General features: G+C 44.4%; 42 protein-coding genes and 1 tRNA gene. 20 read left to right on the forward strand and 23 right to left on the reverse strand.

Annotated elements, in window-relative coordinates; all coding sequences use genetic code 11:
• The 5 genes from K6Y31_RS14170 to K6Y31_RS14190 all read right to left on the reverse strand — a co-directional run.
• On the reverse strand, positions 1 to 6,986 hold a 6,986-nt coding region (locus tag K6Y31_RS14170), incomplete at its 3' end, for an Ig-like domain-containing protein (RefSeq protein WP_233053614.1).
• A gap of 279 nt (positions 6,987 to 7,265) precedes the next feature.
• Positions 7,266 to 7,883 (reverse strand): phage tail protein, encoded by a 618-nt coding sequence (locus tag K6Y31_RS14175; protein WP_233053615.1) that lies wholly within the window; start codon positions 7,881 to 7,883, stop codon positions 7,266 to 7,268.
• A 118-nt stretch (positions 7,884 to 8,001) separates the two neighbouring features.
• The gene (locus tag K6Y31_RS14180; RefSeq protein WP_233053616.1) at positions 8,002 to 8,496 is read right to left on the reverse strand and encodes a hypothetical protein; all 495 of its coding nucleotides are present in this window, start codon (positions 8,494 to 8,496) and stop codon (positions 8,002 to 8,004) included.
• Between the two features lie 146 nt (positions 8,497 to 8,642).
• A complete protein-coding gene (locus K6Y31_RS14185; protein ID WP_233053617.1) occupies positions 8,643 to 9,569 on the reverse strand; it encodes a methionyl-tRNA formyltransferase in 927 nt (308 codons plus the stop codon).
• Between the two features lie 7 nt (positions 9,570 to 9,576).
• Positions 9,577 to 10,815, reverse strand: coding sequence for an SAM-dependent methyltransferase (locus K6Y31_RS14190; protein WP_233053618.1), 1,239 nt, complete (start codon positions 10,813 to 10,815; stop codon positions 9,577 to 9,579).
• Positions 10,816 to 11,273: 458 nt separating this feature from the next.
• Between K6Y31_RS14190 and K6Y31_RS14195 the strand changes: the two genes are divergently transcribed.
• From K6Y31_RS14195 to K6Y31_RS14205, 3 genes are all read left to right on the forward strand, one after another.
• Positions 11,274 to 11,795, forward strand: coding sequence for a hypothetical protein (locus tag K6Y31_RS14195; RefSeq protein WP_233053619.1), 522 nt, complete (start codon positions 11,274 to 11,276; stop codon positions 11,793 to 11,795).
• A gap of 66 nt (positions 11,796 to 11,861) precedes the next feature.
• Positions 11,862 to 12,479, forward strand: coding sequence for an alpha-ketoglutarate-dependent dioxygenase AlkB (locus K6Y31_RS14200; protein WP_233053620.1), 618 nt, complete (start codon positions 11,862 to 11,864; stop codon positions 12,477 to 12,479).
• 50 nt (positions 12,480 to 12,529) lie between these two features.
• Complete coding sequence (locus K6Y31_RS14205) at positions 12,530 to 13,327, forward strand: hypothetical protein (protein WP_233053621.1); 798 nt, start codon at positions 12,530 to 12,532, stop codon at positions 13,325 to 13,327.
• Between the two features lie 112 nt (positions 13,328 to 13,439).
• On the opposite strand, the gene K6Y31_RS14210 is transcribed toward K6Y31_RS14205, so the two are convergent.
• The 5 genes from K6Y31_RS14210 to K6Y31_RS14230 all read right to left on the reverse strand — a co-directional run bounded on the left by K6Y31_RS14210 (position 13,440) and on the right by K6Y31_RS14230 (position 20,457).
• The gene (locus K6Y31_RS14210; RefSeq protein WP_233053622.1) at positions 13,440 to 14,645 is read right to left on the reverse strand and encodes a class I SAM-dependent methyltransferase; all 1,206 of its coding nucleotides are present in this window, start codon (positions 14,643 to 14,645) and stop codon (positions 13,440 to 13,442) included.
• A 97-nt stretch (positions 14,646 to 14,742) separates the two neighbouring features.
• Complete coding sequence (locus tag K6Y31_RS14215; RefSeq protein ID WP_233053623.1) at positions 14,743 to 15,912, reverse strand: MFS transporter; 1,170 nt, start codon at positions 15,910 to 15,912, stop codon at positions 14,743 to 14,745.
• 97 nt (positions 15,913 to 16,009) lie between these two features.
• Complete coding sequence (locus tag K6Y31_RS14220) at positions 16,010 to 17,851, reverse strand: tetratricopeptide repeat-containing diguanylate cyclase (RefSeq protein ID WP_233053624.1); 1,842 nt, start codon at positions 17,849 to 17,851, stop codon at positions 16,010 to 16,012.
• A gap of 123 nt (positions 17,852 to 17,974) precedes the next feature.
• The gene (locus K6Y31_RS14225; protein WP_233053625.1) at positions 17,975 to 19,423 is read right to left on the reverse strand and encodes an MATE family efflux transporter; all 1,449 of its coding nucleotides are present in this window, start codon (positions 19,421 to 19,423) and stop codon (positions 17,975 to 17,977) included.
• Positions 19,424 to 19,542: 119 nt separating this feature from the next.
• Positions 19,543 to 20,457: an AraC family transcriptional regulator gene (locus K6Y31_RS14230; RefSeq protein WP_233053626.1), complete on the reverse strand. Its 915-nt coding sequence runs from the start codon at positions 20,455 to 20,457 to the stop codon at positions 19,543 to 19,545.
• 283 nt (positions 20,458 to 20,740) lie between these two features.
• On the opposite strand from K6Y31_RS14230, the gene K6Y31_RS14235 reads away from it, so the two are divergent.
• The 3 genes from K6Y31_RS14235 to K6Y31_RS14245 all read left to right on the forward strand — a co-directional run bounded on the left by K6Y31_RS14235 (position 20,741) and on the right by K6Y31_RS14245 (position 24,817).
• Positions 20,741 to 21,898: an MFS transporter gene (locus K6Y31_RS14235; RefSeq protein ID WP_233053627.1), complete on the forward strand. Its 1,158-nt coding sequence runs from the start codon at positions 20,741 to 20,743 to the stop codon at positions 21,896 to 21,898.
• A 315-nt stretch (positions 21,899 to 22,213) separates the two neighbouring features.
• Entirely contained in the window at positions 22,214 to 23,509 is a 1,296-nt protein-coding gene (locus K6Y31_RS14240; protein WP_233053628.1) for a Dol-P-Glc:Glc(2)Man(9)GlcNAc(2)-PP-Dol alpha-1,2-glucosyltransferase, read from the forward strand.
• Positions 23,510 to 23,518: 9 nt separating this feature from the next.
• Positions 23,519 to 24,817: a hypothetical protein gene (locus K6Y31_RS14245; RefSeq protein WP_233053629.1), complete on the forward strand. Its 1,299-nt coding sequence runs from the start codon at positions 23,519 to 23,521 to the stop codon at positions 24,815 to 24,817.
• Positions 24,818 to 24,899: 82 nt separating this feature from the next.
• On the opposite strand, the gene K6Y31_RS14250 is transcribed toward K6Y31_RS14245, so the two are convergent.
• Positions 24,900 to 25,976, reverse strand: a complete 1,077-nt coding sequence (locus K6Y31_RS14250) for an acyltransferase family protein (RefSeq protein ID WP_233053630.1) — start codon at positions 25,974 to 25,976, stop codon at positions 24,900 to 24,902.
• 264 nt (positions 25,977 to 26,240) lie between these two features.
• Between K6Y31_RS14250 and K6Y31_RS14255 the strand changes: the two genes are divergently transcribed.
• Positions 26,241 to 27,389: an ABC transporter substrate-binding protein gene (locus K6Y31_RS14255; protein ID WP_233053631.1), complete on the forward strand. Its 1,149-nt coding sequence runs from the start codon at positions 26,241 to 26,243 to the stop codon at positions 27,387 to 27,389.
• A gap of 15 nt (positions 27,390 to 27,404) precedes the next feature.
• Here the strand turns inward: K6Y31_RS14255 and K6Y31_RS14260 are convergent, their stop codons facing one another.
• Both K6Y31_RS14260 and K6Y31_RS14265 read right to left on the reverse strand, forming a co-directional pair.
• Positions 27,405 to 28,058, reverse strand: a complete 654-nt coding sequence (locus K6Y31_RS14260) for a DUF1826 domain-containing protein (RefSeq protein ID WP_233053632.1) — start codon at positions 28,056 to 28,058, stop codon at positions 27,405 to 27,407.
• 1 nt (position 28,059) lies between these two features.
• Entirely contained in the window at positions 28,060 to 28,455 is a 396-nt protein-coding gene (locus K6Y31_RS14265) for a MerC domain-containing protein (RefSeq protein ID WP_233053633.1), read from the reverse strand.
• Between the two features lie 157 nt (positions 28,456 to 28,612).
• Here K6Y31_RS14265 and K6Y31_RS14270 point away from each other — a divergent pair, with 157 nt between their 5' ends.
• Positions 28,613 to 28,996: a MazG nucleotide pyrophosphohydrolase domain-containing protein gene (locus tag K6Y31_RS14270; protein ID WP_233053634.1), complete on the forward strand. Its 384-nt coding sequence runs from the start codon at positions 28,613 to 28,615 to the stop codon at positions 28,994 to 28,996.
• Here K6Y31_RS14270 and K6Y31_RS14275 read toward each other — a convergent pair.
• The 3 genes from K6Y31_RS14275 to K6Y31_RS14285 all read right to left on the reverse strand — a co-directional run bounded on the left by K6Y31_RS14275 (position 28,983) and on the right by K6Y31_RS14285 (position 33,340).
• Positions 28,983 to 29,369 carry a hypothetical protein gene (locus tag K6Y31_RS14275; RefSeq protein ID WP_233053635.1) on the reverse strand — a complete coding sequence of 129 codons (387 nt, stop codon included), beginning with the start codon at positions 29,367 to 29,369 and terminating at the stop codon, positions 28,983 to 28,985. The two genes, K6Y31_RS14270 and K6Y31_RS14275, sit on opposite strands and share 14 nt — an antisense overlap.
• Before the next feature lie 99 nt (positions 29,370 to 29,468).
• The gene (locus K6Y31_RS14280; RefSeq protein ID WP_233053636.1) at positions 29,469 to 31,244 is read right to left on the reverse strand and encodes a hypothetical protein; all 1,776 of its coding nucleotides are present in this window, start codon (positions 31,242 to 31,244) and stop codon (positions 29,469 to 29,471) included.
• Between the two features lie 446 nt (positions 31,245 to 31,690).
• A complete protein-coding gene (locus K6Y31_RS14285; RefSeq protein ID WP_233053637.1) occupies positions 31,691 to 33,340 on the reverse strand; it encodes a methyl-accepting chemotaxis protein in 1,650 nt (549 codons plus the stop codon).
• Between the two features lie 150 nt (positions 33,341 to 33,490).
• Between K6Y31_RS14285 and K6Y31_RS14290 the strand changes: the two genes are divergently transcribed.
• Complete coding sequence (locus tag K6Y31_RS14290) at positions 33,491 to 34,252, forward strand: potassium channel family protein (protein ID WP_233053638.1); 762 nt, start codon at positions 33,491 to 33,493, stop codon at positions 34,250 to 34,252.
• Between the two features lie 3 nt (positions 34,253 to 34,255).
• Here the strand turns inward: K6Y31_RS14290 and K6Y31_RS14295 are convergent, their stop codons facing one another.
• On the reverse strand, positions 34,256 to 35,749 hold the full coding sequence (locus tag K6Y31_RS14295) for a CYTH and CHAD domain-containing protein (RefSeq protein ID WP_233053639.1): 1,494 nt from the start codon (positions 35,747 to 35,749) through the stop codon (positions 34,256 to 34,258).
• A 177-nt stretch (positions 35,750 to 35,926) separates the two neighbouring features.
• Between K6Y31_RS14295 and K6Y31_RS14300 the strand changes: the two genes are divergently transcribed.
• The 3 genes from K6Y31_RS14300 (at position 35,927) to K6Y31_RS14310 (ending at position 38,676) form a co-directional block, all read left to right on the forward strand.
• The gene (locus K6Y31_RS14300) at positions 35,927 to 36,607 is read left to right on the forward strand and encodes a TIGR00153 family protein (RefSeq protein ID WP_233053640.1); all 681 of its coding nucleotides are present in this window, start codon (positions 35,927 to 35,929) and stop codon (positions 36,605 to 36,607) included.
• Positions 36,608 to 36,629: 22 nt separating this feature from the next.
• A complete protein-coding gene (locus K6Y31_RS14305) occupies positions 36,630 to 37,898 on the forward strand; it encodes an inorganic phosphate transporter (protein WP_233053641.1) in 1,269 nt (422 codons plus the stop codon).
• Positions 37,899 to 38,064: 166 nt separating this feature from the next.
• Positions 38,065 to 38,676 carry a TIGR04211 family SH3 domain-containing protein gene (locus K6Y31_RS14310; RefSeq protein WP_233053642.1) on the forward strand — a complete coding sequence of 204 codons (612 nt, stop codon included), beginning with the start codon at positions 38,065 to 38,067 and terminating at the stop codon, positions 38,674 to 38,676.
• 97 nt (positions 38,677 to 38,773) lie between these two features.
• Here the strand turns inward: K6Y31_RS14310 and K6Y31_RS14315 are convergent, their stop codons facing one another.
• Entirely contained in the window at positions 38,774 to 39,760 is a 987-nt protein-coding gene (locus K6Y31_RS14315; protein ID WP_233053643.1) for a general secretion pathway protein GspB, read from the reverse strand.
• A gap of 1 nt (position 39,761) precedes the next feature.
• Positions 39,762 to 41,555: an ExeA family protein gene (locus K6Y31_RS22335; RefSeq protein ID WP_282560181.1), complete on the reverse strand. Its 1,794-nt coding sequence runs from the start codon at positions 41,553 to 41,555 to the stop codon at positions 39,762 to 39,764.
• 268 nt (positions 41,556 to 41,823) lie between these two features.
• Between K6Y31_RS22335 and K6Y31_RS14325 the strand changes: the two genes are divergently transcribed.
• Positions 41,824 to 43,062 (forward strand): multifunctional CCA addition/repair protein, encoded by a 1,239-nt coding sequence (locus tag K6Y31_RS14325; protein WP_233053644.1) that lies wholly within the window; start codon positions 41,824 to 41,826, stop codon positions 43,060 to 43,062.
• 138 nt (positions 43,063 to 43,200) lie between these two features.
• Here the strand turns inward: K6Y31_RS14325 and K6Y31_RS14330 are convergent, their stop codons facing one another.
• Genes K6Y31_RS14330 through folB form a run of 3 tightly spaced genes read right to left on the reverse strand, consistent with a single transcriptional unit; the run spans position 43,201 to position 44,889 of the window.
• A complete protein-coding gene (locus K6Y31_RS14330; protein WP_233053645.1) occupies positions 43,201 to 43,998 on the reverse strand; it encodes an undecaprenyl-diphosphate phosphatase in 798 nt (265 codons plus the stop codon).
• A 1-nt stretch (position 43,999) separates the two neighbouring features.
• On the reverse strand, positions 44,000 to 44,506 hold the full coding sequence (folK, locus tag K6Y31_RS14335; protein WP_233053646.1) for a 2-amino-4-hydroxy-6-hydroxymethyldihydropteridine diphosphokinase: 507 nt from the start codon (positions 44,504 to 44,506) through the stop codon (positions 44,000 to 44,002).
• Positions 44,506 to 44,889 carry a dihydroneopterin aldolase gene (gene folB / locus K6Y31_RS14340; RefSeq protein ID WP_233053647.1) on the reverse strand — a complete coding sequence of 128 codons (384 nt, stop codon included), beginning with the start codon at positions 44,887 to 44,889 and terminating at the stop codon, positions 44,506 to 44,508. The genes folK and folB overlap by 1 nt, the downstream gene beginning before the upstream one ends.
• A 132-nt stretch (positions 44,890 to 45,021) precedes the next feature.
• Between folB and plsY the strand changes: the two genes are divergently transcribed.
• The gene (gene plsY / locus K6Y31_RS14345; protein ID WP_233053648.1) at positions 45,022 to 45,669 is read left to right on the forward strand and encodes a glycerol-3-phosphate 1-O-acyltransferase PlsY; all 648 of its coding nucleotides are present in this window, start codon (positions 45,022 to 45,024) and stop codon (positions 45,667 to 45,669) included.
• Between the two features lie 45 nt (positions 45,670 to 45,714).
• On the opposite strand, the gene tsaD is transcribed toward plsY, so the two are convergent.
• On the reverse strand, positions 45,715 to 46,734 hold the full coding sequence (gene tsaD, locus K6Y31_RS14350; RefSeq protein ID WP_233053649.1) for a tRNA (adenosine(37)-N6)-threonylcarbamoyltransferase complex transferase subunit TsaD: 1,020 nt from the start codon (positions 46,732 to 46,734) through the stop codon (positions 45,715 to 45,717).
• Between the two features lie 170 nt (positions 46,735 to 46,904).
• Between tsaD and rpsU the strand changes: the two genes are divergently transcribed.
• The 6 genes from rpsU (at position 46,905) to K6Y31_RS14380 (ending at position 53,016) form a co-directional block, all read left to right on the forward strand.
• Positions 46,905 to 47,120 carry a 30S ribosomal protein S21 gene (rpsU, locus tag K6Y31_RS14355; protein ID WP_119912023.1) on the forward strand — a complete coding sequence of 72 codons (216 nt, stop codon included), beginning with the start codon at positions 46,905 to 46,907 and terminating at the stop codon, positions 47,118 to 47,120.
• A gap of 13 nt (positions 47,121 to 47,133) precedes the next feature.
• Positions 47,134 to 47,577 carry a GatB/YqeY domain-containing protein gene (locus K6Y31_RS14360; RefSeq protein ID WP_233053650.1) on the forward strand — a complete coding sequence of 148 codons (444 nt, stop codon included), beginning with the start codon at positions 47,134 to 47,136 and terminating at the stop codon, positions 47,575 to 47,577.
• A 96-nt stretch (positions 47,578 to 47,673) separates the two neighbouring features.
• Positions 47,674 to 49,443, forward strand: a complete 1,770-nt coding sequence (gene dnaG, locus K6Y31_RS14365) for a DNA primase (RefSeq protein ID WP_233053651.1) — start codon at positions 47,674 to 47,676, stop codon at positions 49,441 to 49,443.
• Between the two features lie 77 nt (positions 49,444 to 49,520).
• A complete protein-coding gene (gene rpoD / locus K6Y31_RS14370; protein ID WP_233053652.1) occupies positions 49,521 to 51,359 on the forward strand; it encodes an RNA polymerase sigma factor RpoD in 1,839 nt (612 codons plus the stop codon).
• Positions 51,360 to 51,758: 399 nt separating this feature from the next.
• Positions 51,759 to 51,835: transfer RNA gene (locus K6Y31_RS14375), tRNA-Ile, on the forward strand.
• 161 nt (positions 51,836 to 51,996) lie between these two features.
• On the forward strand, positions 51,997 to 53,016 hold the full coding sequence (locus K6Y31_RS14380) for a hypothetical protein (RefSeq protein ID WP_233053653.1): 1,020 nt from the start codon (positions 51,997 to 51,999) through the stop codon (positions 53,014 to 53,016).
• The last annotated feature ends 90 nt before the right edge of the window (positions 53,017 to 53,106 follow it).

Genomic DNA, 53,106 nt, shown 5'->3' on the forward strand with positions numbered 1-53,106 from the left:
ACCCCGCCAATATCAACGGTCACCATAGCACCCGATTCTGCGCCTGTGCCTTGAATGAGTACATCTGCGTCTTCCGCCCCATTAACAATACCATCGCCTTCAATTGGTGTGGTGATAGTTAATGCGCTAGGCGCCGTATTATCTAACGTGATTGCGCTGGTAGCAGCACTTGAGGTATTACCTGCCGCATCGGTTTGTGTGACGCTGACAGTTAAGTTGCCATTATTTAGCGCACTGATATCCAGCTCATTGCCCGCGATGGTCCAGTTGCCGCTAGCATCAGCGGTGGTCGTGGTGTTCACCCCGCCAATATCAACGGTCACCGTTGCCCCCGATTCTGCGCCTGTGCCTTGAATGAGTACATCTGCGTCTTCCGCCCCATTAACAATACCATCGCCTTCAATTGGTGTGGTGATAGTTAATGCGCTTGGCGCCGTATTATCTAACGTGATTGCGCTGGTAGCAGCACTTGAGGTGTTACCTGCCGCATCAGTTTGCGTGGCCGACACGGTTAAGGTGCCGTTATTTAGCAAACTGATATCCAGCTCATTACCCACAATGGTCCAGTTACCGCTAGCATCAGCGGTGGTCGTGGTGTTCACCCCGCCAATATCAACGGTCACCGTTGCACCCGATTCTGCGCCTGTGCCTTGAATGAGTACATCTGCGTCTTCCGCGGCATTCACGACGCCATCGCCTTCAATTGGTGTGGTGATAGTTAATGCGCTAGGCGCCGTATTATCTAACGTGATTGCGCTGGTAGCAGCACTTGAGGTATTACCTGCCGCATCAGTTTGCGTGGCCGACACGGTTAAGGTGCCGTTATTTAGCGCACTGATATCCAGCTCATTGCCCGCGATGGTCCAGTTACCACTGCCATCAGCGGTGGTAGTGGTACTCACCCCGCCAATATCAACGGTCACCGTTGCACCCGATTCTGCGCCTGTGCCTTGAATGAGTACATCTGCGTCTTCCGCCCCATTAACAATACCATCGCCTTCAATTGGCGTGGTGATGGTCAAAGCGCTTGCACTCGAGTCAATCGTAATAGCAGTTGTTATACTATCTGTTACATTACCTGCAGCGTCAGTTGCACGAGCAATCATAGTATGGGATCCGCTGCTCATCGCTGACGTAGCGGTAATACTCCATACTCCACCACTCACTACCGCACTTCCTACTGAGCCGTCTACATTAGAGATAAGTGTAATGGTGTCACCTGTGCTGCCCGTACCAGTAAAGGTTGGTGTGGTGTTATTAGTAATATTATCTGTATTCGAGGTACCAGTATCACTGGCAGCAGATAAATCTGGAGCACTTGGCGTTGCTGGCGCTGTAGTATCTATGGTCACGCTCAATGAGCTTGAACGACCACTGCTGTTACTATTGGTATCCGTTGCTTGAGCAGAAATAGCATGAGTGACTCCAGCGGCTAAAGCTGTGGTGGTGATTTGCCAGCTCCCCCCAGTTGCAGTTGCACTGCCAATAGCGGTTGTGCCGCCGCCCACTTGGTCGCTATACAAGGTCACTGTTGCGCCACTTTCTGCGCTGCCACTTAACGTCGGCGTGGTGTCATTGGTGATATTATCGGTATTTGATGGGCCAGAATCTGAAGCGGAATCTAAGTCCGGAGTCGAAGGTGCACTAGGTGCAACATTATCAACCACTGTAATAGTAAATGACTCTTGGAAAGTCGCATTACCGTCACTGGTTTGAATACAAATAGTGTAACTACCGGGTTGCGTTGAGACTTTTGTTTGCAGCGTATTAGCGGTAAATTGGAAGCTACTATTACCACTACTTGCGCTACAACTACCACTGTCACTCGCATTGGCATTAACCAAACTATAACTATGACTGTCACTGCTATCTATATCAGTGCTGGTTGCGGTAGCCACCGCGGCCCCTGTCCCTGTGGCTGATTGATTAATGCTAGTGGCCGACAGCGCGATATCCGTTGGCGTATCGTTTTGCGCCGTAATATTAACAACGGCTTGGTTACTACCCGTGCTATCAATGGAGCCATCATTAAAGGTGAAATTAAGCGTAACAGATGAGGCAGGATCTTCAGAACTGTTACGATAGCCTATCGACTGTAATACACCATCAACGATGGCTGAGGTAGCACTACTGTTAAAGGTAAGCACCAAGGTGCCGCCTGAATTTGTCGTTACCGTTCCCACCGAGCTTGCATTGTATGTAAAGGTATTGCCTTGTACTAAGCTGCCCAACAGCCCGGTATGACTAAACACATCCTGACTATTCGCCCCACCAGAGCGCGCTAAGGTTACTGTTGCGCCATCATAGTTACCATTGCCGCCATTAAGGGCATCTAATTCAGTATCAGCAACCGTCATATCGTTATCAATGCTAACGGCAGAGCCATTTTCAACAAAGGTAGCGCCACCATTTAAGCTACTAAATACGGGCGCCTCATTTGGCGCAATAAAGGTAATGACGGTATCACTGCCACTGTCGGCAACGGTATAAGCCAAGCTGGCAGCAGGAGCATTGGTTAAAGATAAGGAAAGCTCTGAGATATTAAAATCAGTTGCATCGGTATCCACCTCCAATGTACTGGTGCCGTTAAACCGCACATTCGTACTCGATAGTCCAGTCACGCCTGTAATGGTTATTTGATCGCCAATGGCTAAGTCCGCGATAGTATCGCCAGATAAATCAGACGCGCTTCCGATAAAGTTATCACCACCGGCATTACCCGTCATCGTATCGGTACCAGCCCCCGGACGAATAATATCGGCCCCGCTGCCGCCAACAAAGGTATCGTCACCGCCTAAATCGGTGGCCGTGATTGATAATACATCACCAACAAATGCTGAAGCATTAATTGACAAGTCATTGGTGATGGCACTGCCTGTGGTATTAGTAATGGCAACGGTTTGCCCATCGGCATTAAAATTGTCTGTCAAGGTGATGGTTGATGCGCTATTCGTCCCTATAGCAATCGCGTCTATGGCAGAAACAGAGGTAGCTGAGAAGTTAAATGTTCCGCCATCCATTAGCTTAAGGGTTTCACTGCCACTCGCACCGTTTATGGCGCTAGTAAAGTCACCAATATTGGCTGAATCAATAGCAACTGTTGCACCGCCAGTCAAAGAAAGGGTGCCTATGTTGAAAAAGCTTCCCCCTGTAATATCAGCGCCATCAGACACTTGCACCCGATCAGCCACTGTATTTTCACCGCTTAGTGTACCGGTATATGTGCTGCCACCAATGGCAAAAGTAACCGCGTCAGTCGCTGAGTTAGCAGTGACACTGGTTGTGTCAGTTGCCACAGTAATGGTTCGGGTATTACTGCTGTCATCAGCCAAATTGTAATTTTCAATACCTGCTAAGGTGGTGACATTACCATCCCCACTTAAGCTGATAGTTTCTACGCCAGCAGCGGTTAGGGTACCGGTAAAGTTTCCATGCTGAGCTAAAGTCATGGCTACCGATGCGCCCGAAGCCAAGGTTAAATTAGCAACACTGTTAATCGTTGCTCCGGTAATATCAGCGCCAGAGCTAAGCGAAAGTGTATCTGGCGTTGTACTATCCCCGGTGATGGTAGCGGTATAAGTGAGCGCCCCTAAATCAAAAGTCACCGCATCACTCGTCGAGATGCCCGTGACTGAATGGCTGCTATTACTGACTGTCACCGTTCTCGTATTAGTGCTGTCATCCGCCAAAGTGTAGCTTTCTATTGCCGAAACCGTGGTGATATCGCCATCACCGGCAATGGTTAATGTTTCACTGCCGGCCCCAGAAATCGTGCCACTGAAAGCAGATAACTGCGCGGCATCAATACTGGCAGCGCCACCGCTGGCCACCGCCAAGTTTTCAAAACCACTAACGGTTGCGCCCGCAATGCTACCGCCATTATCAATCGATAGCGTATCGGTACCGGCACCGCCCACTAAGGTCCCTGTTGCGCTTAAGGCGCCGACATTCACCGTATCATCGCCGCCACTGCCGGTTAAATTCTGCCCAGCACCACCTAGGGTAAAGGTATTGGCTGTTGCTAGCACATAGGTTTCAATGGCGCTATTGCCGGTTAAACCATCCGTTGCGGTGCTAATCGTAATCGTTTCGGTGCCAAGGGCAGTCATCGTTGAAAAACCATCATGCTGCACCTCGGACATCGTAACACTTGCGCCACTGGCAAGTGTTAAAGACTCAAAGGCTGAAACAGTCGCGCCGCTAATATTTGCACCATTACTTAGTTGCAATGTATCCGTGCCAGTGCCGCCACTTAAGGTACCCGTTGCGGTCAAGGCGGCTACATTCACGGTGTCGTCACCGCTACTACCGGTCACATTTTGTGCTGCCGTGGCCGCGTTGAATGTCATCGCTGCGCCAAGTACATAAGTTTCAATATCCGCGTCACCCGTTAGCGTTTGATCGCCATCGGCACTAGCGATAGTAAATTGATTTGTACCTGTACCATTTATGGTGGTAAAGCCTTCGTGCTGAGTTTCGCTTAATGTTAATGCGCCATCGTTATAAGGCGTTAAAGTCTCAAAACCAGTCAAACTTGCCAGTGCGGTTAAATCCGCTCCAGTTTCTACAGATAACGTATCAGTGCCGCCGCCACCATCGGCGGTTGAGCCGGTAACGTGACTGCTATTGGCGATGGTGAGCATTTCATCTTCACTGGTAAAGGTAATCGCAGGCGATAGATTCGTGCCATTGGTGGTATTAAAGGCTGCCGCCGATGAGCTTGTCGCTGTCACATTAGACACGCTTATCGTTGCTGTGCGTGAAACACTATTAACAGTGCCATCATTAATCACCACGGTTACGGTTCTGGCTGTGGTGTTAGGTGAGTTTGAGGTGTTGTTATAAGTAATAGCTTGTAAAAAGGTGGTCACCTCTGCGGCTGTCGCCGCTGCGCCAGTAATTGAAATAGTATCTTGCAGTATAATGTCTGATGCGCCCGACACGCCCGTAAGTGCATTTTGCGCCGCCGCTGAAACACTCAGCCCTTCTGATGCACCATCTTGATTGTTGCTAAGGCTAACGGTGATGGCCGTGATCGTATCACCATCCGCTTCAGTCACAGCTGCACTGGGAGCTACATTGACCGCACCGCTGCCTTCAGAAAACGGCGCACTATTGTCGTTGCCACCAATACCTGAATTTAAATCTACATCGGGTGCAGTATTAGCAGTGGTAAAATTAAACGTGGTATCGTTACTGATACCTGCAAAACTATTGCCCGCACTATCGTCCACTGCTGTAGCATCAACTCTAATCGCATAACTACGATTACCGATCAAATTGTTAGTGGGGTTAAGATAAATTTTATCATTTGTAATACCAACACGCCCAGCGCCTGGGGTTGTCGTTGTTCCATCACTTTCAGTTGCTACATTAAATACTTCAAAGTCACTGCTGTTCGATACATTGCGAATGGTAATATTACCCGACCCCAAAGCTATATTTTCACTAAAATCAATAACAATATTGTCGCTTGCTGTGACATTTGTTGCATTATCATTGGGTGTAGAATTAGCGCTATCAAAAGTCGGAGTGGCAGTATCGATTGTAAAACTGGTAACTGCCTGAGCCACGCTGGCATTTCCTGCTGTATCAGTCACCGTCACCGTACAGTCTGTATATGTGCCAGGTGCGAGCGCTGTGCTGTTATCAGTTTGCGTCAGGGTAATGGTTTGATTACCTGTCGAGCCAATCGTCGTTGAGGTTGATGTACCACAACTGCCGCCCATAGAAAGTGTGCCAGCCTCGGTAGTACTAAATGTATAGTTTGGTGTTGTATCGTTCGTAGGCGTAGTCACCGCGCCGACTTCAGCCACAGAGGGAGTGGTGGTATCTATTGTGACACTGAGGCTCGATGAACTACTGCTAACATTACTACTCCCATCGGTTGCTTTGGCGCTAATAGCATGTGTGCCAGCACTCAATGCACTTGTGGTAATTTGCCAATTTCCCCCAGTGGCCGTACCCGAGCCTATTGACGTTGCGCCACCATTAACCTGATCGCTATATAATGTGACGGTAGAGCCACTTTCTGCAGTACCACTTAAAGTTAAAGTTGTATCCTTGGTAATATTGTCTGTATTGGATGATCCGGTATCAGATGCGGCATCTAAATCTGGTGTAGACGGCGCGTTTGGCGCAACGTTATCATTCACCGTAATCGAAAATGTTTTTTGAAAAGTTGTTGTACCATCATCGGTTTGTACGCAAACGTTATAACTACCTGCCGATAATGCTGATTGGGTTTGAAAAGTTGTGCTAGAAATTGAAAAACTGGCATTGTCATCATCACCCGAAGCAGTACAAGTGCCATTCGCACTTGCGCCATTAGTCACTAAACTGTAGTTATGACTATCACCGCCATCGGCGTCTGTGCTAGAAAGCGTGCCGACTGACGCAGAAGCTCCTGTAGCAGACTGATTAATCGAAGTTGCACTAAGAGAAATATCCGTCGGTGCCGAGTTACCCGCTACAGGTGTTATAGTAACGGTATTGAATGCAAACCGGCCATCATAATTACCATTAGATTTATCCTGAAACTTAAATACCACTCTATCAATGTTATCCCAGCCGGCTCCACTAAATTCTGAGCCGTCGCTCATCGAAAATGTGCTATTACCTGTTCCTGCGGGGATATCTACCGTTGCAGTAACTGATGCACTTGATGTGTTGTTGTCATACCCTTCAATGATTAGTTGATGCCCTTGTGAAGCACCCGGTGAACTCGTAGAGGTATTTCGTAATATAACAAAAGAATCTAAGCTAAAGTTGTTGCTGTTACTTGCAGTATAAAAAACATAACCAATTACTGTAGAACTTGCCGATGCATTAACATAGGTATTTGAATATGCCCCCAAACCATTACTAATGCCCATTCCAGTGTTATCACTTGTATATAAAGTCGAGGTCCCTGCATCAAACAAATATTCAATGGAGTTTGAGGTATAGCTGACATTAGCCCGACCCGATATACTAGATTGATTCACATAGTCTACATTTAGGGCATAAACAGAAAAACTAGAGACAAACGGAGAGATTAAACAGGTACCTCTCAATATGTTTGTGATTTGATTTAAGCGCATTTTTACTCCAATAAACACACGATAAGCCTCACAGGTTTCTAACCAGAGCCCTTTTATTTTCAATATCGTAAGTTGTCCTTAAACGATACATACATTTGACAGAATTAAAGAGCCCTGTCAGTACTACCTATAACAAACAACCCCAACCCATAACTACAGATAAACTTGTTCAGGGCTGAAGTATTAACTGCGCGCTGGGTAAACACCATCCAACACTATCTGCCAGCTAACTACTTGTATAGGGTTAATAATGCTAAAGCTCTGCGATGAACCAGTATCTCCAACCACCACAGTCCCACCTGAACTACCACCATCAACAATCAGACCCGCTATATCAGTTAAAGTAGGTGCAGGCGAAAATCCCCCTTGTTTGTAGTACATTTGATTTGATGAATTTGCCGCAAGATAGGTTGATGAGTCTGGTGTATCAGCATTAGCGGCGTTGGTGGCTGCTTGCAGCATACCAGTCACAGAATCACCTCCACTTGGCACAAACTGTGCGGCGTGAGCGTGAGTAGGGAGATTCGACAAGTTCAATGCTATTCTTTCTGCACCAAGCTTAAACCCTAAGTTATAGTCCATACCTCCTGGCATTGCCCCCTTGCCTACTGGGCTACGCCCTCTTAAATCAGGTAAGCCAAAAGTCGTTCTTGCATCTCCACCAAAGTTATTACCCAATAGCGAAAACAGTGCTGTATTTTCACTAATTGCTTGCAGTTGACCGTAGCAAAGCGCTAAACGCTCTATTGCAAAGGTTCCGCCAAATGGTACCATGGTGCCAATATATGCATCTGTAGCCATATCTAATCCTCTTTGTTTGCGTTCTTTCGTGACTTACGGACTTCAACACTACACTCGTGCCACTCATTCATCACTTGTCATACACATCTGCGTTGTCACGCAGCATTAAACCTTCAACTCAATTAGTCTGAGACTCTTCTTCTGATTGATCTGCAAATGGATCCGCAGAAAAAACAGGTGGAATAAATAACTCTGGTATTGAAACTTGGCGAATACTGCCAACGGATGTTTTGTCAAAACAAACTGTACCTAAGTCATTTATGCTTATCTCTAAAGATGGCGATTCATCAGAGGTCGGAAAACGCCAATAAAGCTCAGTGGTTTTATAACGAACCAATACCATTTGCTCACATTGGTCGAATTCATCGGGTTGCTCACAAAATTTATCGTGATAACTATCTAGTTTTTGTTTACCTAAAAACATCACTACCAGCGACCCCATGCCTGGAACCTCAATCACCCCAGACTCTCCGCTGTCAACGGTTAGCTCACCGCGACCCTCTAATTTTGAAACAACTACGCCAGCCTCTTTAGTTGGCAGCGCGCCGTTGTTATATGGGTATACTGCGATGTCATAACCATATTGATTAGTCACACTAATATTAATCTTCATTTGTCATCTCACATCTGAAGTTATGTTTAAGCACTGTTACAACCAAAACCGATAACACCCACACACTTCTATTTATCAACCTTGGAAAACACTGCCCCCAAATACGCTAGGCGTAACCCCCCACCACAAAGCGCTATAAACCGCTGTTAATTATTCAATGTAAAACCAGCTTCTAAGCCAAATAGCACCGCAAATCGATAACCATCAAATACGCCTTGTTGTGTACCAATAACATCTAAACGCAGTGCCCCATTAATGGTTTTAATAACTAACCCGGTGTGTCTATCGACCTCAATAACTGTTCCCGCCTGTACGCCAATCAAAGGGCTCTCTACAACGCTTGCTTGCAACAGTTGAAACATTTCTTGGCGGAACTGAAATAGTGCACATCCTGCATCAGCATTGCCTGCTCGGGCCATATTGACGACTTGCTTGCTAGTTTGCTTATGCCAGTTAACTATTAATTGTTGCTGTTCAACTTGTGGGGCTGTTTTGTCACTTTTCTCATCTTGCTTGTGCCAAGTGATTCCTTGTTTTTCATCAAGTTGACAATATTTTGCTACTAGCTCAGGCAAAGCCTGTGCAACTTTGTATTGCACACAACTTATGGTATCGAATGGGTGGATCTCTATTTCAAGATCTGTGGCGATATCACCACAGTCAAGCAACTCTGTTACTTGATGTAGCGTCAATTTGGTTTTATCTTCGCCATTTCTCAACTGCCAGTACAACGGAAAAGGCCCTCTGTAATCGGGCAATGGACTGGGATGAATATTGACAAGGTGACCTGAAAAATACTGGATTAATGCGGGGCGCACTTTGTGCCTGAACAGGTAAATCAAGCCTCGATTAACCGCCAAGCTATCGAGCTGACTGAGCAAGTCTGTATCATCGCTAAGGTTATAAGCAAGCGTTTTAATACCACTTTGCTGTAACCAATGTTGTAGCTGCATCAAGTCTGGGGTTGGTTGTGCATCAACCAATACAACACAAGCTAATTGGCCACTTTGATGTAAATACTGAATCGCAGTAAGACTTTGGCAACCACCTGTAAAAAAAGCATATTTTTTCATCTTCTGCTCACACTTTTACCGGAACAAAACCCGGTAAGCCAGTTAACTGATAATAGAACTGCACCGTATCACCACTGTTTGCTACAAAGTGAGTATGCTCAACATCACGAGGCTTAGTATCAATATAAAACGTCATATCGGGCCTGGGATGGGTGATCCCTGAGTCATATTGCCCAACTCCCTCCTGTGCAAAAGTATCAATATGAGCATAAACCGCTAGAATACGCTTATCCATATCGTCAACGTCAACGGGCAAGGTAACTTGGCTTGCCTGAATAACCTTGACGCCGTCTTGCAGTTCTAACTCTTGCATGTTGAGCAGCGTCGATTTGTTTATACTCATTAGCTCGCCAAGTTCGACCCTATCTCGCTGTGCATCGGTATCGGTATTTAGCGAGTGGCTATATTCCACTTCTTTCCATTGCTGATTAAATTCCGTTTCACCTATGACCATCATGCCTCGGACCGAGATATTCTGCGGGATCATCCAACCATCTATTTTCAGAAATTGCACTAAGTGCTTAGCAATACTGAGCTGCCCTTCTTTGGTAAAGCCATGTTGCATCGCTTCTAGCACAAGTAAATCAATCGACTCTTTGGGTTTATATTCAGTGGCGTCAACCTCTTCGATACAAAGAATGTACTCATCCAGTTGTAAGTCTTTAACTAATTGTGTGAGTGCCAGAATGGCGCCAGGGTGAACATCAGCCAAAATAACTTGGATCTGCTGTCCAGTGAATTTTTGGCTATCTTTGTAATAACTTAATAAAGGCAATAGTAAAGGGGCAAAAGGGCCACATGCGGGATAGAGAACGGTAATTGAAGACACATGTTTTAATTTACTTTGTATTGCTTGGTCAATGCCTCGGGCATACCCTTTAATGCGATAAACATCCTTGATGGTATGCTTACAATTGTGGGGAGACATGATTAAACCCGATGCCGATACATATTGCCGTGTTAACAGTGCTTGACTCAACCCAGCTAATGCCATTGATTGCACGGCTTGGTCGTACATAGCGTCAAAGGCTTTAACTAGCACTTGATGCTGCGTTTCTGTATCACTTAGCACTAATGTCGTTGCATCAACAAAACTTTGTTGTAATTGCTGCACCCGTTGTTCAACTGTGAGCTTCTGCGTTAACAAAGATTCAAGCTGCGTTCGGACTGAGTGCTTAAGCAAGGCGTCAACTTCAGGCTCTGCGAACGACAGCCCCGAAGTAACCTGTAGATGTTGTGCTTCCATGGTTAAATATCCTTAAGAACTCATTTTGATTCGCACCAAACAGCGCCGTCACTTTTATGATGACTAAAACTAAGAACCTAGTTCAAAAAGACAATAACTCAATATTTAATTGACAAAAACCAAAATAAAATCACACTAATCATTTTTCTATTTCATAACGCTTCGATAGTCATCATATTTACACAATTACCTCTACAGATGATAAAAACACTATTTGCTGTGATATTTAGCAAAGTGGAGTTAATTTTACATATTAATAACCATTCTCATGAAACACCTATTCACCTACCAAAGCGCGTGGGCAAGCAAATTTCAAACAACTAATCGTAGGGTGTTGGCGAAACTTTGCTACATTGACAAGACTTTTACTAAAATATGACTAGCACAACCAAGTGATATTCACTCACGGGCTAAAGCTCACTGGTTTATCGCCAGCCTAATCATTTAAGGATAAGTGGATGAATGAAACCATAACTCAGATTTGTGATTTTTTGCACGCGATCAACTTACCATTCTCCCTAACGTCCATTGAGAATGAAACATTCTTACCTGGTGTGAACCTTAATCAGGGCGCTTTACAAATTGATATAGACAAACTTAAGTATGCTGGTGATATCCTTCACGAAGCCGGTCATATCGCGGTTTGCGAACCTATATACCGAGCTCAATTACAAGGTGATGTGTATAAAAATGGCCTCAGGAATGGACGACAAAAGCAAGCCATGCATGGTGAAGAGATAGCGGCAATTGCTTGGTCAGTCGCAGCGGTGAAGCGGTTAAACTTACCTATGAAAACTATTTTTCATGATGATGGCTATAAAGGCGCTTCACACTCTTTAATCAATGCTTTTGATAATGGGGGGATTTTTGGGCAACCTTTACTAGATGTATGGGAAATGACCAGTTCTGAACATGGCTTCCCAATCATGAAAAAATGGATCAGAGAACATCGCTGGATACATGAGCTACCAACGACATAGACGGACATAACAGCTTATCCCCTCTAGTTTTAAAGAATTTTTATCTTGGTTTAAAGGGAGTCATCAGTGAAGTTACCTTTAAAATGCAACGCCCAGTACTATTCACAGTTTATGTCCCCCAAACAAAGTAGCGCGCTGTTTAATTGGTTAGTAGCAAATCTTGACCTTAACCAACCTGAAGTTATTCAGCTACCCAACGGCAAGGAAACACACATTTTGCCTTGGCGGATGATTTTCTTAGATCCACAATTAGCGCAATCTCAACTTTTTCCTTCACAACATGGCCGATGCGCCACTTGGTTTTCTTTGCTGACCCAACTGCAACAACAGATAGCTGACCTGACAGGCATCACGTTTTCTGTCGCTGTGTGCTTGTACTACCCAGATGGTGAAGAAAGCTTGGGTTTTCATAGCGATTTACCCGCCTTTGGCGCCACCGATGTCATTGCTTCTATTAGTTTAGGAGCCGAGCGAGCGTTTTTGATTCGCAGCCAAGATGATATCGAAAAGCAATATGAACTAAACCTTGAAGATGGCTCACTATTGGTAATGGGCAAGGGGTTTCAAGATAATTATGAGCACGCTCTCGCCAAAGGAAACAAAGCCACAAAGCCTAGGTTTAACATCTCGTTTCGACAATTTAGTTGGCCTGATGAGCACTCGCTATCCCCAAACAGTGAATAAAAAACCCGATGAGAGAGTTTCGAATTAATGCCCATTAACGAGTAACCCCAATGCCGAATAACGAACTGACTCAAGAGCAACTTAATCTATTGTGCCAAGACTTAGCACAAGTGCGGTTAATTGCGGATTTAAACCTCGCGCCGCTATTTCCCTTTTTTGCTGAGAAGGCCTATCCCACTGGTCGCTGTCGAGAAATCAGAGATGAGGTTTTCCGCTTATTACAACAAGAAATATTCACCACCACTAAGCCCGGGTTGACCCTATTAAGAGAGCATATCAATCAAGGGGTTGATTTAAAAAAAGCGTGGGGATCGCTGCGCGATGAGTATTTTCAAAATGCGCTCATTCTGGGAAAGTGGTACATAGATGTCGCCAATGATACGGTGAATCCGAGTAAACCTAGGGTAGAAATCTTACCGCTCGCCTCAGCGCAATTTACTGCCATTAAGAGCTTTACACAATTTGCCAAAATAGCGCGTTCATACTGGCAAGTTGAGTTATATCGCAATACGGTTTGCCCAGCCTTGGCACCTTACATGCCTTTGCTTTGCGTGGGAAAAAATGGCGCCAGTTGGCTGGCAGCCGCTAATGATGACATGATAAATGTGGCCATTAACAGCCGCTTTGAAGAGTCGAAAGTCCCCTTAATTGAGATGCCTAATCCACCAGCGCACATCGCAAAGCGTTGGCAACAAGTGTTATCGGTTCATTCAAGTAATCCGTTTCTCGTCAATCAGGGCGATCCCGTTGAGTACTGCGATCAATACGTAAATAAAGGCCATCACACCGATGTCGCAAAACGCGATGCGGCGGTCATTGCTTATAGCGCACTGCCAAAAACGGTGTAAGCATAAGCAATACTAAATAGGCGCCCGTCGGAGCCCCAGTGATGAGGCGATAAGCCCTCTCAAAATATTAAGTAAGATATCGCAGCATGACTGCTGCGCCTACTTGCCTTATCTATTGCGCGAGCAAGCTTTCAAGGCATTGTTCTTCAATGCCATAGAAGGCTTTTATGTCAGCAATTTGCTGCAATATCGCCGTGTTATCGCGCGGCTGTTTGCGCTTTTGCGCCAGAATCATTTTGTTTTTACTGGTGTGTTCAAGGGAAATAAATTCAAACACTTGAGTATCATAACCATGAGCTTCAAGGAGCAATGCGCGCAGGCCATCGGTGACCATTTCTGCTTCTTGGCCCATATGAATGCCATGTTGCAATAGTGGCGCTAGGGTTTGTGGACTCTTCATTTGCGGGCGAATTTGCTTATGACAACACGGCGAGCACATGATAATTTCCGCGCCGGTGCGAATGCCCATGTGCAACGCGTAATCGGTGGCGATGTCACAGGCATGCAGGGCAATCATAATGTTGATGCCTTGGGCTTTAAAATGCTGCACATCGCCTTGTTCAAACTTAATGCCGGTTAAATCGAGCTTTTGCGCGGTTTTATTACATAAGTCCACTAAGCCTTGGCGCAGTTCAACGCCTGTTACTTGGGTCGGCACTTGCAGCTTATCCATAAAGTAATCATGCACGGCAAAGGTTAAATAGGCTTTACCTGAGCCAAAGTCAGCAATGTGTACTTCGCTACGCTTGGCGAGGCCAGTGTTATCAATGGCGCGCGACAGCACTTCAATAAACTTATTGATTTGTTTCCACTTGCGCGACATGGCCGGAATAATCTCACCACTGGCATCGGTAATGCCTAACTCTTTTAAATAGGGGCGAGTTTGTTCAACAAAGCGTTTCTTCGCGCGGTTATGAGGCGTTTCTAGATTGGCTTCGCTCACTGCGCCCACTTTGGCGCTATTTTTATTGCGGTATTTGTTTTGCAGCACTTTACCTTTTTTGCTAATGCTTAACTGAATTTCCCATTCATCGGTGATCAAGTGAGCATTAGAAAATTCGCTTTCTAGCCATTGCTGGCAAAGACTGATTACCTCATCTGGCGCAACATTTTTGGTAATGTGGTTAGTGTGATATTCATATAAACAAGACACCAAGCGTTGGCCTTTTAGCTCAACAGGGCGCAGGGCAATACGCTTTAGCTCTTTGTTGTCGCCGCGATATTTTGAAAACACCAAGCGTTGCAGTTGATTGTCAGTCATCGCATTGGCACATTCTTGTACAAAGGGATGAAGCTCAGCAGTATTCACGTTCGACATGGGGATCTCGTTTACATCAAAATTGGACAGCGCATTCTACACTATCTAACACTTGAAGATCTTGCCCCGCAGTAAATTAGTCAGCCTGCCACACTCGCTAATCACTCACAACCGCTGTCAGGCTTGGTTTTAAGCCATGACTCTTTAGCAATACCACCAGCAGTAGCGCCAATAAAGGTAATGACGCTAAGTTAAGCGTGATCCAACCAAACTCAGCCAGCAGCCAACCCGAGCTAAAAGTAGCAATAGCGGCGAAGCCAAATACCAGCACTTCGTTAACCCCTTGTACTTTAGCGCCGTTTTTATGTTCTGATAGCTTCATTAGCCATTGACTGGCACCTAAAAATAAAAAGTTCCAACCTATGCCGAGCAACAATAAACCAAGGGTAAGCAGGGTGCGGCTTTGTGCAATTAGATTGACCAACAAAGAGGCGACAAGCACTAGCGCACCAAGTAACAACAGGCCTTTTAAGCCAAGGCGTTTAACCAATCCACTGACAAAAAATGACGGCGCAAACATGCCAATTAAATGCCACTGGATCACCCAAGCGGTATCTGAAAAATCATAATGATGATGGGACATATGCAGCGGCGTGGCGCTCATGATCAATACCATGACACCATAAGCAACGGCGGCGGTGAACATTGGCTGCCAAATTTCACCTTTTAGATCTAACGGCAAGTCGACCTTGGTGGAAGAGGCTTGTAACTGCGGCCATTGAATAAATAGCAGCAACGCCATCGCAATAATAGAAATAGGAATATAAAGCAGCACCGAGCTAGCAAATGCTTGCTCAAAGAATAGATGTTGTGTCACTGCGCCAAGGTTTGGCCCCACCACAGCAGCAACCACGCCAGCGGCCATCACCGCCGAAATAGCCAAGGCTTGACGATGTTTTTCTACTAGCTCCATCGCCGCAAAACGATAAAAATTCGCACTGGCCATCGAGAGACCAAAGACCACACTGCCGAGCAAAAACAGTGAGAATAACTGCAATTTCACCGCGGTGAAAAAAATCACCCCAGCTGCTAAATTCGCAACGATACCAAAGGCAAAAACCGGCTTACGGCCAAATTGCCCCATGGCCATGCTCAAGGGAAAAGAGCAGATCAACATGGTTAATATGCTTATCGCCAACGGCAAAGTAGCAAGGCTCATGCTGCCCGCTAATTCTTTGCCTAACACTGGCGCCAAGGCAACAAACATCATATTGCCAATCATAAACAACACTTGCACTAACACCAGCAACACTAAATGATGGTTCACCGATCCTGCTCCCGCTTTATTGTGCGCTCAATTGAGGCTATTTATAGATAAAAAATGTCCTTACGAGCAACTTCTATAGAGCCTGTTAACGAGAAGGCTATTGCACCAACTCTAGTGTGACTTCACAACGACCTCGGCCGTTTTCTTTAGCCTTATACAGAGCAGCGTCCGCTGTTTTTAATAGCATCTCTACGGTCACATCATCGCGATACAGGGTGACGACCGCACCCATACTAAAGCCCAAGTGTAGCTCTGCCGGCAATTCATTGGGTTTTTGCTCTTTATAGCAATGCGCTAACCTGTCAAATAGCGGCAGAATATCTTTCTCCTCAGCTTTAGGCAACACCACTAGCCACTCTTCGCCGCCATAACGCCCGACCATTTCATAGCGACGCAAACATTGGCTAGCCATATTGGCAAAGTAAATCAGTACTTGGTCACCCATGTCATGACCATAGGTATCGTTCACTTGTTTGAAGTAATCCAGATCAATGATCGCGAGCACTAACTTGGTGCTATCGATCTTAGTTTGGTTATAACTTGCTCGAGCAAAATCGAGGATACCACGACGATTGGCAATTTGGGTCAAGTCATCTTTAAATGCCAACGCCTTAAAACGACGTTTTTGGCCACGTTGGATCCGAATTTGACGAAAGGTGAAGCCCAAAAACATCAAAACCAGCACTAATGTTAGCGCCAGAATAAGCCGAGACTGATTCTGGCGAGCTAATTCCGATTCAGCTAACCTATTTTCTTGGCGTAATAACTCGTTACGTGACTTTTCAAAACGGACGTCATAAATCACTTCAAGACGTTGTAATGACAAGCTTTTCTTGCTTTCAAAATCGCGCAATAAAAAGTCAATATGACGCTGAAAAATGTATGATGATTTTTGATAGTCACCCAACTCAGCATACACCTTTCCTAATAATAGATAGGGGAAACGCTCGTCCTCAGAGCCCGCAACGGCCATCATCAATTCAACTTCGGTAATATAAGCTTTAGCTAATTCATTATCAGCAATTTTGGCATAACACATTGCAATGTTTAGCTTTATTCGCATCCGCATATACAAGACGCCACTGTCTAGCAACCTTTCATTAGCTTCAATTAATAAGGGCAGCGCGTCTTGATATTGCGAGTTGTTCATCATAACGCGACCAAGTTGCGCAGTGGATAACGCAATGCCAGCGTTATCTTCAAGAACGACGCTAAGCTCTCTCGCTTTGGAGAAATAATAAACAGTCTGCGGCCAATCTTCTAAACCTGAAAAAGCGGTACCAAGGTTGTAATAAAAAATAGATAAGCCGAAGTCATCTCCTAACTCTTCGGCGAGCTCAGCAGCGTGTTGATAATACTCGATGGCTTTGCGGTCGTTTTTAAGCTTGGAGTAAATGATAGCCAAATGACTATAAGTGGTCATAATGCGCATTTTGTTGTTCATTCGTTCAAAAATAACTTGCGCTTCATACAAACGCTCAATCGCCTCGGCAAACTGTGATTCCAGCTGCATGATGTAAGCATAATTAAGTAAGGTATCGCCTTGTAACAATTCATCATCGAACGTTTTCGATAAGGCTAAACTAGCAATGGCTAACTCCATCGCTTCTTTTAGCCTCCCTTCCATTGCAAATAACGCAGCTTGTATATTGTTAATTCTTAAACTGTCATGACTGGCGTTAAGTTGTGAGTTTAAACTTTTTGCTTTATCCAGATAAATTTGAGATTGCGCCATATCTTCGAGGGAAAGATAAGAGTTAGCGAGCTGAATATTGCCTCTGAGCTGACCTTCTAGATAATGCTGGTTGGTATGTTGCTCTATTAAAGCATGGGCAAGGGAGATTTTTTCATGGGGCGGCAAAGGGCTATCTTCCAGCGCTTGCCACTCGTCAAGAGAAGCGGCAAAACTGAAACTGGAAACAATTAAGAGTGCGCTCAAGCTTAACTTGATACACCAACGACCGAGTAAGCCCAAATTATTTTCTCGCTGCTGTTAATGCAATAGCCTCACATATTACCTTAAGGTCGTTAAACATCCAGCAAGTTCAAGGAAAAAGATCTTCTATACACCAGTATTTCCACCTCTCAATACAGGTTTAATCTTCTCAAGCCGTTTGGCAAAGTAATACCAAGTAAATAAGACAGTTAACGTCACCCCAATGGCATCGGTTAGCGGAAACGCCCACCAAATGCCGTCAACCCCTAGCGTGCTTGGCAGTAATAGAATCATAGGTAGCAGCAGTAAGTAAGTGCGACCAGACTCGAGTAACATCGCTGGTAGTGCTTTGCCCATGGCCTGAAAAATAGCGCTGCACATCATGCCAGCGGCCACGCTGAAAAAGCCAATAAAGACGATGGATGAAATGCCACTTGCGGTTTCAACAAGGGCAAGATCTGCAGTGAATAAACTAAACAACCACTGCGGTCGCAGCACTAACAGTAAAGTCACAAATGTGGTCCAAACCGTACCAATGGCAATCGCCGTTAATAGCGACTGTTTTACCCGTGCTAACTGCCCGGCACCATAGTTAAAGCCCGCCAAGGTCTGTAACGCAATAGTCATGCCCAGCAAGGGTAAAAATAGCAGCATAAAACTGCGGATCAATAAACCATGGGCGCTAATTAACAAACTCGCTTGGTCTCCACTGTATTTTGTCACGGCAAAAATAGTCACCGCGATAGTAAAAGCAAAACCACTGTGAGAAAGAAAGATAGGAAAACCTAAACCAAGCACACGCTTATGCACGTTTAAGTCAAAACGTAAATATTGCGGCACTATTTTCAATCTGTCTTTACCGCAGAGCTGTAACCTAACCGCCAAGCTAAATGAGAAAAGCATTGCCAATACGGTAGCCCACGCGGCCCCAGCAACGCCCCAACCAAAGCCGAAAATAAATAAAGCGTCAAATGTTACGTTGAGCGCTGAGCCAAGTAACATCACCTTCATCATGTCCATTGGCTTGCCCGAGGCGCGAAAGCTCTCGGTTAAGGTGCCCGAGATAAAACTAACCACGGTAACAAGTAATATCGGCAGCAAATAAGTATCAGCGTCAGCTAACAGTATTGTTGGCAAGGCTAGCAAGGTATAAATAGGCTCGCGTAATAAGTAAATAAGCACACTTAGCAGCAAACCTAAACTCATGGCAAAGACCAAACTGCTGCAAAATACCTGACTCGCGCCTTGTTTGTCGCCACTGCCTAAACGTCTTGAAATAATCGAGGCCATGCCACTGCCTAACATAGCACTGACACTAATAATAAACATGCTGATGGGAAACACTGCCGACACCGACGCCATTGCATTAACCCCCACCCCTCGGGTAATAAATACCGCATCAACAAAGCTATATAAGCCGTTAATCAATAACGCGATGATAATAGGAAAAGCCAATTTTACAAATTGCGTTGAGATCGCCCCCGTCAATAACGGATGAGGGTCGCTAACGTCTGCTTCTGGTTCATTGAGCCGAAGATCATCATCTGCTGTAAAGGTCAAATCGGTGTTGCTCATCACTCATTCCTTACAATAATACCAATGGGCTGGCCGAAGTTGGCCGTATACACCCAATCAACTTGAAGATGCATGATTGGGCACAGAGCAACAGAGTTAAAACAAATGTTAGGACAAGACTAATGCACTTTTACCAGCACCTCGAGTTTCATTATGTCTTGCTCGTAATTTATCTCGAGGTAACGCTCAATCACATATTCATAAGTGATGGTTAACCGCGTTTGAGGAAAGTACTCACTCAGCAACCACAAATAAAACGTCTGCATATCACTCATTTTTCCATCATATTCAATCAATAAATAACGACCTTCAGCTTGGGCTCTAACACACATACCCGCTTGCTTGGCCATATCAATATCAGCGATCTCATAGCCTGACTCATAACGACAAACTTCAATTGGGGTTAACCAAACATTGTCAAAACAAAAGCCCGCCGTTTTACCTGGCTCAATCGCAATATGATTAAACGCTAACCATTCACGCATTTGACTCCAAGCATCCATGATCCCCTCTATGGCATAACCTTGAGTGCTCGCAATCACGCCGTAATGGGTTGCTGGCAGTGACACCACCTCAATGCGCTTGATCTGTGCCTTAACTTGTTCACTCTCTTGCTCTGAGAGAGACCCATTGTATAAAAGCGCCGGGCTTATCTCTTTTCCGTACTTGCTAAAAAGTTTTCCATTCTTGCTATTTATGCCTAGCGCCCCCTGTCGATGCTGAGACGCTGAAAAACCAAAATAAGCTTGAAAGGCTTTACTAAAGTTAGCAGGAGACGAAAAGCCACAACATTCACTAACGTCAGTAATGCTAGGCTGGTGATAACGCAATAATGAATGAAAGGCTTTTTCTAAACGTTTACGGCGCACAAACTGGTTGAAAGGCTCATTGGTGATACGTTTAAAAACCCGATGAAAGTGAAATGCTGAAAGATGAACATGATTCGCCACCTCTGCGATACTCAAAGGCGCAGCAATGTTCGCCAATACATAATTGACCGCTTGATGAACCCGTTGTTGATCTTTGAGCTGCATAAAGCCATTTCCATCAATGATGAGTAAAATACAATTCAAGATCCTATCGTGATAAATATGGCGCCACAATATTATTTTGCACAGGCCTATCGACAAGAAACAGATAAACTCAGCAGGTGACGAAAAAGGTTTTATAAATAACTCAGCAGTCACTTTATCTGCAATATTTATCAAACAATAAATATTACCTTAAAGCACAAAATTTCTTGTTTTACTCTAAAAGCAATACGCTCCATAGTCCCGCCAAAAATCCCCCATCAATCGCTTTTAGAGAATAACGACATTGGAAAATACGCTTATTTCCCAGCAATCCTCCCGCATTGCTGCTCCTGTCATTGCATTAACTTTATATGCGATTGCATCCGGTTACTTAATGAGCCTGATCCCGCTAATGCTAAATGAATATAATATTCATGAAACACTGGCTAGCTGGCTTGCGAGTGCGTTTTACGCCGGCTTGCTTATCGGCGCAATCGGCGCTGAGCGCTTAGTTTGCCGCCTTGGCCACAAGCTTGGCTATATTGTTTGCTTAGTTATTTTTATAAGCACCATTATTGTGTTGCCACTTTTTGCCAATGAAATGGTGTGGTTAATGGCACGCTTTATTGCTGGCGTAGCCGTGGCCGGGATCTTTGTGGTTGTAGAGTCATGGCTAATGGCCGGCGCAGAACACACCCGAGCCAAGCGCTTAAGCGTTTACATGATTGCACTCTATGGCGGCAGTGCCTTAGGCCAGTTTGGTATTGGTCTAATGGGCGTAAGCGGCAGTGCCCCTTTTATTGCCATCAGTATGTTAATTAGCGCGGCTATTGGCGTGCTAATGTTGGTTAAAAGTGAGCAACCTGATAGCCAAGAAAGTATTCGCCTATCTTTTAAACAAATAATGAAACTCAGTTATGCGGCGATTATTGGCTGCATCGTATCAGGCCTTACGTTAGGCGCTATTTACGGCTTAATGCCCGTTGAACTCGACAATAGAGGCATTAGCCACGATAAAATTGGCATGTTAATGGCGTTAGTTATTTTAGGCGGCATGGCGGTACAACCTGTGGTTACCTTCACCAGTAAATGGCTTAGTCGCACGCTATTAATGGCGTTTTACTGCTTAATTGGCGTATTTGCGATTGGCCTGACTTTTGTTAGCAGCAGTCACTCGGTATTAGCCCTTGCCTTATTTGGCTTAGGCATGGCTACTTTTGCTCTATATCCTATTGCCATTAGCCTTGGCTGTGAAAAGCTAGATGAAAGTTACATCGTTTCTGCAGCGCAAGTGATGCTGCTTAGCTACAGTATTGGCTCTGTGCTCGGGCCGGTTGCATCCGCTACCTTTATGGCGCAACAGCACGGCCTATTGGGATATTTGTTTGCGACTCTGGTCGCCACCTCTGCGTATATGCTGCTTGCTAGTGTTAAAAGCAAAAGCCAAATCATGGCTGAGTAATCCCCTTTCCTAAAAGCTTTCTGCAACAACCAGTGACATTCAGTAAAATCCAGTAACAGCTTCTACCATTCAGTGGTAGAAGCTCTAATCGTTATAACCGCTTTCTATATGCTGAGATAAAAAATCAACCCATCTATTTGTTGTATACCCAATCAACTTGAAGATGCATGTTTCAAGCATCTCCAGGTTGATTGGGTATATTACTTGCTCGAATTCTCAGTTTTTGTGCTGATGCATTAAATTAACTGGATCTAGACGTATTATTGTTAAAAAATATACAAAAAAAATACAACTTCACTTTTTCAAGGACGAAAAATGGAAATAATAGCTCAGTACTCACAAACCGTGAGTACCAACCGCCATTGGCGTTTTTTTATTGCTTTTGGCTTGTTAGCCCTCGCTGCACTCGCAATACACAGCCAAATGTACACCTACAATATCGGCCTAATGATTGATGAACATCCTCATTATGGTCAAATCGGTATGTTCTTACGCGGCGATCTTAGTCAGCACCCTAGCCTAACCACCATCCCCGGCTATCATGCCACCATGGCATTTATTGGCAAACACTTACACTTGTCTGGCCCTAATCATATCCGCTTAATATCGCTATTAACCGTATTGGCCTCAGTGGTAGTGATGTATTTTTGTCTCCGTAAAACCGCACCCAAAGCAGCGTTGCCTAGGTCTCTCGCCTTCTTCTTTTTACCGGTGATGTTCCCTTACAATTTCTTAATTTATACCCATAGCTTGTCGATGTTAACCATTATTGCGGCGGTTTATTTTTACTTAGATAAACGGCTATGGTGGTGCGCGGCTATGTTTGCGCTGAGCTTGTTAGTGCGTCAAACCAATATTATTTGGGTGGCGGCCATTGCCATGATGTTTGTTTTCGATACTTGGCAGCAACAAGGTCAACACGTTACCTTCCAGTTAAAGAAATGGTTGATTAAACTGCTGCCTTTTATCGCTTTGTTTAGCGCCTTTTCCGCCTTTGTTGTTATTAATGGCGGCGTAGCGATTGGCGATGCAAACAGCCACCCGGTCGGTATGTCTGTAGGTAACTTATACTTTTACATGTTTTGTTTTTTCTTGGTGTTTTTACCCATCATACTGCGCCACAGCAAACGTTACGTAGCGGTATTAAAACAAAGCGCGACCTTAAAGCTCGAAATAAAAGATCGCGAATACCAAGTTCCAGTCAGTTTAGCTTGGTTAGTGGCTGCGTTTTTCATCGGCTACATGCTGCTGTTTAAAGTAGTGCATCCTTATAATTTATTATCCGGCTTTGTCCATAACACCATCCCGCTTTACTTTACGTCTTCACCATTGCTTAAAGCAACTTGGCTACTGCCAATATTAGCAACCGTGGCCGGTGCATTTGTGCTTAAGTTAAGTCGCCCGTCGGCTTATATTTTGTATCCGTTTTTTGTTGCCCTGCTGCTGCTGCACCCAATGATTGAGCACCGATATTACATTCCAGCCATGGGCTTGTTGTTAGTGTTCTTATCTGACCAAGGCAAAAAAATAGAGTGGCTTCAGCTCGGTTATTTTGCTTTACTCTCGGCCTTGCTGGTCTGGGTTAAATTTAATCTTGGCTTATTTCCATAAGGTTGACCGATGTCTTATATTTTATCCATTGAATTTCTCTGCCTCTTTTTAATCATTACTAGTGGGCTATATATTGCTTGGAATGCATGTCATCAACTCAGTTGGCTAGGGGCTGCGCAAACAGACATTGGTATGCCAATCAATGAGCCCGTTGTGCCTTGGCGGGCTAGCTGGCAACGAAATCTCACTTTACTAATACAGATTACCTGTGTGGTATTACTGAGCCGACTGATTGTCTATCTCGTCGCCTACTTAGCATTTATTGCAATGAAGGATAATGGCGGCGGCTTTAGTGACTTGTTCAAACATATTTGGTGGCGCTGGGATAGCTTTCACTATATGAACATTGCCGATAACGGCTATGCGGCAGAAGGTAAAGACAGGTATCTACTGGTTTTCTATCCTTTATACCCAGCATTAATTGCGGTAATGAAGGGCTTTGTTGCCGACACCTTTTATGCTGGGGTAACCGTTTCCTTAATTAACCTAGTTTTGTCGTGCTTCTTTTTATTTAAGCTGGTATTAAACGAATTCGAGGATGAAGCAATTGCGTGGAGAGCGATTAAATATTTATTATTGTTCCCATTTTCATTTTTCACCGCCATTGTTTACACCGAAAGTACATTCTTATTAATGAGTATTGCCTGCTTCTATTACATGCGCCAAGGCTATTGGTGGCAAGCTGGATGCTTTGGTTTACTGGCCGCGTTAACGCGCAATCACGGTGTTTTATTACTCGCTCCAATGGTGTTTGAGATGTTGCGGCAACATCAGCAGCAATGGCCGAGTGATTGGCCGCAAAGAATCAAATTTATTGCTCCAAAATTACTGTCCCTCGCACTTATTCCAACCGGGATCTTGCTCTATTTAGTATTAAATAAATGGGTAACGGGAGATTGGTTTCGCTTTTTAGATTACCAAAAAGAGAATTGGCATAATGGCTTTGGCTATTTCGCGCAAAACATATCTGGCATTTTTGAGCGTATCCAAGGCACTAATTATAAGATGGTGGCAGGCACTTGGTGGCCAACCTTCATCGGCTTTTTTCTTGCTATCGCTTTAATCGTGACCTCCATACGCAAAGTGCCCAGTGCTTATGTTATCTATAGCTTTTGCTACTTACTGATTTCTTATTCGCCGACTTGGTTACTCAGTGGCCCAAGGTATTTAATGGGGTTGTTTCCTTTGTTCATCTTTTTGGCGCTGTGGGCAAGTAAGCACAAAAGCTTAGAAAGCCTACTAGACATTAGCTTAGGGGTGTTTCTAGCATTATTTACTGTGTTGTTTTTCCACTCGGTAGTTTACTGATAAAAAAGCAAAAATAGCCCACTGCAGGTGGGCTATTGTTAGATTTGATAACGCCTCGACATCAACACTCAAGCGCCAATTATCACGGCTGTTGAGCCACGCCTTGCTGCACTTGTTGCCACTGTTTTATCCCTTGCCAACGCGCTCTCGCCCATCGCTGCCCAGGTTTTTCAATTAAGTAATAAGTGGCTAGTGAAATCGGTATTAATAAGCCAAATACCCAAGCAAATACCTCTAGCTTGATCCCATAATTTGGCAAATCAAGTGCCTTCATCACATTGATAACCCAGTAATGATTGAGGTACAGGGAATAAGATAGCGTACCTAAAAAGGCAAGTCGTAAGTGTTTGAACAACCAACTCACTACCCCGCCTTGCCAAGCAAAACAAAATACCAGTGCGGCAAAAATAAAGGGGCTATTAAAGTCCATTTTGGTGCGCATCGGCGCTAACAGCAGCAGGTATGCACTGGCAGCTATCAGCGTTAGTTCAGCAGCTGAGAACAAGCCAAAAGTAAGTTTGGGCGAAGAATTTTTAAATTGGCATTGCTTGATGGCAACAAACAAGCGGTACAACACCATCCCCAAAAAGAACCCAGCAAAACAGCGCACCATGCCCGCATTCAAAAAGCCGAACAACAGCTGAATATGCACATCCAAATGCTTAATATTAGCCACCAGCGCGGTATAGCCGAGAATTGAGAACACTAATAAAAATAAGGTGTTTGCTCGCCAAGCTACCCACGCAAAAACAATTAAATTAACCCAAAATTCAACACTAATACTCCAACTAGGCTGGTTCCAGCTCACCCACCACGTGCTCATGCCGGTGTTTTGTAACAAGAATAAGTGCTGTACAAAGGTATAGATATTGCCATCCCCTTTATCGGGAAAGGTATCGGTGACGATGTAAAAAACCAGCACCACAATTAAGCAGAACAAGTGCAACGGGTATAACCGCGATAATCGCGCCACCGTGAAATCAGTAAGTGATATTTCACCTTGATTAGCAGGATTAAAGTAACGGTAACTCAGCACAAAGCCACTTAAGATAAAAAATAGATCGACAGCTAAATACCCCGGGAAGCCATAGTGCAGATGAAAAATCACCACCACTAATGCAGCCAACCCGCGAATGCTATCCAATGTATCAAACCTCATGTTCATCCTTAAACATTGATACAAAAATGGGGCTAAATAATAAAATAATTGCTATTTAGATAACAAGATCTGTGTCAGAAGCGGGAATAAAACTAAAAATGGCGTCAGCCAACCATCAGTATTAGCGATTTTAATCGTGGAAAATCAAGGGAAAGCGAAAGTCAGTTCACGATTTTAAAATGCGCGTAAAACAAGCAGCCAACATACCTATACTATAATGGCCAACGCGAGAGATGATGATAGTCATTAATAAGGTTTAAGCATATGCAGTGGCGTAATTGGATTGTCAGTTTGTTCATGATGTTAAGTTCAACCTTAGCCGCCCCTTCTTTTGCAGATGTCGTTAAACTTAACTTTCTTGAATGGGGCTATTTGCCCATTGGTTACGAAGCCCGCTTTCAATCCTATGCCAAGACACGAGGTGTAAACGTAGAGTTAAACTCAGTGACTCCTTATATCACCGACTTTGACAGTATTTATGGCGCCCTAAGAACGCAAAAAGCCGATGTCGTGATGCCAGCAAATTTCTTTTTAAAAGCCCATCATTCACCCCTGATAAAATTACTGCTGCCTATCGATAACTCACGCTTAACCAATTTTCAGCAGCTTCGGCCGATATTTCAACAAACCCAATACGACAAAGAAGGCAAGCAGCATTACGCTATTGCCCATAGCTATGCTTTGTTTAGTCTCGCGTTTGACCAAGACCAATTTAGCCAGCCGCCGACCAGTTGGCGCCAACTAAATAATGCGGATAACACTGGCCAGTTTCGTGTTTATTGTGACCAATTTGAGCCGGTATTAATCTCCAGCATGCTGGCCTTAGGTGAGTCACCCGCTTTATTTGAAAATGGTCAAATCATCAAAGATCACGCCCTACAAAAGCGCGTCCAAAACACCTTGACCACACGTTTAAAAACCGCACAAGGTTTTTGGGGCAATCAAGAAAACAACTGTGCAGACTTACGCCAACAAAGTCTTGCTACCACTTGGGGTTTGGAATTGGTGAAGTGCAATCAAGAAAATCACCAGCGCTGGAAAATAGCGGTAGCCGAAGAAGGCCCTATCTACTCACTAGATACCTTGGCCATCGGCAAACACTTAGCTGATCAGCCTGACAAACTGCGCGCCGCCTATCTACTTATCGACTTTTTAATCAGCCAAGATCAGCAAGCCTTAGTATTACAAGGCGTACCGACCGTTCAAGGGGTGAACCGATTGCTAAATCGTGAGTTCACTGCCGAAGAGCAAGCCGTGTTACCCGATAAAGCGCTACCAGAATTTGATGAAAGGCTGTTGATCCCGCCGCTATCGGCCAATATTAAAAACCGCTACAAACGTATGATGATCAATGCTCTCGAAACATCCGGTACTAAAACGTTAAGCGAGCAATGTAACTGGGATATAAATTAGGCCGTCCTTCTAGCTTTACATTAAATCCAGCGTCAGCACTAACCGCTTATCATTGGGGTTGATAGCCGGTGAGCGATGAATAACGCCAAGCCCTTCATTGTCCGGCCAAGCATCGCCTTTTAGCAACAGCACATCACCAACGCCAGCACTGAACACATCACTGTCAGCAGCATAAAGACCAGAAGTTTCATCTGACTTACCTTGGCTGGCGCGGCCCAATTTTGCACGATTTGCATCACCATTTTCTAGCCACTGCGTGCCCGTAACACTGTAACTGCAGACCAAACGGCACACTACTTTGTCGGTATGAAATTTTGGACACATCGCCTGCGATAAGGTTTTCAGGCGCACGCCTATATCAGGGTTATCAAATAAACAATCCAACATCTGCGCAAGCTGTTCGATATCTTGAATAAATGCAACTTTCCCCGCGCCTTCAGGTAACCATCTTGATAACGCTGTTGCTAATTCATTAAGAGGTAAAGAGCGAGCGATATCCACTCCTTTTGCGTTTATCTGTGCAACGTATTCCAGCAAACTTGGCGCCAATGAACGCTGCCAGCAAGTAAGGTTGATATGGGGCTCAAATATCGCTGTTAGAATTTCAATATCTGTCGATGCTACATAGCTAAGCTCTTGATTAAAAGTCACATATTGTTGAGCTAACATATTAACTCCTCACCACAGCCGCAGGCTCTTGCTGCGCGGGAATAGTATGCATACTCAGCACATGGGCCAAAATCAGGCATACCGAACCAACCAAGGTAAACCCCAGTTCTAGTGGGCCATGCACAAACAAACCCGATATTAAATTAGCCGCTCCCAACACACCTAACACGGCAATCATTGGGCGACGCGTTTGCTGCCATGCTTTAGGTAAACTTAACAAAGCTAAAGACAAAGCAAATAACAAGAAAATCCGATGTGGCCACTCCGATCTTAACGCTGGGCCAAACACATCATATCCCACCAATACCAGCAACGCAGGCGTCAACAAACAATGCCCCAAACACAAACCGGAAAACATCACCCCAAGCTTGTCTTGCCATGGCTTTCTACTACTCATTAGCTTAAATCCTCAACCTTCAACTGTTAGCACACAAAAATGATTTGTTATAACATAACAAATTGTATGCAATTGAATATTGATTGGCAAGTGAGAATCGTTAACATAGCAAGCTTATCGCAATACCCTTCGCAACCCATTAGGCAATAAAACCAACATGAAATCATTTGATGCATTACTTGAGCTAGCCAAACGTAAATCCGATTTTGACCAAGACAATGCGTGGTTTAAAGGCTCAAGTACCTACCTTGACGCCATCAAAAAAGAAGTGGATGAAGTAATTGAAGAAATCCCTAAATCACGCACCAACTACTTGGAGGATGAACTAGCCGATGTGCTGTGGAATACCCTCAACGCCTTAATGGCACTCGAGCAAGAAGCAGGGATTAGCGCTAATAACGTACTCGAGCGAGCGTGCCAAAAATACGAGCAAAGAATGACAGGTATTGAAGCGGGTGTGAATTGGGATGATATTAAAAACGAACAAAAACAAGCGTTAGCGGCAGAGCATCAAGTTAACATTTTAGTTAATCCAAAGTAACAAAATGATGCAATCGACGACTTAGCTTGTTGTTAGCAAACAGCTGGATACGCTCAAACGCCAAGGTGTTGGCTTTGGGGTCAAACACCATTTTTTTACTGTTAAAGCGTTGCCCCGCAAGCTTGCCTTTAACGCCTAGCAAAATAACCTGACTTTGAAAGCGATAAGCCCGCTCAAAGCTTAGATTGACGTCATCGATCAAAAACTGACCATCGAGGTAATAGCGATTTTCAGCTAACCACTTCTCACTGTTGATAAACCAATTCACGCCAACGTTGGCCGTATAGTTTTCAATGCGCCGCGCCGCTTGCAACGTAAAAGCATGGCGAGATACCGTTGCTTCGCCAATCGTCTGTGGCAACGTTTCAGTCATAAAAAACCGCGTTGTCACCTTTTCAAACTGCAGCGAAACACCCTCAGCAAATGCTGAGGGTGTAAGTAACAGAAATAATATCAGTGCTATTTTCACGCGTTAAAGACACGCATCCTCATGCCCTTGAACAGGCGTACAAGAAAGGATCACTTGTTCCACATCGCCACCAGCATTAGGGGAAACCTGCGTGTTGATTTTGGCTGGGCTAGCTTGGGTGTAAATAGATACATTGTCACTCCAATCTAAATAAATCAGTTCAGAATAATCCAATCGGTCTTGGTCAGTTAGGACATCCCCATCCAAGCATACAGGTTCATTTAGCAACTGAGATTGAACTTGGTTATATTCCCCGCGGTTACAGATATAGCTACTGGTAATAGTAAAATCGCTACGGTCAATCGCTGTACTGATATCATAAAACGCGTGCAAATTAAGCGTATAAGTCGCAGACTCATCAACGAAAGTAAATGGCGCTTTAGCACCATCTTTCGCCGTCAAATGCGCAAAAACAGCATTAATATCGCTCTGGTCTTGCTCAGCTAATTTCAGCTCGGAATTATCGACCATTTTGCCAATTTCAGCTGCTTTCACTAAAGCTTGTTTCGCCGTGGTTAAGTATTTAGCATCGCTGCGTAAGGTGCCAACTTGATCATCTAAGAGGAAACTAACGGGATCAACTTCAGCTAGCAAATACTCACTGTCAATTTGCATTTTTCCAGTGGTAACGGAACCAGTGATGACTGAGCTACCAGAGATGCTCCAATTTGTAATGTAAGTGGCTAACTCACCGCTAGCCGTTTGCGGCACAAAAAACGCATCTGAACCCGCATTATAAGCAGCAAAGGTGCTGAGCATGCTGGCCAAAGTCAGCGCGCCACCGCGAATACTTTGCGCTTGGTTATAATCTAATGATAAGTCTTTACTGTACACGGCAACGTAGGTTTTATCTGTAAAGCTCATCGCTAACGCATCACTTAGCACCACTAAACGCTCAGCTAATGAATACAGAACATCAGCGGTATCATCAGTTGTACCTGTAATACCACCAGCAGCAGGGCTAAGTGTCGCGGTGTTTTTTAATAACCCAAGCAATTTAGGCAGCATATCAACATAACTAAATTGGCTATCGGTTACGCTAATTCGCTCTGCTACCGCAGGGTCATTAACCACTTCAAAGATGCCAATTAACGCTTTAAGTGAGGCGATATCTTTATTATTTTGATCGCCTTGATCTAACACGCTTTGGTAATAAGCTAATTTCTCTTCAAAGTTAACCTCTTCCATCGCGTCCGCTACTGCGCGCGCATCCGCAATAACCGTTTCAACCGCCTTGCTATGATACCCCTTAGCTTGGCCTAAACTTTTATCCATGTGGCCTTTGGCTTGCGCAAGCGACACAGCTTTTTTACCCGTCGCTTGTTCAACCGCTTGGTAAAATTCCTGCTCGGTTAGTCCCAATACACTCGCTGGTAAGTTGGCAACCAACTCAACCAATAAAGTAATGCCATTTTCCGCATTTCCATCTGCATCAATGGTTTGCAACAAAGCGGCCAATTTTGTAGCCTGGTCAACATTATCCGTTACATCATAAGGTGTAATAACCGCGCTCCCCTCACCTGCCATGGCTTGGGTTTTACCCACTAAAAAGTTGCCGATGTGAAACTCACATTGTTCACCGTTGCGGTAACTAAATTTACCGTCAGCATCTGTAATGCCGCTGGTATCGCCACATTTATAAGTCAACCCAGCTACCGCGCTATCGACAAAGGTGCCTATGGAGCGAGAGTCAACGTTACCATCTGTGCCACCACCACCGCCGCAGGCCGTTAGTGATAATGCAGAAATAATAGATAACGCCAAAATATGTTTATTCATGTTTTTACCTAATACTTATAAATGAAAGGATCAATCTTGATTTTTATTTTACACCAAATCAACATCGAATTAATCGAACTTTTCTCACAGCTGCAAAACAAAAAACCAAATCACTGTCCGCTAAGCACTAACTGCAACTGGCTCATCAGATTCAGCAAACACAGGATACCGAGTGAGTTAGTAAAAAATGTAGGCTACCTTATCTAACCATCCCTTATTACACTTCTCCTTCAGCCATGGCAGATAAAGCTAATTCTCTATTTGTAACTCATTCGAGCTAACAAAAAACCTAAGCGATACCATTGACAGCTAACTACGCTGGCGTGGTAATTTTACCGAAAGTATCCGTGTATATACCCAAGCAACCTCAAGATGCTTGGGTATATAATGAATCACAAAAAAAGCTCCCGAAGGAGCTTTAATGCAACCAAATACCACTAGGTGAATTAATTCACCTTAAAGGTTTTAATCGTCGCATCCATAGTTTGTGCATGGGTAGCGATAATGTCAGCTACTTCATTTAGCTCTTTTAATACGGTAACAGAGCCCTCAACTAATTCTTTCACTTGGCTTAGATTTTCATTCATTTCAATAGCAACACCCGATTGCTGTTCAGAAGCAGTCGCAATTTGGCTATTAAGATCGGCGATGCTGTGAACCTGTTCAGCAATGAAATCAATTTTCTCCCCTGCTTGGCTAACTTGCTCAACACTGCGCTGGGCTTCATCAACACTGGTTTTCATTAAACCAACGGCTTGGCCTGCACTGGTTTGTAATTGCTCTATCATGCGCTGAATTTCTACCGTCGCATCTTGGGTACGCTGCGCTAGGTTACGCACTTCATCAGCCACAACCGCAAAACCACGGCCTTGCTCGCCAGCACGTGCCGCTTCAATCGCCGCGTTTAAAGCCAACAAATTGGTCTGTTCGGAAATACCACGAATAGTGTCTACCACAGTACCGATGCTACCCACTTTACTTTCTACTTCATTTACCGCGGTAGAAGAGGCATCAATATTACTTGATAACGAGCTGATAATACCGATAGTCGCTTCGACGTAACGATTTCCATCAAGGGCAACCTTATTTGCATCCGTGGTCGCTGATGAAGCGATACTGGCATTATTCGCCACTTCTTTTACTGTGGCTGCCATTTGGCTCATGGCTGAGGCTAACTCATCAATTTGGCCAAACTCTTCTTCAATGGAGTCTTGTACCGCTTCCATACAAATGGACAGTTGCTCTGAGACATCGTTGAGCTGATCTGAGGTAAGCTGCTGCTCTGCCAATAAGGCTTGCCAGTTACTGGCCGTTAAGCGAACCGCAGCCGCAATTTCACCAAATTCATCTTTACTATTTAAGGTAATATTTTCACGCAGATCTTTATTCGATATTCTATTAATGCCGGAAACTAAATGCGTTACCTGTTTCGACATGGTGTTCGCTGCCCACACTAGAATGAAGATAAAAATCACCACCATGATGAGGGTTTGTAATAAACCGCGTTTGATCGCGCTGTTGTAAATGGTATTCACTTGTTCATGGCTCACGGAAGCGGCAACGCTCCAACCCCAAGGCTTGAATCCTCGAGTATATACTTCAAACTCGTTACCTTGCTTAATAGCGCTAAAGCCGCCTTCACCTTCACCTGATGATAAGCTCAACTGAGTTTGAATATTTCCTGGGCTACTAACATCAAATATACCTGAAAGCTTTTTCCCTACCATACTGGCCTGATCTGGATACAGTAAGGCCACACCGGCTGAGCTGCCCTGGGCGGATATGACCCAGAAGTGACCGTTATTACTCCAACGCATTTTATTTAGCGTATCCAAGGCAAACTGTTTCGCACTCGCCTCGCCACCCAGTTGCGACTGTGTTTCAAACGCGGCCTTTAGCACCCCATCCGCAACAGCAAGCTTTTGTTGCAGCTCGCCTCGAGTCTGTTGTAAAACTTCAGAGCGTAGCTGGTTGGCATCGAAAAACAACTTGCCGGTTAATAGCAAGGTGCTAAACACCATCAGCAACACCATTTTGGGCATTAGCTTTACATCAGCAAATGTTTGCTCAAGCCAATTTAGTCGAAAAACAGTCATAGGGAACCTCGAATACGAGAAATAGAATAAAATGTTATTATGTTGTCAATTTATAAGTTAATTTGACTAAGTCAATTACATCAAACTACTTGAAGTCAGTTAACTAATCGACCAGCAATGTCCATACTTTAGAACTAGGTTAAAAAAAAGATGAATTCAAGTTGCAAAAACACTAAATCAGTCAGTCCATTAGATATTACTATGATGGTTTTGTCTTTAGTCACCATCTGCTTAGTGCTGCTGCGAATGACCTTTGATCTAGGCGAAGAAACATCAACACTGTTTTATAATCTAGATAGTAGCATCTGCTATATTCTGCTGACGCATTTAGGCTATGGTTTTTTTAAAGCAGATGACAAAAAACAATACTTAAAAACCCATTGGATTGATTTTATCGCATCCATCCCAATGACCGAGCATTTACGCTATGCACGTTTACTACAAATAGTGCGTATTGCTCGCTTGCTGCAACATAAACCCAACTTATTGCAACACTTAAAAAGCCAGTATCAAGAAGCGACAATCGCCTCAGTTATTTTATTTTTAGTTATTCTGCTGGTCGCAGGCTCAACCACTATATTAATGCTGGAGTCGTCAGCCCCTGATGGCAATATAAAAACAGCTGGCGATGCTTTTTGGTGGACAGTGGTAACCGTATCAACAGTGGGGTATGGCGACCTTTACCCGGTAACAGACTGGGGACGCACTATTGCGATGGGACTCATCGTATGTGGGGTTGGAACATTTGCCGCAGTGACGGGCTTAATGGCATCATTTCTAGCGCCAACTAATAAGTCTGAAAATCAAATCAAAAATCACCACCTACTCCATGAAATTCAGCAATTAAGAGAAGAAGTGGCCAAACTACAACAGCAGGCCACTCATTCAAGTGAAGATAAAAAATCAGACTAACCCTTACCAGTAAACAGGGTGGGTGAGCGCTTGTTGGCGTGATTGATCCATTGCCAACAATAACGATCCTTCTTTGCGTTTAAGCCATTTAAGGATTTTTTCTTGGGCTTCTTCGTCTTGCTCTGTCTCAAGGTAGTCATAAATAGGTTTGAGTAACTTAAGCTCGGTCATGCCTTGTAAAATATCCAACCAAGGAAAGCGAAAGTTATCCCGTTTTTGTGGCTCAGAATCACCGCCTAAACACAAACCGACCATCAAGTTACGACTTAATAACCCTTGTAAAGCGATATACTGAGAACTGCTAAGCTCTGATGCTTGTACCAGAGGTGAGCTTTGTAGCTCCTGCCAACTATTATCTAACGCTTGTTTAGCAAATTCAGCCATCGAGGGGTGATCCGTGGGTGGCGTCATTTTTGATAAACCAACCAGCCAAGCAGAAATATTCAGTACTAATTTGCAATAACGTTCACTGGTAAACAGTCGCTTCATTTGCTTGTAATGTGGCAAGGTTTTTAACTCTGCTTTCAACTGTTGACGCAATGGTTTAATTTTTTCTAATTTCTTAATGTAATTACCCTTATCAGCCGTTAGTGTTGATAAGGCGTAATAGCGATCAATACACTTAAGCTTGCTACTTAGCCAATTTAAATCAGCCAACCAAGTTACGCGCAGCTCTTTCGGTATATATGGCGAAAATAACAACAAGCCTTGATGCATTAAATGAACGCCATCGCGCATATTCGATAATGCCGGCATCTGATGCTGAAGGTAGAGGTGCTCGTGATATTGCCAATGCTGCAACGCGAAACTAAATACTTGCTGTAGGCCAGCAAAAACCGTATCTGTTGATGCTATCGGCACAAAAGACAAGTTTACAGGAGGAGAAGTAACACCACTGGCTAATGCAAAGCCGCGCTGCGCTTTACTGACATTGACTAATCTGGCGCCGGGTAAAGTTGCAATATCCTGCCCCAATTGAAACAACAGCCCTTCATGGCCTTTCAGTAATTCTAATTCGATTTCACAAATTTTTTCAGTTTGCCCTTTACTGTGAATTTCACCTAGGTCAAACGCAACTTCAACCAAGCCTTCACCATTAATATCAATAACCCAAGTTTGGCGCGTAAAGTCATTACTAAAGATAGGGATCAAAGCTTGTTGGATCTCGCTAAGAGATAAGTCTTCTGGCCAAATATCTCCTTTGAATCTTGCTAGTTCAGGTTGAATCCCCGCAATGGGCTCATTGTATTCTGGCCGCTGGTGCAACCCTCCCACCACAGAGCCGCGCAACTTAATCGTTTGCTCATTTTTACCGTCATGACTGCGCACTCTTAAACCAATTCCGCGTTTTTTTAGCAAACGCTCACTGGTATCAAAATAAACATTTTGTAAATCATGCTCATTTTGCGTGCAAATCTGGTAGTTTTTTAGCAATTCAGGCAGTTTTTCACCTGCTTTTCGAGAGACAAAAAACTTTATTTCGACTTCAGTATCCATATGATTTTTAAGTGTTTCACTTTTATTGAATGCCAACGAACGGATTATGATTCTATGCAAAAATTGACTTTAACGGGTATTTACGTGGTTTAGCTGTTTTCATGCCAGCCAACTTACGTTAACATGCGCTCCAATCTATCCATCGTGTGTTTTTTCACCGAGAACAGGTAATTGGCTATGCCAGTAAATACAATACTAGGACTATTTGCAAAGTCCCCAATCAAGCCTCTACAAGAGCATATCAACAAAGTTCATCACTGTTGTAAACTTCTCGTTCCTTTTTTTGAAGCGGTTAACGTTAATGACTGGGAAGAAGCTGAACGACGACGTGCAGAAATTTCACAAGCTGAAAAGCAAGCCGATGACCTCAAACGAGAGATTCGTCTTAAACTTCCACGTGGAATTTTTATGCCGGTTGAACGCACCGACATGTTGGAGTTACTCACACAACAAGACAAAATTGCCAATAAAGCAAAAGATATTTCAGGCCGCATATTAGGCAGGCAGCTGACGCTACCGGCTGATACCCAGGTGGACTTTATGGCTTATGTGAAGCGTTGTATCGATGCAACCAATCAAGCCAAAAAAGCCATCAATGAATTAGATGAGCTACTGGAAACGGGCTTTAAAGGCCGTGAAGTAGAGCTCGTTGAAGAGATGATCCACCGTTTAGATGAAATCGAAGACGATACGGATCGTTTACAAGTTAAGCTACGCCGTCAATTTCAACAAGTAGAAGCCCAATACAGCCCTATTGATATGATGTTCTTGTATCAAATTCTAGAATGGGTGGGTGATCTTGCCGATCAAGCGGAGCGTGTTGGTGCGCGCTTAGAGCTAATGCTAGCTCGTTCATAAGTTTTCAAAGAGTAGTAATATTATGGAAATCATAAGCACTTACGGCACTACACTGGTCGTACTAGCGGCCGTTTTTGGCTTTTTTATGGCTTGGGGTATTGGTGCCAACGACGTGGCAAATGCCATGGGTACTTCAGTTGGCTCCAAAGCATTAACCATCAAACAAGCAGTCATCATTGCGATGATTTTCGAGTTTGCTGGCGCCTATTTAGCGGGTGGTGAGGTAACCTCGACCATTCGTAAAGGCATCATCGATTCGGCGGCGTTTGTCGAACACCCTGATTTACTGGTGTTTGGTATGATATCTGCGCTGCTAGCTGCAGGTTTGTGGCTACTTATCGCTTCTTACTGCGGTTGGCCTGTTTCTACCACCCATTCAATAATCGGTGCCATTGTTGGTTTCGCCGCGGTAGGCGTAAGCCCAGACATCGTATCTTGGGGCAAGGTAGGGGGTATTGTTGGCAGCTGGATAGTCACACCGCTAATAGCTGGCTTAATTGCCTACGCTATCTTTATGAGCGCGCAAAGACTTATCTTCAATACCGACGATCCACTACGAAACGCCAAGCGCTATGTGCCGCTATACATGTTTTTAGCTGGCTTTATGATGTCACTTGTGACTATCAAAAAAGGCTTGAAACACGTTGGTCTGCACTTTGATACCCTTGAAGCATACGGCCTTGCAATTATCGTTGGTGGTATCGTTGCCTTAGTGGGTAAATACTTTATTAGCCGCATTAAAATCGACCCCAAGGCCGATAAAAAAATGCACTACACCAATGTTGAGAAAGTATTTGCTATCTTAATGATTATTACCGCTTGTGCCATGGCCTTTGCCCACGGTTCAAACGATGTCGCCAACGCAATTGGTCCATTAGCCGCAGTAGTGAGCATTGTTGCTAACAATGGTGAAATTGCCGGTAAAGCAACACTAGCTTGGTGGATTTTGCCACTGGGTGGTATCGGTATCGTGCTCGGTTTGGCTATTTTTGGTAAACGTGTCATCGCCACTATTGGTAACGGCATTACCCATTTAACCCCAAGCCGTGGCTTTGCAGCTGAGTTGGCTGCGGCCACCACCGTTGTTATCGCTTCTGGTACTGGCTTACCTATCTCGACCACACAAACATTAGTGGGTGCTGTCTTAGGTGTCGGGATGGCACGTGGTATCGCCGCACTGAACCTAGGCGTGGTTCGCAGCATCGTGGTTTCTTGGGTTATTACCTTACCTATTGGCGCCTTGCTGTCTATTATGTTCTTCTACATGTTACGCGGCATGTTTATCGCCTAACGGTTTAGAGCATTATTAAAGCGCCTGCGGGCGCTTTTTTGTTTATCCGAAAAAAATATAAAAAACAATGAGAATAAATAGCCAGTTTCCACCCTTTCGACTTGTCATCATGGCTTAAATTCTTAAACTTGTTATTAACTCCTTTTGTAACGGTGAGAGCCAATACGTGAAATTAATCATCACTTTATTAAGTATTTTTTCTTTGTCTGCCATAGCGCCAGTGCAAGCTGCCGAACGCTATATCGACGACAATCTTTTTATCTACATTCATTCCGGCCCGAGCACGCAGTTTCGTATCATGGGTAGCGTTAATGCGGGCACCCCCGTTGATGTAAAACAATGGGATAAAGAAGCGGGTTTTGCTCAAATCGAAGACGATCGCGGCAGAGTTGGCTGGGTGGATGCCAATTACATCAGCGAAACCCCACCCGCCTTAACTCAGCTGCCTCTAGTACAACAAGAGTTAGAAGAAACCAAACAAGTATTGGCTGAAATTGAACAAAGTAATAATCAAGTACTACTCGATAAAGCCCATACCATTGAAGAACAAGGTGTGCAGATTACTAACTTAATCGCCGAAAAAGATCTACTCACCCAAGAAATCGACACCTTAAAACTGAGTAATGAAACCCTGCAAACTCGTTTAAATAATCAAAGTGAAGACGTACAAATGCAGTGGCTTATTCGTGGCGGAGCAGTATTAGGCGCAGGGATTTTTCTCGGTCTAATCATTCCTTTCTTACCGCGTAGAAGGAAGAAAGATCCACACTGGACCTAAGGGTTATTTAAAGTAAAAAAGCGGCTATCTAAGCCGCTTTTTACTTTTCAAAACTATTGATTATTGATTATTATGACACTGCGTTTTCGCCTACCCCTTAATACCCTTTCCAATCTTGCATTGAGACAATACTGAAACTTTGATTGTCGTAACGCATAATCACATCATCAGGACGAATTTCTAATAAGGTCAGCTCAGGTATAAACACACTGTCTCCTTCCTTAAATTCCGTGCCGTTAAATCGCACCGAGCGCTTCTCAACTAAGCTTGAATAAACATGAGAGTTATAAGCAAAAGGTGGAATGTTAGCTTGAATGTCTTTTGGTAAATTACCAACCGGAATCGCAGGTGCTGGCGGTTTCGGTAGCTCTGCTGGCAGCGGCGTATCTGCAGTAAGAGCACGTTTAAATTTCTCCGCCATCGTATCTGACACGTCAGAATAATCCATGCCGTTCGTTTCTTTAGCTGGTTGCTCTGGCGCCTCGGGTTCAGCGCCCAAAGCTAAGCGGATTTTTGCTGCAAGCGCTGGTGAAGTGTTAGATAAATCTAAATCCGCTAGGGGATCATCTTGCGCTTTATTGCTTGTTTGTTGCTGGATTTTTTCAACGGGTGCCCGCGACTTTTGGCTACTTACGTAGACTGGCAAGGGCACTGTTTTGAACTCTTTTGCTGGCAAAAACTCGATATCACTTTTCGCCTCTTGTGCGGCAACCGTTTCTTGCGCTTGTAACACTTGCACCGTTTCCAATAGAGGAGCGCTTTGCTCCACAACGGCTGTGCTAGTAACCATTTCGTCAATCGAAGCGGGCTTAGCCTTGACGGTTGCAGGGACTCTTGCCCCTTGCACCGGAATAAGATCTTGCACCGCTGCAGCCGCAACCGGTGTTGACGGACTGAAATACCAAAAGAGGCCACCACACACTAAACTTGTACTCAACACAGCAATCGCTATATAGGGCCAAACGGGGGCTGTCGTCTCTTCAGCAACCGGATATTGATAGTGGTTACTGGCAAGAGATTGCGTTGGAATTTTAGTATTGCGCAACTCTTCAGATTTTTTTAGCGCGTTGAGGATAGTTGACATCTTATCCCTCGACCTTAAGTTTCGGCATCGTATTATTCACCGCTAAGTTCAGCCTAAGAATAGTTTGTACACCAGCTATTCCATCTGTTTTAAGGTGATGCTCATCTTGAAAGCGCATCACCCTATCTTGTAGTTCATAATCAAATTCACGCGCATTGCGCATAGCATGGCCTAACACACTCGCTAAGCTATCATCCAACCACTGCACTGCCGCCCCTCGAGTACCAAAACCAATGGCTTTTTCATAACCGGTTGGCGCTTGCCAGAACAAGGTATATGAGCCACTCCAATGGGCGTTAAACCACGACTCACTTACCTTAACCCGGCGCGTATTAATCAATAATTCAAAACCTTTTTCATCACGCGCGATCAAGGTGGCAAAGTAGATATCGTTGCGCTTATCAAACATTTTAACCACCGCGGGGTGATTCATCTCTTTTAAAGTGCGAATGCTGCCACTATCATTTAAACAATGTAAGCCCGCCGCTCTAGCGCGTTCGCAGGTTGCCTGCTGCAACGGTACTTCGTAGCCCCACACTTTATACAGGTTCTGCATCGCGGCTTCTGGCTCACGGCTATCCACCACTACTTTTTCTAATCGGCGCTGAATCTTTAAGTCATTTGGTGTTTGATCAACGTCCACTTTAGCGGTTTTTGTTGCCGTAGCCGTTTCAGGCACTTTGCTAATAGTGCTATTTGCCGTTACCACCTGAGTAGGCTCAATATCAGCGTCAAGGTCTAAGTCTGGCTCAGCGGCTTGTGCTTTTAATTGCCCTTGCGCTAATGCTTGCGCGACCACATCATCAACATTTTCAATTAATTCTGGGGCTGGGCTGATTTCACCCGTCACCACCGCCAGTAACTCATCATCACTGACATTGGCAGGGCCAGACATGTAAGGCAGTGTTAATACACCCAGTAAAACAGCCGACAGCGCAATGGCGCCATAAATAAATGGCCGTGCGTTCAAACTTTCTACCGCGCCATCGCCACGCACTTCATTGGCAACAGACTTGATCAATAGCGGCGTAATAGTGTGATCACTATTGGCAAACGCAGCCAAAAGAGCACGGTCACAAATCAAATTGATCAGCCGCGGCACACCGCCACTTTGACGGTGAATTTCTTTGAGACTGGATTTACTAAAAATGGGTAACTGACAACCCGCCACTTGCAAGCGGTGGCGAATGTAATTACACACTTCGATCATATTCAGTGGCAACAAATGATAACGCGCGGTGATCCGCTGCGCTAATTGGCGCAATTCATCTTTTTTCAGCAGTTGTTGCAGCTCAGGCTGACCTATCAAAATAATTTGTAATAGTTTTTTGCGGTCAGTTTCGAGGTTAGTTAGCAACCTAAGCTGCTCTAATACATTGGGGTTAAGTAACTGAGCCTCGTCGATAAGTAGAACAGAGTTCATATTCTGCTGATGATTGCTAAGTAAAAAGGCCGCAATCACATCAAATAAGTGCTTTAAACTTGGCGATTTGCGATCGTATTCAATCGAAAACTCGTCACAAATCGTCGCCAGTAGCTCCAACTCAGTTAAGGCAGGGTTGAGTATAAACGCCAGCTCGGTACGCTCTGGTAGCTCTTGTAGCAAAGATCGACATACCGTGGTTTTACCGGTGCCAACTTCGCCCGTTAGCAAAATAAACCCGCCACCGCCGCCATTTAATCCATACATTAAATGCGCTAGCGCTTCTTTATGCCGATCACTTAAATATAGGTAATCAGGGTCAGGGGCGATTGAAAAGGGACTTTCTCTTAATCCAAAAAACTCTGTGTACATAGTCTAACTGCATCCATCCAGTGGACGCCCACTATAGCAGAGAGCATGATTTTACCAAAACTAAGCAGCCAGAGAATTTCAGTTTTGCGCAGAGACGCATATCTTTTCCGACTGCTCCTCGAGCTTGAGGTAGGAAAAAGAAAAAAATCACGTTTGCAGTGATAAAAAGTAATCTAAATACACCAAGCTAACCTAACTAACTTAAGACTTGTGCTCATCTTAAGCACTATTGGGTATAATCAGAGAACGTGAGTAATGAGGATTGGTTGTGCAAATATATCTTGTTGGCGGCGCAGTTCGCGATAGCCTTTTGAAATTAAATATAAAAGACCGAGATTACGTGGTAGTGGGTGCCACTCCAGAGCAAATGATCGCGTCTGGCTATCAGCAAGTGGGTAAAGACTTTCCGGTATTTTTGCACCCAAAAACCAAGCAAGAATACGCCCTTGCTCGCACCGAGCGCAAAACCGGCTCAGGTTACACAGGTTTTGCCTGCTACTTCGCGCAAGATGTTACTTTAGAACAAGATTTACTGCGCCGTGATTTAACTATCAATGCCATGGCGCAAGATGAGAACGGCCAAATTCATGACCCGTATAACGGCCAAAGAGATCTTAATAACAAAGTTTTACGCCATATTTCCCCGGCGTTTGCCGAAGATCCACTGCGAGTGCTGCGCGTGGCGCGCTTTGCTGCCCGTTATCATAAATTAGGCTTTACCATTGCACCCGAAACCTTAACCTTAATGACGCAGCTAAGCCGCAACGGCGAGCTTGAACACCTTACGCCAGAGCGCGTCTGGCAAGAAATGTCAGGAGCCCTCCTCAGCGACTCACCGCAAGTATTCTTTCAAGTATTAAAAGACTGCCAAGCCTTGCCTACCTTACTGCCAGAGCTTAATAACTTATTCGGCGTGCCTGGCCCTAAGAGGTGGCACCCAGAAATAGACACCGGCGTACACACGTTAATGGTGATAGAGCAAGCAGCCTTACTCTCTCAAGATTTAGAAGTGCGCTTTAGCGCCCTCTGCCACGACTTTGGCAAAGCATTGACCGACCCTGACTTATGGCCCAGCCATAAGCATCATGGCATTAAGGGATTAGCGGTGATTAAAGCCATGTGTCAGCGCTGTAAAGTGCCCAATGAATGTCGCGATTTAGCATTAATCATGAGCCAAGTGCATGGCACCGTACACCGCGCGTTTGACTTAACCGCGGAGCAAATACTCGAGCTATTAGATCAAGCTGACGCGTGGCGAAAACCACAACGATTTGAGCAGCTGCTGCTTACCTGTAAAGCAGATTTAACCGGAAGATTAGGCTTTGAGGACAAACCCTACGCCGAAGCTGATTACTTATTTGAAGCCTATCAAACGGCCCAACAAGTGGATGTAAAGCCAATTATGGCGGCGGGATTTAAAGGCCTAGAGATTAAACAACAATTAAGTAAAGAGCGCATTCAAGCCCTGAATAGCTTTATCACGCAAAGTAAGCAGAATGAGCGCTAAGTGGCGTCAATCTGAACAACAAAGCTTAGCTTAGATAACCATTGCCAAAATGCGCTAGTCAGCTGGGACTAGCGCCCACATCTACACAATCAACTTGAAGATACATGTTTCAAGCATATCCAGGTTGATTGGGTATGACTAAGACAACACCACAAACAGTGCCACACCTAAACATAAGCGGTAAATCACAAAAGGTAACATACCCATACGTTCAATGACTTTCAAAAAGAAAGTGATACAGATAAGCGCACTGAAGTAAGCCAATACTGCGCCAACCGTCATTGAAAACCAATCAACCGCTTCACCCGATACCGCCAGCTTCAAGGTTAAATAACTGCCCGCTAAAAAGATCAATGGAATAGATAACAAGAATGAAAAACGCGCAGCAGCTTGACGTGTCATGCCTAAAAATAAGCCTGCAGTCATCGTAATACCTGAGCGAGAAGTACCCGGGATCAGGGCGACAGCTTGCGCAAAACCAATGATAAGCACTGTTTTCCAACCTAATTGGTATTCGGTAACTTGTTGTTTCGCCATGCGATCGGCAAACCATAACAACAAACCGAATACGATAGTGGTAGTGGCAATGACATAACCACTGCGTAAATACGTTTCAATAAACTCTTTGCCGAGCAAACCAAACAAACCCGCAGGAATTGTGCCTAAGATAATCCACCACGCCAATTTGCTGTCTTGGTTATGCTGTTTTTTTAACACAGAGCCGGTCCAAGCCACCGCCATGGTGCTTACTTCACGGCGAAAGTATTGCACCACCGCGATCAAGGTACCAACATGCACCGCCACATCGAACGCTAAACCTTGGTCATGCCAACCCAAAATTTGCGAAGGTAAAATTAAATGCGCAGAGCTAGAGATAGGTAAAAATTCAGTTAGGCCCTGGACGATTGCCAGAACCATGATTTCAAGCATGGTCATGCTAGTTTTTCCTTAACGAAGTATTCCAAATGAAAGGGATTTTGCACAAAGTTTGTGACGATTTATCATAAGCTTGCCAAAGAGATGCGTAACTTTGGCCTAATACAGGATGAACCAGCTCTGGCGCTAATTCAGCCAATGGCCATAAAACAAAAGCATTGTGGGGAATTTCATCACGCGGCAGCTGCACGCCGTCATCGGTGATCAAATCATCATAAAGCAGTAAATCAAGATCTAAGGTTCGCGGCGAGAATTTGCGTGAATTAGGCTTTCGGCCATTGTCCACTTCAATGGCTTTTAGGTGTAAAGCCACTTGCTGAGCGCTGAGCTCGGTTTGTGCGCCCACCACTAAATTATAAAAAGCAGTGCCGTTAAAACCGACTGCTTCACTTTCAAATACAGAAGAAAGTGTTAACGGGCCAAATATAGCCGCCATGGCATCAATGCCCGCCTGAATATAGCGTTCTCGCTCAATATTGGAGCCAACACTGATATAAATCTGTGCCATTACCCTAGATTGCCTTGCGCAGACGAGCCATAAAAGTCACCGCGGGTAATCTGCACACCGACATTTGCCGCCATCACTACCGCGCCCGGCTTGCTCAAGGTAAGCTGCAAACCTGGCACATTAAATTCATCTAAAATCAGCGCCGCGACACGCTCGGCCATGGTTTCAAGTAACTCAAAAACATTGTTCTGAGCATACTCCACCACGCGTTGTGATAGCACCGCATAATCTAACGCTAAATTAATATCATCCGTGGCGGCCGCAGGGCGATTATCAAAGGCTAAAACCAGGTCAAATACCAGCTTCTGCTTAATGGTTTTCTCCCATTCATAAACCCCAATGGTAGATAAGACTTCAAGTGAGTTAATAAATACGCGATCCATTTGCATTCCTGATATGGTTGATATTTTTGCCCAGTTAGGGCTACCGCCGTCCAATAATTAAGCGTATTATCGGTAAGCAATAAAAAGAGCGGCGATAATAGCGCAAAAGCAGACAAGGAAAAACAGCAATTTATGACTGCCACTGTCATTATTTTTATTTTTTTAGCCTACTTGATAGGCTCAGTCTCCAGTGCAGTGTTGATCTGTCGCTTGAAAAAACTCCCCGATCCCCGCGTTCACGGCTCAAATAATCCCGGTACCACCAACGTACTCAGACTCGGCGGGCCACAAGCCGCAGCTTGGGTATTACTTGCTGATTTATTAAAAGGCACGATTCCCGTTTACTGCGCCTACTGGGCGGGATTTGAACCGGTTTACATCGGCTTAGTCGGCGTTGCGGCCTGCTTGGGTCACATCTATCCGATCTTTTTTCATTTTAAGGGCGGCAAAGCCGTCGCCACCTCAATGGGTGCCATGTTGCCTTTAGGTATGGATGTGGCGGGTTTATTGGTTGGCTGCTGGCTGTTAGTGGTTGCCCTTAGTGGCTACTCATCATTAGCCGCCATTATTACCGCCCTCGCCGCGCCAGTGTTTACCTACTTTATTAAACCGGAATATACCCTACCGGTATCCATGCTGGGCTGCTTAGTGATTCTTCGCCATCATGAAAACATTGCTCGTTTATACAACGGCACCGAGCTAAAAATTTGGCGTAAATTTTCCATGAATAAATCGCCAGATACAGACAAGCAAGATACAAAAAAGGATGCTCAAGAGTAACTTAAGCATCCTTTAGCCTCTTTTTTACAAATCAGGTCAGCTTTCTTACTTCGTCAGAGGTTCAAGGGTATCAATTGGCCAACGTGGCTTAGCTGTAATACTTAACGACTCAAATTGCCCCGCTTTTAAACGCTGCATCCCAGCATAAGCAATCATGGCGCCGTTATCGGTACAAAATTCAGGACGTGGATAATACACCCGGCCATTGCGCTTTTTCATCATCACTTCAAGTTGCTCACGCAATTGCTTGTTCGCGCTGACACCACCCGCTATTACCAATGATTTAAGACCCGTTTGGTCTAGTGCACGGCGGCATTTAATCCCTAAAGTATCAATCACTGCATCTTGAAAGGCATAAGCAATATCGGCGCGAGTTTGCTCATCATCACCTTCGCTGTGAATGGTATTGGCGGCAAAGGTTTTTAAACCGCTAAAGCTAAAATCTAAACCCGGCTTGTCGGTCATCGGTCTTGGAAACTTAAAGCGACCAGGTGTGCCTTGTTCAGCTAATTTTGCCAATAAAGGCCCACCGGGATAATCCAGCCCCATTAATTTGGCTGTTTTATCAAAAGCTTCACCGGCAGCATCATCGACACTCTCACCTAAAATTTCATATTCACCAATGCCTTGCACATTAACCATCATGCTATGACCACCGGAAACCAGCAGCGCAAGAAACGGAAACTCAGGATGATCATCTTCGAGCATTGGTGCTAATAAGTGGCCTTCCATATGATGTACAGCAACAGCAGGCACGCCCCAAGCGTAGGCTAAACTACGACCAATCGTTGAACCCACTAACAGTGCACCAACTAATCCGGGACCAGCAGTAAATGCAATGCCATCAATATCCTCTTTGCTGCAGTTGGCCTCAGCCAAGGCTTCTTTTATCAAAGGAATGGTTTTTCTGACATGATCACGCGACGCTAACTCAGGTACCACACCACCATAATCGGCATGTAACTTGACTTGGCTGTACAAACGATGAGCTAATAAGCCTTGCTCATCATCATAAATGGCCACACCGGTTTCATCACACGATGTCTCTAACCCTAAAATACGCATATTGACTCCTCTGAAAGCGCGGCTAGTTTAACTATTATCAGCTTTTTTCACCAGAGACAATTAAACGGGGTTTACAAATGCCCCCTAATCAGATTAAAATTCCGCACCATTTTTAAACAGACTGGTCAATCTACGACCGGCTTAACATAACACCCTGAGGTGATGGGCATATGCCAGTAATAAAAGTACGTGAAAACGAACCGTTTGATGTAGCACTACGTCGCTTTAAGCGTTCATGCGAAAAAGCAGGTATCCTTTCTGAAGTTCGCCGTCGTGAGTACTTCGAAAAACCTACTACTGTTCGTAAACGCGCTAAAGCTTCTGCAGTTAAGCGTCATTTGAAAAAGCTAGCTCGCGAAAACGCGCGTCGCGTTCGTCTTTACTAATAAGGCGTTCGTAATGACCTTGAAAGAGAAGTTGCAAGACCAACAAAAAGCAGCAATGCGCGCAAAAGACAAAGTTCGTTTGGGCGCAATCCGCATGTTGATGGCCGAAATTAAGCAACGCGAAGTCGATAACCGTATTGAGTTATCTGACGATGACATTATTGCTGTTATAACCAAAATGGTTAAACAACGTAAAGATTCCATCGCGCAGTTTGAAGCAGCAGATCGTCAAGACCTTGTCGATAAAGAATCTGAAGAACTTAACGTTCTACAAGAATTCTTACCTCAACCTCTTACCGAGGAAGAAGTAAACAGCATTATCGCTGCAGCACTGGAATCAACCGGTGCTCAGGGAATGCAAGATATGGGCAAAGTGATGGCGGCGATAAAAAGCCAGATTCAAGGTAGAGCAGATATGGGACAAGTTAGCGGCAAAATAAAAGCCAGCCTTTCTTAATCCATATTTACGCGAAAGCAGAATAAGCCGCGCCTTTTTCGAAAGAGTGCGGCTTGTTTATTTTAAGGCTTTTAATAAAGCTTTATTAGAGGGTTTATGTCAGGCAGGATCCCACGCGATTTTATTGATAACCTTTTAGCTCGAACCGACATCGTCGATCTCATCGACAGCCGAGTCAAACTGAAAAAAGCGGGCCAAAACTATCAGGCTTGCTGCCCCTTTCATAACGAAAAATCTCCCTCTTTTACCGTTAGCCAAAGCAAACAGTTTTACCATTGTTTTGGTTGTGGTGTGCATGGCAATGCCATTAGCTTTGTTATGGAATATGATGGCCTTGAATTTCCTGATGCCATTGAAGAAATTGCCAGCATGCATGGCCTCGAAGTGCCGCGTGAAAAAAGTGCTGGTCCAGCGCCCACCCCCGCACAAATTCAAGGTAAAAAAGATTTATACGAATTGATGGAGCAAATTACCCGCTTCTATCAGCAACAGCTACGTGGTCAAGCCCATAGCCAAAAGGCCATCGACTACCTAAAAGGGCGTGGCTTAAGTGGCGAAGTCTGCCAACAATTCGGTATTGGCTTTGCACCTGATGGCTGGGATGAAGTAAGAAAACGCTTCGCCATCGGCAAAGAAGCGCAAGAGCAACTCATTGAAGGCGGCATGCTTATCGCCAAAGAAAACGGGGGTAGCTACGACCGTTTTCGCGACCGAATTATGTTCCCCATTCGCGATCGCCGTGGCCGTGTCATCGGTTTTGGTGGACGTGTATTAGGTGATGGCACACCAAAATACTTAAACTCACCCGAAACCCCTATTTTTCATAAAGGCAGGGAACTTTATGCCCTTTATGAAGTCAAAAAAGCCCACAAGGACGTGCAAAAGATATTAGTAGTCGAAGGCTACATGGACGTCGTTGCACTGGCACAATTTGGTATTGATTATGCGGTTGCCTCACTCGGCACCAGCACCACGCCTGAGCACTTACAAACGCTGTTTCGTACTACCGACGAAGTAATTTGTTGTTACGACGGCGACAGAGCAGGTCGCGCCGCTGCTTGGCGGGCACTAGAAAATGCTCTACCCTTGTTACAAGATGGTAAATCATTAAAATTTATGTTTTTACCAGATGGCGAGGACCCTGACTCAATGGTGCGCCAAGAAGGTAAAGAAGCTTTTGAGCAACGCTTAGGTCAAGCCACGCCACTGTCAGAGTTTTTATTTGAAAACTTACTACAACAAGTGAACATGGGCTCGCGCGACGGTAAAACCAAACTCGCGCAACTGGCAATGCCATTGATCGCAAAGCTGCCAAGTAGCGTATTTTCTCACATGATGCGGGAAAAGTTGGCCAATTTACTGGCGATTGACCTAGCAGGTTTAGAAAAATTATTACCCGAATCAGAAAATAAAGACAACGCAAAAAAACCAGTACGGGCAACACAACAAAAAATAACCCCAATGCGCCTTGCGGTCGCCTTAGTGGTCCAGTTTCCACAATTAGCGTCAGAATTACCGGCGCTACCTGAAATTTCAGAATTAAATTTAGCGGGCAGCGCTCTTTTTGCACAATTACTTGAAAAGTGCCAGCAGCAGCCCCATATCACTACAGGCCAGCTTATTGAAGACTGGCGCGGCACAAAAGAAGGTAACCAACTGGCAAAATTAGCCATGTGGGACCATCATATTGAAGCAACACAAGTTGAAGCGGTGTTTTTAGACACCTTAGATAAATTGCTTTCAACTTATATCGAACAAAAAGAAGAAGCACTGCTAGCCAAAGCAAGAACGGGTCAACTTAGCCTTGAAGAGAAAAAACAGCTCAGTGAGCTCATTCAAAGCAGAAAGTTATCACCTTCTAGCTAGCATATTCAGCGCAAAGGCATTATAATCGCGCCCTTGCATTTTTGCACCAATCCTTAACCCCTAATCGGATGGAGTCTATGGAGCCAACCCCTCAGTCTCAGTTAAAACTTCTGGTTACCAAAGGTAAAGAACAAGGCTTCCTTACTTACGCCGAAGTAAATGATCACTTACCCCAAGACATTGTCGACTCTGATCAGATTGAAGATATTATTCAAATGATTAACGACATGGGTATTCAGGTAGTAGAAAACGCACCTGATGCCGATGATCTTATGCTTTCGGAAGATACCGCAGATGAGGACGCCGCTGAAGCAGCAGCACAAGCCCTCGCCTCGGTTGAATCAGAAATAGGTCGCACTACCGATCCAGTACGTATGTACATGCGCGAAATGGGCACAGTTGAACTGTTAACCCGTGAAGGCGAAATTGACATAGCTAAGCGTATTGAAGAAGGTATTAACCAAGTTCAGACTTCGGTTTCCGAGTACCCTGAAGCGATTCATTACCTACTTGAGCAATGGGACCGCTTTGAAGCGGAAGAGATCAAGCTAAGTGATATTATCTCAGGCTTCATCGATCCAAACGAAGAAGAGTCTTTAGCGCCTACCGCGACACATATAGGTTCAGAATTATCAGATAAAGATCTCGATGATGAAGACCTCGATGATGACGACGATGACGAAGAAGAAGACGAAGCAGACAAGGGCCCCGATCCAGAACTGGCAAAAGAAAAATTTGCCGCTCTGCGTGAAGCGCACGACAACTTGCTTGCGATCATCGCTAAATCGGGTCGTCAAAGCAAAGATTCAAAAGCAGCCATTATCGTACTTGCTGAAGTCTTTAAAGAATTCCGCCTAGTACCTAAGCAATTTGACCGCATGGTAAGCAACATGCGTTCAATGATGGATCGTGTTCGTGTTCAAGAGCGTCTGATCCTTAAAATGGTTGTAGACCAATGTAAAATGCCGAAAAAGTCATTCGTTGCCATCTTCCCAGGTAATGAAACCGATCGCTCATGGTTAGAAAACGCCATTGCAGAAGGCAAGCCTCACAGTGCAGCACTATTAGTACTAAGAGACGAAATTTTACGTTGTATCGTTAAAATGGCATCTGTTGAAGAAGAAACAGGCCTGAATATTACCGACATTAAAGACATCAACCGTCGCATGAGCATCGGCGAAGCGAAAGCTCGTCGTGCTAAAAAAGAAATGGTTGAAGCAAACTTACGTCTGGTAATTTCAATTGCGAAAAAATACACCAACCGTGGCCTACAATTCTTAGATTTAATCCAAGAAGGTAACATCGGCCTAATGAAAGCGGTTGATAAGTTTGAATACCGTCGTGGCTATAAGTTCTCAACTTATGCAACTTGGTGGATCCGCCAAGCAATCACTCGCTCGATTGCCGACCAAGCACGTACCATACGTATTCCGGTTCACATGATTGAAACCATCAATAAACTGAACCGTATTTCACGTCAAATGCTACAAGAGATGGGTCGCGAGCCTACTCCTGAAGAATTGGCTGAACGCATGATCATGCCAGAAGACAAGATCCGTAAGGTGCTGAAAATTGCCAAAGAGCCAATCTCCATGGAAACGCCAATTGGTGATGATGAAGATTCGCACTTAGGTGACTTCATTGAAGATACCACGATCCACCTACCGGTAGATTCAGCCACCAGCGAAAGCCTGAAAAATGCGACTAACGACGTATTAGCCGGCCTAACTGCTCGTGAAGCTAAAGTACTGCGTATGCGTTTCGGTATCGACATGAATACAGACCATACCTTAGAAGAAGTAGGCAAACAGTTCGACGTAACGCGTGAGCGTATTCGTCAAATTGAAGCTAAGGCATTGCGTAAGCTACGCCACCCAAGCCGCAGCGAACAACTGCGCAGCTTCCTAGATGAATAACATCTAACCTACTTTACCAATAAAAATACCAGTCAAATGACTGGTATTTTTTTACCTAACATTTAGTCGCCAAACTATGGCACTAACCCAGCAACCTCACCCGCCAGCTCCTGTAAAAAACCGCCTCACAGACTGTTAAACTACCGCAACAAAAGCGACTTAATTCAGCCTTTGCAGCAATTTTATGCAGTCAAACCACTAAACTGACTATAAAATCAGCAAACGATTTTGCAGCAGTAGACAGAGCTTAACTAGCTATATATAATCTCCCCCGCTTAATAAGAAGAATAAACAGACCTTTTATCTTGCAGGTTTACAGCTCATTTGACTGAACTAAGATAAGGATGTCGAGACAGAAGTTAGCGCTTCTGCAAACCTTTTAAAGCAACAATAAAATTAGGCCCCTTAGCTCAGCTGGTTAGAGCACCCGACTCATAATCGGTAGGTCCGCAGTTCAAGTCTGCGAGGGGCCACCAAATTTAGCAAGGCCTGAGAGGTTAGTAACCACTCAGGCCTTTTCTTTTTTTGGGGCGAATGTAGCGAGCATGTAGCATTTTAACCACAACAACCCAATCTACCAAAAACCTCAAATATCTGATATAAACATCAAATACTCATCCTATTATTAGTGATAGCCGTGGACATACCTATCTCAGAAATAATTGCAGAAAATCCAATAACAGCATCAATATTTCTAATGGTTGCAACTATTGGGCTACTTGTTAAGGCCATTACAGGTCTAATCAACTTTTATGAAGATACTTATATCAAAAGGTATCTAAAGCGACTTAACTCATTTGATGCATCTAATATCAAGGATGAACAACTTTGCAAACACCTTGAGTCAGTAAAAGAAGCTGAGATATTTTTTCTCACATCTGGGGTAAGGACCTCATCACACAGCATTGCCATGCTAATGAAAATTCATGAAATGGGGTTAATCGCTCATCATGAACTGAAACGAGTAGAGCCCTACCTGAGAGCGGATGGCGAGAAAATTAGGGTAGCAGTAACTTGGGTAGATAAATGCCGCTTTATATATTCACTAACTATGTCTCTGCTAATGATATCTATAGGCTCCTTTATCTTTGCCTACTTCACGATTTCCTATGGCCTAGAGGGAGCCCTAACAGGTGTTATAACTTTTTCTGTAACCGCAATCTTTTCTGCTTGGGTATTGAGGGAGTTCATAAACTACCGAATGTTACAGCGCACAACAGAGAAGCTTTCGAGGCTAAATCTTCTAACAAATCCAGACGAACTAATTATTTGGTCATTTCGAAACCACAAGAAAAGAACGAAGCATAGGATGATTAGTCGTCTCTACAACATGTCATTAGAGGAAATATGCCAAGATGTAAAACCAAAGCTTTCGGATAAAAGCTACGCGCTAGGTGTTGTATTGGTTCTTTTAAGTATAATTCTAGCAATAATTGCAATACCATTTTTAGTATTTTTGGAAGTAGAATATAACACTAAGATTGTAGTATTTTTATGGCTTGCTATATCTATACCTTTTGTTATAGGTGCAATATCTGAATCCATCAAGTTGACATACTCAGCTATTGATAAATACAGAATATTAAAAACAGCTGCTCCAATATTTTTAACTCTAGTATCTATCCGACATTCCGCAGCCAATTTAGGAATAAAATAATTCGTACATCTCGCCAAGTCGTTGCAGTAGCCGTCGTTGGTAATCTTGCATCCCTGTAATAAATCGCTGCTCGCCAAACTCCAGCATGTC

It is taken from the genome of Motilimonas cestriensis (assembly GCF_021295315.1).
GTDB lineage: Bacteria > Pseudomonadota > Gammaproteobacteria > Enterobacterales > CBDFNC01 > Motilimonas > Motilimonas cestriensis.

What these genes read in the sequence shown, in the direction of transcription:
- K6Y31_RS14270 (WP_233053634.1), top strand. Translation starts at nt 28,613, where the DNA reads ATGAAATCATTTGATGCATTACTTGAGCTAGCCAAACGTAAATCCGAT.
- K6Y31_RS14265 (WP_233053633.1), bottom strand. Translation starts at nt 28,455, where the DNA reads ATGAGTAGTAGAAAGCCATGGCAAGACAAGCTTGGGGTGATGTTTTCC.
- tsaD (WP_233053649.1), bottom strand. Translation starts at nt 46,734, where the DNA reads ATGCGTATTTTAGGGTTAGAGACATCGTGTGATGAAACCGGTGTGGCC.
- K6Y31_RS14295 (WP_233053639.1), bottom strand. Translation starts at nt 35,749, where the DNA reads ATGGATACTGAAGTCGAAATAAAGTTTTTTGTCTCTCGAAAAGCAGGT.
- folK (WP_233053646.1), bottom strand. Translation starts at nt 44,506, where the DNA reads ATGGCACAGATTTATATCAGTGTTGGCTCCAATATTGAGCGAGAACGC.
- K6Y31_RS14185 (WP_233053617.1), bottom strand. Translation starts at nt 9,569, where the DNA reads ATGAAAAAATATGCTTTTTTTACAGGTGGTTGCCAAAGTCTTACTGCG.
- K6Y31_RS14240 (WP_233053628.1), top strand. Translation starts at nt 22,214, where the DNA reads ATGGAAATAATAGCTCAGTACTCACAAACCGTGAGTACCAACCGCCAT.
- K6Y31_RS14330 (WP_233053645.1), bottom strand. Translation starts at nt 43,998, where the DNA reads ATGACCATGCTTGAAATCATGGTTCTGGCAATCGTCCAGGGCCTAACT.
- K6Y31_RS14245 (WP_233053629.1), top strand. Translation starts at nt 23,519, where the DNA reads ATGTCTTATATTTTATCCATTGAATTTCTCTGCCTCTTTTTAATCATT.
- K6Y31_RS14225 (WP_233053625.1), bottom strand. Translation starts at nt 19,423, where the DNA reads ATGAGCAACACCGATTTGACCTTTACAGCAGATGATGATCTTCGGCTC.
- K6Y31_RS14180 (WP_233053616.1), bottom strand. Translation starts at nt 8,496, where the DNA reads ATGAAGATTAATATTAGTGTGACTAATCAATATGGTTATGACATCGCA.
- K6Y31_RS14275 (WP_233053635.1), bottom strand. Translation starts at nt 29,369, where the DNA reads ATGACTGAAACGTTGCCACAGACGATTGGCGAAGCAACGGTATCTCGC.
- dnaG (WP_233053651.1), top strand. Translation starts at nt 47,674, where the DNA reads ATGTCAGGCAGGATCCCACGCGATTTTATTGATAACCTTTTAGCTCGA.
- K6Y31_RS14290 (WP_233053638.1), top strand. Translation starts at nt 33,491, where the DNA reads ATGAATTCAAGTTGCAAAAACACTAAATCAGTCAGTCCATTAGATATT.
- K6Y31_RS14260 (WP_233053632.1), bottom strand. Translation starts at nt 28,058, where the DNA reads ATGTTAGCTCAACAATATGTGACTTTTAATCAAGAGCTTAGCTATGTA.
- K6Y31_RS14230 (WP_233053626.1), bottom strand. Translation starts at nt 20,457, where the DNA reads ATGCAGCTCAAAGATCAACAACGGGTTCATCAAGCGGTCAATTATGTA.
- plsY (WP_233053648.1), top strand. Translation starts at nt 45,022, where the DNA reads ATGACTGCCACTGTCATTATTTTTATTTTTTTAGCCTACTTGATAGGC.
- K6Y31_RS14360 (WP_233053650.1), top strand. Translation starts at nt 47,134, where the DNA reads ATGACCTTGAAAGAGAAGTTGCAAGACCAACAAAAAGCAGCAATGCGC.
- K6Y31_RS14175 (WP_233053615.1), bottom strand. Translation starts at nt 7,883, where the DNA reads ATGGCTACAGATGCATATATTGGCACCATGGTACCATTTGGCGGAACC.
- K6Y31_RS14190 (WP_233053618.1), bottom strand. Translation starts at nt 10,815, where the DNA reads ATGGAAGCACAACATCTACAGGTTACTTCGGGGCTGTCGTTCGCAGAG.
- K6Y31_RS14250 (WP_233053630.1), bottom strand. Translation starts at nt 25,976, where the DNA reads ATGAGGTTTGATACATTGGATAGCATTCGCGGGTTGGCTGCATTAGTG.
- K6Y31_RS14315 (WP_233053643.1), bottom strand. Translation starts at nt 39,760, where the DNA reads ATGTCAACTATCCTCAACGCGCTAAAAAAATCTGAAGAGTTGCGCAAT.
- rpoD (WP_233053652.1), top strand. Translation starts at nt 49,521, where the DNA reads ATGGAGCCAACCCCTCAGTCTCAGTTAAAACTTCTGGTTACCAAAGGT.
- K6Y31_RS14305 (WP_233053641.1), top strand. Translation starts at nt 36,630, where the DNA reads ATGGAAATCATAAGCACTTACGGCACTACACTGGTCGTACTAGCGGCC.
- K6Y31_RS14210 (WP_233053622.1), bottom strand. Translation starts at nt 14,645, where the DNA reads ATGTCGAACGTGAATACTGCTGAGCTTCATCCCTTTGTACAAGAATGT.
- K6Y31_RS14300 (WP_233053640.1), top strand. Translation starts at nt 35,927, where the DNA reads ATGCCAGTAAATACAATACTAGGACTATTTGCAAAGTCCCCAATCAAG.
- K6Y31_RS14205 (WP_233053621.1), top strand. Translation starts at nt 12,530, where the DNA reads ATGCCGAATAACGAACTGACTCAAGAGCAACTTAATCTATTGTGCCAA.
- K6Y31_RS14280 (WP_233053636.1), bottom strand. Translation starts at nt 31,244, where the DNA reads ATGAATAAACATATTTTGGCGTTATCTATTATTTCTGCATTATCACTA.
- K6Y31_RS14255 (WP_233053631.1), top strand. Translation starts at nt 26,241, where the DNA reads ATGCAGTGGCGTAATTGGATTGTCAGTTTGTTCATGATGTTAAGTTCA.
- K6Y31_RS14285 (WP_233053637.1), bottom strand. Translation starts at nt 33,340, where the DNA reads ATGACTGTTTTTCGACTAAATTGGCTTGAGCAAACATTTGCTGATGTA.
- folB (WP_233053647.1), bottom strand. Translation starts at nt 44,889, where the DNA reads ATGGATCGCGTATTTATTAACTCACTTGAAGTCTTATCTACCATTGGG.
- rpsU (WP_119912023.1), top strand. Translation starts at nt 46,905, where the DNA reads ATGCCAGTAATAAAAGTACGTGAAAACGAACCGTTTGATGTAGCACTA.
- K6Y31_RS22335 (WP_282560181.1), bottom strand. Translation starts at nt 41,555, where the DNA reads ATGTACACAGAGTTTTTTGGATTAAGAGAAAGTCCCTTTTCAATCGCC.
- K6Y31_RS14195 (WP_233053619.1), top strand. Translation starts at nt 11,274, where the DNA reads ATGAATGAAACCATAACTCAGATTTGTGATTTTTTGCACGCGATCAAC.